The following is a 57,148-nucleotide window of genomic DNA, read 5'->3' on the forward strand; positions in this document are numbered from 1 at the left end:
CTTCTGGATTCGGCCAAGCGGGTCCGGGAGTGCTATCGCGTGCTTGAGAAAGGCGGCCTGAATATTGTCGGTGAGGTTCTGAAGGGGCAGGGAACCTTCTATGAAATGGAACATTACCCCAAGGGTGATGTCTTCGACCGGGACACGCGTAGCCAGTACTACTATCATGCCCACCGAGCTGACAACCCCGAACACGGGCATTTCCACACGTTCCTGAGACTGCCGGACGAAGAGCAGGGCGACGATTGCACCATGCACCTGATTGCCATTTCCATGGATGCCTGGGGCTATCCGATTGGTCTGTTCACCACCAATCGCTGGGTGACCGACGAGAAGTGGCATTCTGCCGACCAGGTCATCCCCCGGCTTGGCGAATTCGAGATAGACCACGCGTCCCCGAGTTGGCCGGTAAATATCTGGATAACCGATTTTGTCCGGCTTTACCGGTTTCATATTTCAGCCTTGCTGGAAGAACGTGATCGGGTCATCCAGTCCGTCGGGCGGCCGCTTGATGAGGTCCTGGAGAACCGGGACTTTGAGGTCCTCAGCAGCTGTGAGGTTGATGTCGAAGGGTGGCAGAAAACTCTGAACCAGGCCTTACGACAACCGCATCGCTGAAATGTCAGTAGCGTACCCCGAAATTCGAAAACTCCCCGTTGGCCCGCTGTTCCTCAATCTCGATATCAGTCACTTTGGCTGCAGGGGGGCCTTCCTGGCACCACTGGTGTAGTTGCCGGAGCTCTTCCGGACTGCCTTCGGCAATCACCTCGACGCGTCCGTCCGGCAGGTTCCTTGCATAGCCGGAGAGTCCCAGCCGATTGGCTTCCTTCTCGGTGGAGGCCCGGTAGTAGACTCCTTGCACCTTGCCCGAGATCAGCATTTTCCAGCGTTTCTTGTCCATAGCGGTCGCGCGACTCCGTTACATGTTAGCCTGAGACCAATCTAACGCCCCGGCCGGAAACGATTCAAGGAAGGGTAAAGCCATGTTCACCAAACATAATACCACCGGATTTTCCGACGCACTGATCTGCGAGGCGGAGGGGCTAGAGAGCCTTCGTTCAGCACTGGTGGAGTCGGGTGTCACGGATGTGCGGATTCCAGAGGTGGTGCGGGTCGATAACAGTGTGCTGGAAATCACCGGCATCGAATCCGAACCCGCCACTGCTGAAACGCTTGCCATGCTGGGAGAGGGGCTGGCGCTGATGCACCGGCTGTCCCAGGATCGCTATGGTTGGGGACGGAACAACTACATCGGACTGTCGCCACAGCCCAATCGTTGGTCGGAGTCCTGGGGTGGGTTTTTCGTCTCTGACCGCCTGGAGTATCAGGTTGGCCGGATCCGGAATCCGGAGATTCGTGGTGAATTCGAGGCGGTCCTCGAGCGCCACGGCGAGGCCCTGGCACAGTGGCTCGATCATACCTGCGAGCATCCGAGTCTTCTGCACGGGGACCTCTGGAGCGGAAATGTTCTGTTTGATCGGATCACCCCGTGGCTCATTGACCCGGCGGTTTATTGCGGCGACCGGGAAGCGGATCTCGCCATGACCGAAATGTTCGCCGGCTTCGGCGAGGCGTTCTACGAGGCCTACGACCGGATGTACGCCCGATCCCCGGATTATCCCCGCAAGCGGGACATCTACAACCTGTACCACTATCTGAACCACTACAACCTGTTTGGCGGCGGTTACCTCGGTGGTTGTCAGCGCGGTTTCGAGACGGTTCGTGCGGTCGGCTCTCAGATGATGCCGTAACTGCGTAACAGGAAGACGCCAGCGGTAACTGTAACGCTGGCCATCAGGGTGGTCAGGGCAATGATATTAGCCGCCAGGCGGTCATTGCCACCGAGCGCCTTGACCATCACGAAGCTGGCGGCGGCGGTCGGGCTGGCGAAGAACAGGAACATCAGTCCCAGTTCCGGCCCCCGGAAACCGGCCAACCAGCCGGCGGTGGTGCACACGGCCGGCAACACGATCATTTTCATGGCGCTGGAGCCGAAGGCGGTCCTGCTGTCGCTGCGAATGGAGCTCAGGGACACGGTGGCGCCGATGCACAATAGCGCCAGTGGAAGGGTCAGGGAGGCAAAATAGTCGGCGCTGGTCATTACCCAGGTTGGCAGCCTGATATTGAGCCAGGCAAAGGGAATGGCCACCAAAACGGCGATGATCAGGGGATTGCGCACGATGTCATGGAGGATCTTGCGCCAGCTGGCGGACTGACCGGGCTGGTAGGCGATCAGCACCACCACCGACAGCGCGTTATAGGAGATGATCACGAGACCGAGCAGGATACCGCCGGCAGATAACCCGAAATCACCATACAGGTTGGCCGCCAGCGCCAGGCCGACAATCCCGCAGTTGCCGCGGAAAGCCCCTTGCACGTACACCCCGCGATCCTCTTTGCGCACCCGCCAGGTCGCCCAGAGCCAGGTCAGCCCGAACCCGCCAAGGGTGGCCAGCAGGTAGAACAGCAGCAGTTCCGGGTTCAGGGCGGTGCTCAGGTCAGCGCGGATGATGCTCAGGAATACCAGAGTTGGCAATGTTGCCTTGAAAACCAGGGCAGAGGCGGTATTGATGAACGGGGCGTCGATCCAGCCGATCCGTCGCAGCCCGAGCCCGATAAAGACCATGGCAAATACCGGCAAGGTGGTTTCCAGTGTCTGGAGAAAGATGTCGATCAGGTTCATCGCGGGGCCATGGGCAAATAGTGCAGGGGGAAATCGTGGCGGCAGTGTATAATTTCCTTGAGGTTTTCCCAAGGAATTCACCAACCAGATGCCCGGACCCAACGGTTTTCAGCGGAGTTCTCTCAGGATCCAGCCCTGCGGCTGCCTGTTGGTATTGAGCAGAACGCTGGACCGTATAGTCCAGTGCAGCGCCAATGCCGAGTATTTCCTGCAGGTTCCGGCCGAAACCCTGCTTGACCAGTCCCCGGAGGGAGTTTTCGGTGCCCGTGTGCTGGCCCGCATTCGCCGCGAACTGGCTGAAGACGATGTGCTCAGCGGGCCGGTTTCCATTCGCAAGGAGAGCAACGGTCGGCAGGTCCGCCTTCAGGTGAATGCCTTTCGTTCCGGGGCCTGGGTGGTCGTCGAAATTGAGCCGCTGACGGGACTGGGAACCAGGCGGATGACCGGAACGGTCAACCGCTGGCTGGGCAAGCTTGCCAACGCCCGTAATCCCGATGATCTGATGAATATCCTGGTGGAAGGCGTTCGCGACCTGGTGCGGTTTGATCGGGTGGTGGTGGCGCATTTCGATGAGCAGGGTCATGGTGTCTTTCTCGCCGAGAGTAAAGGCAAAGGGGTTTCGCCGTTGCGGGGTCAGCGTTTTTCCGCCGCCGCTTATCCTCCGGCGCAACGTTCGAAAATGACCCGGCACCAGGTGCGGAGCATTCCGGACGTCGAGGCCGGCCTGGTACCGGTACTGGTTTCCGGCGGGTTGACCCGAAAACAGTTGGCGGACGTCGATGCCAGCGGGACGGTACTCCGGGCTCCGTCCCGAAGGCAGACCGCGTACCTGAATTATTTCAAGGCCCAGGCGTTGCTTTCCATCGCGATTGTCGGCCCCTCAGGCCTCTGGGGCCTCGTTACCTGTATCTCGCAAAAGCCGGTCCCCCTTGCTCCCACCCTGAGAGATGCAGCGCGAACCCTGGTGCTGATGGCCACACAGCGACTGTTCCTGTTGAAATCCCGAATGGAGGCCCAGTTTCTTCAGCGTGTTCACAAGTCCAGGGACTTTCTGGCATCGGATATAAGGCTTGGGTTGTCACCGGCCAGGATGCTGGAGAAATATGCCCCCGACTGGCTGGCATTGTTCCGTGCCAGTGGCATGGCGTACGCCAACAGCACTGATATTGCCGCGCTCGGGGAGGTTCCGTGTGCTGCTTCGCTGGAACAACTGGTTGCCAGGCTGAACACGGAACAGGGTCGGTCGCCCTGGGTGTCCTCCAAGCTGAGAGAGGAGCCACTGGCCACGGGGCTGGAGCTCGGTGCGGCCTGTGGCCTGCTGGCGGTTCCGCTACCGGGCGAGCGGGTTACGAGCTGGTTCATGATCTTCCGGGGCGAACATGGTCGGGGCGTATATTGGGAGGGCCGTCCGGAGGTGGATATCCTGACCAGTGCCCCTGGTGAGGAAGAAACGTTCCGCAAGGCTTTTGGTTCCTGGCTGGAATCCATGGAAGGCAACAGTGAAGCCTGGAAACGGGTGGAGCGTCTCGCGGCGGTGGACCTGGCAGAGGATATGGCACTGCTGGCATCGATCAGTGAAATTACCCGGCTGAACGAACTGCTCAAGGCCGAGCAGACGGCCCTGGCACAGGCCAACGCGCAACTCAGTCATGCCGCCAGTCATGACTCCCTGACCGGACTCTGGAACCGCTACCGGACCGAATATGAACTGGATCGGGAACTGGCGAAAGCGCGGCGCCATGGATTGCCGTTTTCAGTGTTGCTGCTGGATGTCGATCATTTCAAGAACATCAATGATTCCTGGGGTCACGCGGCCGGTGACGAGGTGCTGCGGGAAGTTGTCCGGAAAGTAACCGTTGTGCTGCGCCAGGAGGATCATCTCGGGCGCTGGGGTGGTGAGGAGTTTGTTATTCTGGCGACAGGTGCCGGGCGCGGCGATGGCGTGGCCTTGGCCGAACGGGTTCGAGAGGCAGTGGCCGAGGTGACAGTGCCCGGAGTGGAAGCCGAAATTACCGCAAGTATCGGTGTAGCCACCTGGCGCCCGGAGGACAAGCGCAAGTCCATTATCCAGCGGGCAGACAGGGCCATGTATGCTGCCAAGAATGATGGTCGGAACCGGGTGGAGACCGACGAGGGTCTGTAACAGACCCTCGTCATTGGTTCGTGTTGTTCGCCGTTGATGTTGAGCGTAACCATGGAGCCCTCTGTCAGTTGGATTAAGGGCTTTCCTTCACTGTAGCTGTGCTCAAGTGAAAGGCAAAAAGCTCAGAATCCCGGGAGAAAGCCGGTTTGTTGGATGACCATATACGCGGCAGTACCGGCAGCAATGGAAAGCAGGGCATTACGCCGCCAGAGATGGATGGCCACCACCAGCAACCCGGGAAGTACTGCGTCCAGGCCCGGTAGTGCGGCGTTCCAGTTAGCGGAACGGGTGAGGAACACCGTCGCCAACAAGGCCATGACCGCTGCCGGAAGGTAGCGCCCGAGGTGTTTGATCAGTGGGTGTTCGGTGTGGCGTTCAAAGAACACGAACGGAATCACCCGGGTTGCAAAGGTGGCAATGGCCGCTACAGCAACGAAGGAAAGCAGGTAGGACATGTCAGCCATGATTTGTGCCCTCGGTTGCGCCGGTGTCTCTCAGGCGGCGGTAGTGCACCAGCAGCACGACAGTCACGACGACAATAGCGCCGATCAGCTGGTGTGACGGGGACAGCAGCAGCATGGCGATACCGGCCGCGGCGGCACCGGTCCAGATCGGGAAGCCGTCTTTCAGGGCCTTGTATTGCTCGATAGTGAGCACGATAAACAGGGCGACCAGGGCGAATTCTATGCCGGTGCTGTCGAAGGCCACGTTGTCGCCCAGCAGGGCGCCGATGGCACAACCGATCACCCAGTAACACTGGTTGAACCCGGTAATGCGGAAATCCAGCTCCTGTTCATGGTGGCGGTCGGGGCTGCGGGGGCGGCTGGTGAGCAGGGAGTAGGTTTCGTCGGTCAGCCCGAAAATCAGGTAGGCCTTGCGCCAGCCCGCACCCCGGAATTGGCCCAGCAGCGACAGTCCGTAGAACAGGTGCCGGGCATTCAGCACGAACATGGCCACAAAGACCTCGACCATGCCTGCGCCGACGGCCAGCAGACTGACCGCCAGAATCTGGCCGGCACCGGCATAGATGAGCACGCCCATCAGCGGCGCTGCCCACCAGGGATAATCCAGCTGGGTGGAGAACAACACGCCGAAGGCCATTCCAAGCGGAATGTAACCGAACAGGATCGGCAGGGTAAGGCGAAAGACAGACTGGTTCATTAGCATCCAAACCGTTGAAAGCGACGCATGATAGTGAATCATGTCAGCATTTTGAAGCTAACCTGTTGTTACAGGGGCTTCTACCCGGAGCGTTTAATCCTTACCATACCCATACTCACAGGAGAGATAATGACCGACGAAGCAGCCCTGCAACCAGAGCCGGACCCGCGCGAGGAAAAATTCGTGGTGGATACGGAGTTACTCAGCGAGGACCAGCTTCAGGGACTGGTTGAGGAGTACTGCACCCGGTACCATGGCCTCAATGACACCGAGAACCCTTTCGCCGAGAGGGAGGGGGTCATGGCAGCCGTCCGGCGGGGCGAGCTGGTGGTCTGGTTCGATCCGGTAGAAAATACTGCCGGACTGGGCGTCCCTGAGTAGGGTAGAATCCCGCTGTATTTCCTGAAGCCGTGTGCGAGGTGGAATCTTGATCAGCGTATTGGTTGTCGACGACCACGAACTGGTGCGTTCCGGAATTACCCGGATGCTGGCGGACAACCCCGACATTGATGTGGTGGGTCAGGCATCGTCCGGAGAAGACGCCATCGAGTTTGTGCGCAAACAACGACCTGACATCGTACTCATGGATATCCGCATGCCGGGTATCGGCGGCCTGGAGGCCACCCGCCGGATTCTCCGTATCGATGATTCCATTCGCGTGATTGTCGTCACCGCCTGTGCGGATGACCCCTATCCGACCCGGGTGATGCAGAGTGGCGCCAGTGCCTATATCACCAAGGGCGCGGACATCCAGGAGATGGTGCGCGCCATCCGTCAGGCCCATTCCGGCCAGCGTTATATCAGCCCTGAAATCGCCCAGAAGATGGCGCTCAAGCAGATCTCCGGTGATAAAGACGAGAATGGCGAGCTTTCGCTGTTCGAGCGGCTGTCCGAGCGGGAAATGCAGATCGCAATGATGGTGGTGGACTGCCAGAAGGTACAGGACATCTCGGACAAACTGTGCCTGAGCCCCAAGACCGTCAACAGCTACCGCTACCGGATATTTGAAAAGCTGGAAATCTCCAGCGACGTGGAACTGGCCCTGATGGCCGTGCGGCTTGGATTGCTGGATGCCGACAAGGTCTGACCCCAAGCCCGAGCAGAGCGGGGAGTTCGACAGTAAAAACTTCCTGAAGCAGTTGACCGAAAGACCCGGCGTCTACCGGATGTATGACGCGGCGGGTGAGGTGCTGTATGTGGGCAAGGCCCGCAACCTGAAAAAGCGGGTCAGCAGTTATTTCCGTAAAACCGGCCTGGCACCGAAGACCGAGGCCCTGGTCGCCAAAATCGAGTCCATCGAGGTCACCATCACCGGCAGCGAGACCGAAGCCCTGCTGCTGGAACAGAACCTGATCAAGTCCCTGCGGCCGCCCTATAACATCCTGCTGCGGGACGACAAGTCCTACCCCTATATCTATCTTTCCTCCCACCAGGACTATCCGTCCCTGACTTTTCGAAGAGGACGGACCAAGAAGGGCGGCGGCACCTGGTTCGGCCCATTCCCGAGCTCCGGAGCAGTTAAGGAAAGTCTTAATATTCTACAGAAGGTTTTCCGCATAAGGTCTTGTAGCGAAAGTTATTTCAGGAATCGAACCAGACCTTGTCTGCAATACCAGATCAATCGCTGCACGGCACCCTGCGTGGGTTACATCAGCCCCGAGGAATACCAGGAAGACATCCGCCATGCCACCATGTTCCTGGAGGGCAAGAACCCGGCCATCATTCACGATCTGATGAATGCCATGGAAACGGCCTCAAAGAATCTCGAGTTTGAGAAGGCAGCTGCTTACCGTGACCAGATAAATCACCTGCGTCACGTCCAGGAGCAGCAATCTGTGGACAGTGCCGGAGGGGATGCGGATGTCATCGCTATTGCCCAGGATGCAGGCATTGTCTGCATTGTGGTGATTATTGTGCGTGGTGGCCGGGTGTTGGGCACCAAGGATTATTTCCCCCGGTACTCAATCGAACAGACCGAAGGTGAATTGCTCAGCGCTTTCCTGGGTCAGTATTATTTCGGGGGCAATACCCGCCGCGAGATTCCCCGGGATATCCTGGTGCCGGTCGAAGTAGAAGGCCAGGAATTGCTGGCTCAGGCCCTCTCCGAGGCGGCTAACCGCGAGACCCGGATCCGTGGTAACGTGCGCGGAGAGCGGCGCCGGTGGCTGGAACTGGCAATGACCAACGCCCGGCAGACCCTGCTGACGCATCTGGCCAGCAAGGAGACCGTTTACCGCCGATTGCTGGCTTTGCGGGACCTGCTGGAGCTACCGGAAACCCCTTCGCGCATGGAATGTTTCGATATCAGCCACAGCCACGGGGAGAACACGGTCGCATCCTGTGTCGTTTTCGACGAGAATGGCCCGCTGAAGAGCGACTATCGCCTGTATAACATTGAAAACGTGAAGGCCGGCGACGACTACGGCGCCATGCGCCAGGTGCTGACTAGACGGTACAAGCGGATGGTCGCCGGTGAGGGCAAGCGCCCCGATCTGGTGTTCATTGATGGCGGCAAGGGCCAGTTGAATGTCGCCCGGGAGGTTTTCGATGAGCTCGGAATCTCGGATATCCCGTTGATCGGTGTCGCCAAGGGCGTTACCCGCCGGGCTGGCATGGAGCAGCTCATTGATGCCATGACCGGCGATGTTTTCCGGGTGCCGGCGGATTCGCCCGCGTTGCACCTGATCCAGCATATCCGTGACGAGTCCCACCGGTTTGCTATTACCGGTCACCGGGCGCGTCGGGACAAGAAGCGTCGGCAGTCCACCCTTGAGGGAATCGAGGGCGTGGGACCGAAACGCCGCCGTGAACTGATCCGCTATTTCGGCGGAATCCAGGAGATCCGCAAGGCCAACGTCGACGAGATGGCGAAGGTTCAGGGTGTCAGTAAGGCCCTGGCGGAAACGATTTACGCAGCATTGCATGACGAATAGGAAGCCCATGAACCTGCCAAACCTGCTCACACTCTCCCGCATCGTGATGATCCCCGTGTTTGTCGTGGTGTTCTACCTGCCCGTGGAGTGGAGCTACATCGTCAGTGCCCTCATATTTGCCCTGGCAGGGGTGACTGACTGGCTGGATGGGTACCTGGCCCGCAAGCTCAACCAGAGCACGCCGTTTGGCGCCTTTCTGGATCCGGTTGCGGACAAGCTCATGGTAGCGGTGGCCCTGGCGGTGCTGATTGAAGAGCACTCCGCCGCGTTGCTGACCATTCCGGCCACGGTCATTATCGGCCGGGAAATCGTGATTTCCGCGCTCCGGGAATGGATGGCGGAAATGGGCAGTCGGGCGAGCGTGGCGGTTTCCTACATCGGGAAGATCAAGACGACCGCCCAGATGGCGGCCATTGTCGGTTTGCTGGCATTTCCCCCGGGCCAGACCCTGGCCTATGTGGCCATCGCCCTCTTATATGTGGCGGCGGTATTGACCTTATGGTCCATGATCCTTTACCTGAAAGCCGCCTGGAAGGATCTGTTTCCCGACAGTAAATAACCGGAGTTCGCGGCTTCCGGAATCAGTTTTCCTCCAGGCATCGGTGTACCCAGAGCAAGGTTTCCTCAGCCAGCTGATGGGCGGTGTTGCCGAAAGCCTCCACTACGTCATTCAGTTCACTGCTCGCAGCGGGCTCCTCCAGCCGGCTGTTTCGCACGCAAAGGCTCTTCCGTGACCGGTTATCCAGCACTTCTGCGTGCAGTTCAATCACAATCTGCGTTTTCCCTTGGATTGTCTCTGCCTGGAAGGCAGACAGCTCGCTGATCAGCGTCAGGTCCGTGCTGGCGGCACTGGTGTCCGTCACAACATTAGCAAAACCCTGGCTCTGACGCAGGGTGTCGATCAGGTGATCGCGAACCAGTACCGGTGCTATGTCGCGCCAGCGGGCGTTGCCATACATCCGGAATTCATGGGGGGTGGGCTTGGCCAGGATACGGGTTCCGTTCACTGGCTCGGACGCCAGGGGCGTGTCCACCCTCAGGGTCCTTGAATGACGGGTTTCCAGGCGTTGGACCGGGTCGACCGAGCCCAGATCCATGACACGGGGCGCCTCAGGGGTAGGAAAGACGGTACAGGCGGTCATGGCAAATGACGCTACCAGCGGGGTGACCGCTCGAAGACAGCTTCTCATTGCTCAACTTCCTTGATGTTGGAACCACCCAGCAGGGTGCCTGCGGGGTTTGCCTCCAGGCGTGTAGCGAACTGGTTCAGGTTGCGCAGGGCACTGCGCAGTTCCCGGATTGCCGGCGTCAACTCACCCAGTCCCTGCAGACCGGCATCCAGCGCACCTTCATTGTTTCGGGTCAGATCATCGAGACGGGCCAAAGCAGGCTGAAGGGTGGACAGCGCCCGGTCCATGGAGTTAAGCACCGGTGCGACCTGTTCCAGCAGGATGGCATTGGCATTGTCGGAAACACTGGAGACCTTGATTGCTGCTTCTTCCGCCCGCACACCGGCGGCATCGAACTGCTTCATCAGTGCCACCAATTCTTTCCGCTGGGCCAATAGGGAATCGGTAGCGGTCCGGGTGTTTTCCAGGATGCTGGTCATGTTTTCCAGGTTTTTCTCGGAGAACAGGTTGTTGGCATTGGTGAGCAGAATCTCGGTTTTTTCGATCAGTGCCTCGCCATTGGTCAGCAGACTGCTGAAGGCCGAAGGATCGGCGGTGATCAGGGGTGGGTTGTTGCGACTCCCCTCAAGCACGGGGCTGTCTTTGGTGCCACCCCGGAATTGCACACTCATACTGCCAGTGATATTGGCGAGGATCAGACCCACGTGGGTATCCTTGCGAATGGGCACTTCCCTGTCGACCCGGACCAGTACACGAACGTGGCTGGGATTGTCCGGGTCCAGCGTCAACTCGAGTACCTCGCCCACCGGGACACCGCTGTAAAGCACCGGATTGCCCTCGGACAGGCCGGAGATCGGGTGGTCGAAGCCGATCTGGTAATAGGCCCATTCCCGATCCGCCGAGGATTTGCTCAGCCAGAGCGCGAACACAAGCGCGGCGCCGACCGCCAGGACAGTGAACAGGCCAATGATCACGTGGTGGGCCCGGGGCTCCATCAGACGTTTTCTCCTTGTTGCCTCGGTGTTCGATTAATCGCGGCGTAGCTCGCGGCCCGGCCTCGCGGGCCATTGAAGTAATCCTGTATCCATTCGTCCGGGTTGGCGGCAACGGTTTCCAGGGTGTCTGCCACCAGTACCCGCTTTTGTGATAACACGGCCACCCGGTCACAGGTAGAGTACAGGGTATCCAGATCATGGGTGACCAGGAATACCGTCAGGCCCAGGGCGTTGCGGAGGGTTACGATCAGCTCATCAAAGGCCGCCGCGCCAATCGGATCCAGACCTGCCGTGGGCTCATCCAGAAACAGGATTTCCGGGTCCAGGGCCAGGGCCCGCGCGAGGCTCGCACGCTTGACCATACCACCGGACAGTTCTGCGGGATACTTCAGGGCGGCATCCGGCGGCAGGCCGGTCAGCGCAAGTTTCATTCGTGCCACCCCCTCGGCATCCGGTCGCTTGAGCCCGGCATGTTCGATCAGCGGAACCGCGATGTTCTCCTGCAGATTCAGCGAGGTAAACAGCGCGCCCCCCTGGAACAGGACACCGAACCGCTGCTCCATTCGGGAGCGGGCCCGTGGAGACAGGGCGTCAAGCGTTTCGCTAAAGACGCGAATGTCACCGGATGTGGGTTTGCGCAGACCGATGATGCTGCGCAACAGCACCGATTTTCCGGTCCCGGAGCCCCCCACCACGCCAAGGATTTCTCCCCGGTACAGATCCAGGTTCAGATCCTCGTGGACAACGTGTTCCCCGAAACGGTTGCAGAGGTTTCTGACCTCGATAACCGGTTCCGCCTCATGCTGTGAGTGTCTGGTGCTTTTTACTGCTGCCATCGGTTACCACCCCATTTCCATAAAGAATAGCGCAGCGATGGCGTCCAGCAGTATTACGATGAAGATGGACTGCACCACACTGGAGGTGGTGTGTTCGCCTACCGATTGGGCGCTGCCGCCCACCTTGAAACCTTCCAGGCAGCCGATGACGGCGATCAGGAAGGCAAAGACAGGCGCCTTGGAAATGCCGACCAGGAAATGGCGCAGAGCGATATCCCGCTCAACAATGGCCAGGAACTGGGTGAGGGTGATATCCAGTGACAGCACGCACACCAGGGCGCCGCCGACCATGCCCGCCATCATGCCGACAAAGGTCAGGATCGGAAGGCTGATCATCATGGCCAGAACCCGGGGCAATACCAGCAGTTCGATGGGACTCAGCCCCAGGGTGCGGATGGCATCCAGCTCCTCGTTGACCTTCATGGCGCCGATATGAGCGGTGAACGAACTGGCGGTCCTGCCTGCCAGCAGGATGGCGGCAAGCAGCACACCGAATTCCCGCAGGAACGAGAAGGCCACCAGGTTGACGGTATAAATCGTGGCGCCGAAATCCTCCAGTACCGTGGCACCGAGAAAGGCGACCACGGCACCGACGAGAAAGGTCAGCAGGGCGACGATGGGAAGGGCGTTTAACCCGGTGTCCTGGATGGCGGCGACGAACGGCGTTACCCGCCAGCGCTTCGGCTGCGGCAGCACCCAGACCATGGCGGCAAGGGTCTGCCCGATGAACCCGAGCAATACCCAGATCAGATGGCCAAGTGCTTCCACCTGCTGGCCGGTATGGCCCAGGAACAGGCGAAGCGGCGAAACCTTTGGCGGTACGGGTTCCTGCCAGTCTTCCAGAGACCGGGCCACAGCCAGCAGCAGGGCCGCCTTTTCCTCCGGCAGGGTCTCTTGCGCGATAACATGTTGCTCCAGGGTTGCCGGTCCGAGAAAGGATGCCAGTACCGAGGCGCCGGCTGTGTCGATGTGCTCCAGGGCCGAAAGGTCCAGTCTCTTGGGAGATTTGGCCCCGGCGGGGAGTGGCGCCAGTTGCTGCAACAGCGAGTGATAACCCGAAAGGGTCCAGTCGCCGGTAATGGTCAGCCCGCCGGACTCGAACCGGGCATTGCCGGGACGTGATCCGATAGGGTCAGATGCCTGGGACTGGGAAGGGCGTGGTTCCATCTTTGGATACGTCCGGGCCTCGGGAAGTTATTGAATATCAAGCTAATGACAGCTTAGAGATTCAACTGCTTATCCGCCAGTATCTTTCGATCTTCCGCATCGTGACTGGCAAGAACCAGAACCTTGCCAGCGGCCTTGTGCCGGAGCAGCAAGGACCGTAACTGGGTGCGTGCCTCCGCATCGAGGCCCGTGAGAGGCTCATCCAGAAGCAGGATGGGCTGGTCCCTTAGTAGCGCCCGCAGCAAGGCTACACGCTGACGTTGCCCGCCGGACAGGTCCCCGGGCATACGACTCTCAAAGCCGGCCATGCCGACACTGGCAAGTCCCCTGGAGATGGCCTGTTTCTGCTCCGTACTCAACTTCAGCCCGGGATGCATACCCAGGCCAATGTTGGTCTGTACGTCCAGGTGTTCGAACAGGTTATGCTCCTGAAACAGGCTGGTTACCGGTCGATCCCAGGGTGGAAGCTCATTCAGTAAACTGCCTTCCCAGCGGATGGTGCCGGATTCGGGGGTCAGGAAACCGGCGACCAGATTCAGGAGGGTGGATTTTCCGGAACCGCTGGGGCCGTTTATGGCAATGCATTGCCCATGGTCGACATGAAAGGTGAATCGCCAGGTGGTTTCCGTGTCCGGGTAACGGAAGGTCAGGTCCTTCACATCAAGCATGGCGGGCCTCCGCAAGGGTCTTTAAGGCATCGTGCGAGTGTCTGCCCTGTTTGCGTCTTCGGTAATCGGGAAGATTGAACGCTGCGAAGGCCAGCAGCAGGAGAACGACCAGCCACAGGGCGGTGCCCGCCGCGAGTTCCATGCGATAACTGCCCAATTGCTGGTAAAGCAGGACCGGTACCGTGGGTTGTCCCGGTGTGCCGAACAGCGCGATCACCCCGAAATCTCCCAGGGATAATCCGGTGCCATAGGCCATGGCGAGAGCAAGCGGACGCTTGAGCCGGGGCCAGTGCAGCCAGCGCCAGCGGTACCAGCCCAATAATCCTAGCTGGTCCGCCTGTTGTGCCGTTGCCTGATCCAGGCCGGTGAGCGGTCCCTTAAGGAGCTGGGTGACAAATGGCAGGGCCATCAGACCATTGATCAGCGCAACCAGCGCCAGCCCCTGCGAGGAGTGTCCCAGGCTCGGCCGGAGAAGCAGAAACAGGCCTGTCCCAAGGACGATCGGCGGGACCATCAGGGGCACCGCGGTTGCCACCGAAGATAACCTGCCCAGATGCGGGCCACCCCGACTGGCGAGGGCCAGCACAAGGAGGGCCGACAGCACCGAAAACGCGCCGGCGGGCAGGGCAATGGCGAAGCTTAGTAGTGTCGCGTTCACCAGATCCGCGAGCGGGTTACCACCGTCAACGGCCACTGTGACAAGCCCCGGCAGGCCCCGGAACAGGATTGCGGCCAGTGGCAGAAGGAGAAAAAGGGTAAAGCACAGTAGCAGCACGATATCCCGGAACCGCGTGATGCCGTGGCTGTCTGGCCTAAGTATGGTTTCTGAAAAACTGCGTTGTGGCGTAAGGTTAGCTGACAAACCTCGACGAACCATCAAGAGCCAGATGGCACCGCAGATTGATAACTGCACAATCGCCAGCAGGGCCGCGCGACCGAAGTCGAATTCAAAGCGCAGAGACTGGTAGATCGCTACTTCAAGGGTAGTGGACGCGGGCCCTCCGCCGAGCGTCATCACGATGGCAAAACTGGTAAAGCAGAGGGTAAATACCAGGGCTGCGATGCCCGGCAACACACGGCGCACAGCCGGCCAGTCAAGGGTGCGCCAGAGCCACCACCCGGTCAGGCCGAGCTGGCTGGCCACCCGCCGCCGGGGCGCGGGAACCGATTCCAGTGCCTGGAGCAGAATCCGGCCGGCCAATGGTGCATTGAAAAACACGTGAGCCAGCACGATGCCGTTAAGCCCGTAGAGATTCCAGCGGACCGTGGTCCAGTGTTCAACCACTGACGTCAGCCAGCCGTGCCGGCCATAAACTCCCACCAGTCCCGAAACCGCCACGATCGTTGGCAGAACCAGGCTCAGCTCCATCATCCGTAACAGCAAGTTTCGACCCGGGAATCGGGGCTGCCTGACCAGGGCAAGTGCAATGAACAGTCCCAGAACCAGGCTGAGCAAAGTGGAAAGGGTGGCCTGCCAGATCGTGAAACGGATGACATTGCTGAGATAGCGGTTTTGCCAGAGCTCGGAGGCTTCCGGCAGGTGGGCCTGCCAGAGCAGCGCGGCTACACCGGCAATGGTCAATGCCAGCAGGCTACCGGCGATGAGCAGGCCCGGGCCGATCTGCCAGCCCGGGTGGCTGAGCGGCGCCTGGGTGGCACCGAACGGGAATTGACGCATTACGGGATCATGGCGTTGAGCCATTCATCCAGCCAGGATTTGCGTTTTTCTGCCACGGTGGCCGGATCGATAAACAGGGTTTTGTCCGGCTGGATCAGGCGATCAAACACCTCCGGTAATTCATCCCCCAGATCAATGGCCGGGTACATCACGTTCTTCAGGGGAATATGGCGCTGGAAATCTGCGGTCAGGATGAACTGCAGGAAGTCCCGGGCCAGTGCTTTCTGTTCCGAGGGCTCAACCAATGCCGCCACTTCCACCTGAAGGTAATGACCCTCCTCGAACTCGGCCGCCTGGTAACGGTCGGTCTTGTCGATGGCCATGTGATAGGCCGGAGACGTGGAGTAGGAGAGGATCATCGGTGCCTCACCGTTCATGAACAGCGAGAAGTAGCCGTCACTCCAGCTCTTGGTAGTTGTCAGAATGTTATCGCTGAGGGCCTGCCACTTTTCGCCGGCCTGGTCGCCGTAGACGGCCTTCATCCAGAGCAACAGGCCAAGGCCCGGTGTGCTGGTCCGGGGATCCTGGATAATGATCTGCAGTTCCTCGGGTGCGTTGACCAGTTCCTCCAGGCTTTTCGGAGGGTTGGGTAACTGTTGGGTGTCATAGACGAAGGCAAAATAGCCCCAGTCGTAGGGCACAAACAGGGAATCCTGCCACTCGACGGGCAGATCAAGAGATTCGAGCGCGATACTGTGCGGAGCAAGCAGGCCGGTCTGCCTGGCGGTTTCCATGGTGCCGGTGTCCAGCCCGAGAACCACATCCGCGTCGGTGGAATTGCCCTCGAGGCGAAGCCGCTGGAGGATGTCACCTCCGCTATCAAGGACCACATATTCGAGGGTGCAGTGACATTGTTGCTCGAACGCTTCCTTCACGCCCGGTCCGGGTCCCCATTCGGCAGCGAATGACGGGTGGGTGTAGACGGTCAGGGCTTCGTTGCCCTGGGCACTGGCCAGAAGCGGCAGCGCGATGCCTGCAAAAAGGGTCAGGGGGCGTCTCAGCATGGTCGTATCCTCGGATTCGATCTGGGGAACCATGCCGCGGTTTCACTGGAACGGTGAATACTCAATCCCTTCGCCGGTACGAACCGGATCAGGTTCCGCGGGTATGGTCTCAGCCCTTCATTTCTTGAGCGAAGGGCACCCCGTTGAGTGGCGCACAGTATAACACGCTAGCCGTTGCCTCCGGCCAGCCATCGAGTTTGCCTATCAGCGTCATTGTGTCGCATATAGCCATGGCGCCTATGCTTAGAACTAAAAGTATGGTGTAGTGTGTGACGTAACGACAGACACTCCCGACGGAGGAATGACTATGCAAATGCCTGCAGTCACACATTTCTTTGATGAACCGACCAATACTTTCAGTTACGTAGTACAGGATCCAGCGAGTAATGCCTGTGCCATCGTGGATTCCGTGCTGGATTTCGATTACGCCGCCGGCCGGACCGACGTCCGTTCCGCTGAAGAGATCATCCGTTTCGTAAAGGATGGCGGCCTGAAGGTCGAGTGGATACTCGAAACTCACGTTCACGCTGACCACCTTTCTGCGGCGCCTTACCTGCAGGAACAGCTCGGTGGCAAGACCGGCATCGGCCAGAAAATCGTTGACGTGCAGGAAATCTTCGGAAAAGTCTTCAACGCCGGTACCGAATTTGCCCGTGATGGCAGCCAGTTTGACCGGCTTTTCGAGGAAGGGGATTCGTTCCAAATCGGCAACCTGGAAGGGTGGGTGCTGCATACCCCCGGCCATACCCCTGCGTGCCTGACGTATGTCATCGGTGACGCAGCTTTCGTTGGCGACACACTGTTTGCACCGGATTCCGGCACCGCCCGCTGTGACTTTCCCGGCGGTGACGCTCACACGCTCTACCGCTCTGTCCAGAAGGTTCTGGCGCTGCCCGATGAGACTCGGATCTTCCTGTGCCACGACTACAAGGCACCGGGCCGGGACGAGTTCCAGCATGAAACCACGGTTGCCGAGCAACGGGCCAACAATATCCACGTTCGCGAAGGCATGACCGAAGACGATTTCGTCAGGCTCCGGACCGAGCGGGACGCCACGCTCAGCATGCCCCGCCTGATCCTGCCTTCGGTACAGGTGAACATGCGGGCAGGTGGGATGCCACTGGCCGAGGATAACGGACAGGTTTACCTGAAAGTACCTGTAAACCGCTTCTGACAGAGGGTACGCCATGAAGATTCATTATCTTGAACCGGAGTTCGCGGTTGCGGATACCGTGGCTATCGGCGATCTCCCTGAAATCCGGGAAAAAGGCTTCCGGACACTGATCTGTAACCGTCGCCCCGGGGAAGAGGGTTACGCCGGTGAGCAGGCCTACGCGGAGGCTGCCGCCAAGGTCGGTCTTGAGTGGGTATGTGTCCCGGTGGCATCCGGCGAGTATTCCGAAGCAGACGTGGAAGCGTTCGGCAAAGCGCTGGAACAAGTACCTTCACCCATCCTCGGGTTCTGTCGGACCGGCCGTCGTGCTGTTCACATGTGGGCCCAGGCCCGCGCTCGGGAACCCCAGTGCAGTATTCCGATGCTGCTCAAGGCGGCCCACGAGGCCGGTCATGATCCTCAGCCCATTCGGGAACTGCTGGAAAAGTAACGTTTGATTATTGAGCTCGACGGACAGGGAGGTCCTTTGATATTGCGGAGTTGAAGACCAGATGAAACCTCACCAAAACGCCGATCGATCCTCCCTGAAATACCATGACGTGGTCATCATCGGGGCCGGAGCAGGCGGAATTGCGACCGCTGCGAGCCTGTTAAAGCGCCAGAAGGACCTGGATATCGCAATCATTGATTCTTGTGAAATTCATTATTACCAGCCGGGCTGGACCATGGTTGGTGGCGGTGTGTTTTCCGCTGAAAGTACACGCCGCAAGACCGAAACCGTCATCCCCACCGGCTGCCACTGGTACCGTGTGGCCGCGGAGAACGTAGATCCTGAGGCCCGGACTGTTACACTGACCGATCACCGGTGTATCAGCTACCAGCGCCTGGTGGTCGCTCCGGGACTGGTTCTGGACTGGGGGGCGGTGGCAGGCCTTGAGGAAACCCTGGGCCAGAACGGCGTTACTTCAAACTATCGCTACGATCTCGCCCCCTACACCTGGTCGCTGGTAGAACGGTTGGAAGCAGGCAAGGCGCTGTTTGTGCAGCCTCCGATGCCGATCAAATGTGCCGGCGCGCCTCAGAAGGCCATGTACCTGTCAGCGGACGAATGGCTTCGCAAAGGCAGGCTGAAGAACATCGATGTTTCTTACCATTCCGCCGGACAAGTGCTTTTCGGCGTTGAGGATTACGTACCCGAGCTACAGAGATATATCGATCGCTACGATATCGAGCTGTGTTTTGAAGAGCGGCTCATTGCGGTCGATGGCAAGGGTAAGACAGCTCATTTTATCAAGCGTACCGGAGATCAGCAGGAAATAGTCGACCGGCCGTTCGACATGCTTCACGTTGTTCCCGCCCAGCGTGCCCCGGAGTTCGTTGGTAAGTCCGGACTGGCAAATCAGGATGGCTGGATCGATCTTGATCCCGAAACCCTGCAGCATGTGCGGTACCCCACTATATTCGGACTGGGGGATGCCAGTGGAACCCCCAATGCCAAGACCATGGCGGCGGTACGAAAGCAGGCCCCGGTGGTGGCGGAAAACCTGCTTGCGTCATTGCTGGATATCGAGCTGCCTGCCGCCTATCTCGGCTATGGCTCCTGTCCGCTGACAGTAGAGCGGGGCAGGATCGTTCTTGCCGAGTTCGGCTATGGCGGCAAGCTCCAACCAAGCTTCCCGAGCTGGATCAATGACGGCACCAAGGCAACCCGAATGGCCTGGTGGCTGAAAGCGAAGCAGCTGCCCTGGCTTTACTGGAACGGGATGCTTAAGGGTCGCGAATGGATGGCGGCACCGGCCGCACGAAAGGTCTGATATCAGGGAGTGAGAAACATGTCGGATCGGTTAACCCGGTTCCTGCCCATTCTGAACTGGCTCAAAGACTACAGGGGCGACACGTTTGTCAGCGACGCGCTGGCAGCTGTGATTGTCACCCTGATGCTGGTGCCCCAGGCGCTGGCCTATGCATTGCTGGCAGGTCTTCCGCCCGAGGTTGGTTTGTATGCCAGTATGATCCCCCTTGTGGCGTATGCACTGTTCGGAACCAGTGCAACGCTTGCAGTCGGGCCTGTGGCCGTTGCCTCCCTGATGACGGCTTCTGCACTCGGTGGCATCGCCGAAGCGGGCACTCCCGAGTACGTCGGCGCCGCGCTGGTGCTGGCCTCCCTCTCTGGCCTGATGCTTTTTGCCATGGGCCTCTTGCGGCTCGGCTTTCTGGCCAATTTTCTCAGTCATCCGGTGATATCCGGGTTTGTGACTGCTTCAGGCATCCTCATCGCCGGCAGTCAACTTGGCCATATCCTGGGTATTCAGGGCGGCGGTCACAACCTGCTGGAAATGGTGCAGGGGCTGTGGCTGCAGCTGGGTGGAGTCAATCCGGTGACCCTGGTGATTGGTGGAGGCGCCCTGGTTTTCCTGTATCTCTGCCGCAAGTTCCTCAAGCGCGGCCTGACCGGCATCGGATTTTCCGAGCGGCTGGCGGACCTGACCACCAAGGCCGCGCCGGTTACTGCGGTCATTGTTACCACGGCGGCTGCCTGGTATTTCGATCTTGGCGCTGCAGGGGTAAACCTGGTGGGCGAAGTGCCCAGTGGCCTTCCGGATATCAGCCTGCCATCCATGGATCCGGATATCTGGGCGACCCTGGTGCCTGCCGCCATCCTGATCAGTCTCGTGGGTTTTGTGGAATCTGTGTCGGTAGCGCAGACCCTCGCGGCCAAGCGGCGCCAGAGAATTGATCCCGATTCAGAGCTGATTGCCCTCGGCCTTGCCAACGTGGCTGCGGGTGTGAGCGGTGGTTCGCCGGTATCCGGCGGCTTCTCAAGATCCGTCGTCAACTTCGAAGCTGGTGCTCAGACGCCGATTGCCGGTGCGCTTACCGCGGTCGGTATCGCCCTGGCGACACTTACCCTGACCGGGCTACTCGCGTTCCTGCCCAAGGCGACCCTGGCGGCGACCATTATCATCGCGGTGAGCACCTTGATTGACCTGCCGGCAATCCGAAGAACCCTGGCTTACTCGAAGGCGGACGGAGCGGCCATGTTGGCCACGATCATCCTGACGCTGGTGCATGGGGTCGAGGCTGGCATTATTGTGGGTGTTGCGCTGTCTATCGGGCTGTACCTGTACCGCACCAGCCGGCCTCACAGCGCCGTGGTGGGCCGGATCCCGGGTACGGAACATTTCCGCAATGTTCAGCGCCATAAGGTGGAAATCGACGACAGTACCGTTGTTCTTCGAGTAGACGAGAGCCTGTATTTCGCCAACGCCCGGTATCTTGAAGAAACGGTCCTGGAGTTGGTTTCCGATAACCCGGAAATGAAAAACCTTGTCCTCGCCTGCCAGGCGGTCAATGAAGTTGATGCCTCTGCCCTTGAAAGTCTGGAAGCGATCAACAGTCGCCTGGTAGATGCGGGTATCCGCCTGCATCTGTCCGAGGTAAAGGGCCCTGTCATGGACCGGCTGAAACGGACACATTTCTGTGAGGAGCTGACAGGGCAGATTTTTCTGAGCACCTATGACGCGTGGAAGGCACTCGTCAAGAATCCAACCATTCTTTTCAAACCCGACTGACAATCTCTGTTGCTGGGTCTGCTGTTCGTGATCCCGATCCTGCTGAACTACACCGGCTGGACCTACAGGGTCTTCCGCGGCAAGGTGCGCGCTGGAGAGGGATACCACTGATAAAAAAGCCGCCTCCCGAACCCGAGGCGGCTTTTTCGAATCTTTTCCTATCGATTCTGCTAATCAGTCGAAATCAGGCAGTTCCGGTTTCACCACCGGCTTGCCAGCTTCCATCCACGCATCAATTCCTCCGGAAATGGACTGCACGTGGATATAGCCCATTTCTTTCATGGCCTTGGCCGAGAGGGCAGAACGGCCGCTGTTCTTACAGTAGATCACCATGTTAAGCCCGCGATCTTCCAGGGCGGGATCATTGGTCAGCTTGAATTCCAGAATGCCGCGGGGAATGTTGACGGCGCCCGGAATATGGCCGGCGTGGAACTCGTCCGCTTCGCGAACATCAATCAACAGGTCCGCTTGTTTGATGGCGTCCTCGGATTTATCCAACGGTACTTCCCGGATTTCGGTCTTCGCAGCCTGGACCATGTCGTGAACAGTTTTCATCATGAAATACCCCGCTAATCTCTCGTAAAAAAACCGCTACCGCAGAACGGTAGCGGCTGTGCTGAATATACAGGAATTGTGGCTCCTGATTCAGTTACACGGACCTGGTGCAGATGTAGAAGTCCTTGCACTCGAAGTCGCCGGATTCGACGCGCTCATTGGCACCTTCGGCGGTCTTGGCCGGCGGAACGATGACCTTGTCACCCTTCTTCCGGCCTTCTTTCTTCATATCATCAAGAAATCCTTTTCAATGAATCCGAATGCATCGCTCTGGCTATTATCGGGGTTCATGGGCCTACACCTTTTCAATCGTTTCCTGACGGCCTTCGTCTGCGAAAAGAACCCGGCGAGAAAGGACTATGTGATAGGTGCCATTTCTGCTTGTGCGGGGCGGGGTTACCCCGAAACTGGCCATGATTCTCGCGCCAAAAGCGTGAATCTGAGGGGATTTAACGCGATTTTCTGGCTGTTTATCTGGCTCACCCGATCTGATGGTCTATCTTTGTAATGGGCCGGTCAGGATTAAACTTTCATTGGTTCCTACATTGGAGGTTATTTCAAAGTATCGCGCCACTCTACTGATTAACAGAAAAGGAATTCGCGACTATGAAAATCAGATCCTTTTTGCTGGCTATGACAGCCGGCTTCATATATGCCTCCGGCGCCCAGGCAGTGGAGTTCTATCCCGGGTATTTCGGTATCTCTGTCGGCCAGGCTGAAGTCGATGATTTTTGTTCGGGCGCCGAAATTTCCTCATGCGATGACAGCTCTGTGACGGGCCGTCTCTATGGCGGAACCGAGTACATTGGATTCGCGAACTTCGAGTTCGGGTATCGTTACATTGATGAGGTGTCCGCCTCGGGGACCGTTGAGGGGCTCGGCTTTGCTTCCGCCGAGGTCGACGGCCACTTTTTCGATGCGACCCTACAGCTGGGAATGCCAAGAACGGGCCGCTTCAAGGTGTTTGCCAAAGCAGGCGCCATGTTCTGGCAGCTGAACTATGAAGCTACGGCGCAGACCAGTGTGGGTAATCTTCGCTTCAGCGATGACGACACCGGCGTATCGCTCAGAACCGGGCTTGGGGCCAGTTTCAATGTTTCCGACAATTTCCGGGTAAGAGCCGACTGGGACTTTCTCATGGATGTTGGTGATGAAGACGAGACTGGTGAATCGGACATCAACGTCTTCAGTATCGGCCCCGAGTTTCTGTTCTGACGTGAAAATGGGGTCAGATGGAAGCTTTCATCTGACCCCGCCTTCTCCGACTTTTCCGCTTTCTTCTAAAGCCCAAAGCTCCCGCCAATCATAGAGTTGTGCATTTTTCTTCAGGTACGGGTAACCTTGATTGCGTGTCGAAAGAGCATGCATTCTGACAGGGGAATATTTGTGCCCAGATTTCTTCATACTGCAGACTGGCAGATGGGTCGGTCGTTCAGTCGTTTTGAAACGGAAGATGGCGCTGCGCTGGTGGAGGCCCGTTACGTGGCCATCGAAAGGCTGGCACAACTGGCGGTCGAGCAGGAATGCGATGCGGTGCTGGTAGCGGGTGATGTGTTCGACGCCCAGGGAGTATCCGACCGGACAATTCGCCGGGTATTCAATGCCACCGGTGCTTTCAAGGGCCCCTGGGTCATGCTCCCCGGCAACCACGATGCAGCCCTCGCCGAGAGCGTCTGGACACGGGCCCGGAGGCTCAAGGCGGTACCCGATAACGTTCACCTTGCCCTTGAACCGGATGTGATCCTGCTGGAGGACCAAGGGATTGCAGTGCTAAGCGCACCGCTGACCCAGCGCCATACCTACAGTGACCTGACCGAAGAGTTCAGCGAGCGTGAGACGCCCGCCGGTCTTCTGCGGGTGGGTCTGGCCCACGGCAGCGTACAGGGTGTTCTGCCTGATGAAGTGGATGCGACCAACCCGATTGCACCGAACCGGGCGGAGCAGGCCAACCTTGATTACCTGGCGTTGGGGGATTGGCACGGCGCCAGGCGGATAAACGAGCGAACATGGTACAGCGGTACGCCGGAGCCGGAGCGTTTCCGGAACAACGAAGCCGGCTATGCTCTGGTTGTTGATATTGCCGCGCCTGGCGCGGTGCCAGACGTCAAGAGCGTTGATACCGCCCGCTACCGCTGGCATCAGTGGCGGGAAACGCTATCTGTGCCCTCGGACCTGGACCGGCTGGTTGAGCGGATGGAGGCGCTTCCGGAAGCGTCGGTCCTGGATATCCGCCTCGATGGTGCGATTACCCTGGAAGGGCTTCAGCGTCTCGATCATGCGCTCTCACTAGCGGAGGCGAGGTTCCGAAGTGTTAGCTGTGACCGTGCCGCCCTCCAGCTCGAGCCCACCGAAGAGGATATCGCGGCGCTTAACGCAGATGGCTATCTGGGGGAAACCATTGAGGAGTTGAGACAGCTCCAGGTTGGAGACAACCCTGAACCGGCAAGGGATGCCCTGGCTATCCTTACGGGCCTGCTGAATAGTAGTAAGCAGGAGGTAAGCCAGTGAGACTCAAAAGACTGAGGATCGAGCAGGTTCGCCAGTTCCGTAATCCGATAACTCTGGAAGGGCTCCAGCCCGGTATCAACCTGATTCACGGCCCGAATGAATCGGGTAAAAGCACCCTGGTACGAGCCATCCGAGCCGCCTTTTTTGAGCGCCACCGCTCCAAATCCGTTGAAGACCTGCGCCCCTGGGGCGATTCTGCAGCCGCACCGTCGATTGAACTGGGGTTCGAGCACGGCGGCCACCAATGGTCACTGACCAAAAGCTTCCTCCAGCGAAAGCGTTGTGATCTTCAGATAGATGGCCAGAGTTTCAGCGGTGAAGAAGCGGAAGAGAAACTCGCCGAATTGCTGGGTTATCAGTTTCCCAAGAAAGGTGCGAGCAAGGAGGAGCACTGGGGGATCCCGGGTTTGCTCTGGGTTGAGCAGGGCACCGGCCAGGATATCGAGAAGGCCGTTGAGCACGCTGGCGATCACCTGAAATCCGCTCTCAACAATCTGGTGGGCGAAGTGGCCAGCACCGGCGGCGATGACGTGATCCAGGCAGTGGAAAAGCAGCGCGCGGAGTTGCTTACCGGAACCGGAAAACCCCGGGGGGAATACCTGCAGCTCGAAAAGGAACGGGCTGAACAGGAAGGGGAGATTGCCGAGTTAAAAGCCCGGATTGAGCAATACCAGGCCCAGGTCGATCGCCTTGGAACACTGACGGCTGAGTTTGAGCGGGCGAGCCGGGACCGACCCTGGGAGGAAGCCCGTCGCAGGATGGAGCAGGCTCAGGAGCAGTTCCGTCAGGTGGAGTCGCTTCAGGGGCAGCAGATTAGAGAACAGGAAACGCTCGATCATGTGCGCCAGAACCTGAATCTGCTCCGCCAGAACCTGGAGCAGGTGCAAAGTCAGGGCAAAAAGTTGGAGCAGCGGGAAACCGATCTGCGTAAGGCTCGGGAGACTCTGGCCGAGGAAGAGGCCCGAACCCCCGCTTTCGACAAGGCTCTTCAGGATGCCCGTGACGCCTATGGTGCGTCGCTTAAAACCGTTGAGCAGGCTCGCCAGCTGGAAACTCTGGCCAGGCTCAAACAGGAAGTCACCGGGCTGGATAACCAGTACAAGACTCTCCGGCAGAGCCTGGACAAGGCCACCGATTTCCAGAAAAAACTGGACGAGGCCAGAAAACAGAAGCAGGAGAACAGGATTGACCCTGATCTGGTGCAACATGCCAGGGTGACCCGGCGCCAGTTTGACGAAGAAGCGATCAGGTCCCAGGCCATCGCCACACGCCTGACCTGGCAGCTGGAGCGGGGACACAGCCTGCATCTCGGTGACGAAAGCATCAACGGGGAGGGTGAACGTCGCCTGCTTGAGGAGACCACATTGGAGATTCCCGGTGTGGGAAGGCTCGGAATTACGCCGGGGGGTGAAGATCTAGCGAGTGTCCGGCGGACCCTGGCGCATCTTGAGCAAACTCTGGGCGAACATCTCCGAACACTCGGTGCCCGTAGCGTTGAGGACGCGGAACAGAAGCTGGCGCGGTATCGGGATGCGGAAAGCAGACTGAAGCACACTGAGGACCTGCTGGTGTCGGTTGCACCACAGGGCCTGGAACGTCTTCAGACCGTAACCCGGGATACTTTTGCGGATCTGGAGGCTCGAAAAGGGGAGCTCGAGGCATTACTGAAGTCTGCGGGGACGCCTGACGCCAACCTCCCGGGCCTCGCCGGGGCCGAAAGGGGCAGAAAAGAGGCGGAGCAGCGACTTTCAGAAGCCGAAGCGGCCCGGAGGAACCACCTGACAGCCATCCTGACCGCCAGACAGAATGTCGAAAACGCCAACCGGGAATGGCAGCAGCTCAGTGATGAGTTGAAAAACTCCCAGAGTCAGCGTCAGCTTCGGGAACTTGCCGACAAGATCTCGGAAGCGGAAAGGCGGGAAGCGACCGTACTGGGCAACCTGGAAGTACTGGATAAAAAGATACGCGAGGCCCGACCGGAGCTGCTTCAACAAGACATCCAGCGCTTCCGGCAGGCCGCGGAAACACAGCAGAAAGCCCAGGAGAACCGGGAGCGGGAACTTCGGGATATCCGGGTCCGGCTGGAAGCCTGGGGGGCAGAAGGCCTTGAGGAACAGCTTAGTGAGAAATCCGGGGAGTTTGAGCATATCAATCGCCGGTATGGCGAACTGCACCGGCGTGCAGAGGCACTTGATCTACTGTTGAATGTGCTCACTCGCAAACGCCAGGCATTGACCCGTCGGCTGCAGGCACCGCTGCAGAAACACCTGGATCACTACCTTTCGGTGCTCTTCCCGGAGGCAACGCTGGAGGTGGATGAACATCTGATGCCGGGCAGATTTACCCGTGGCAACGAGCTGGGACAGATGACGGAACTTAGTTTCGGGGCGCGGGAGCAGATGGGTTTGATCAGCCGGTTGGCGTATGCGGACTTGCTACGGGAAGCGGGGCGGCCAACGCTGATTATTCTGGACGATACTCTGGTGCACTCCGATGCAGAGCGGCTGGATGGAATGAAACGGATTCTGTTCGATGCGGCGCAGCGCCATCAGATTCTGTTGTTCACCTGCCACCCGGAAAACTGGCAGGATCTGGGCGTCGAGCCCAGGGATCTGCAGGCGCTGAAGAGCGAGCCAGCACCCTGAAAACGAAAAAAGGCAGCCGAAGCTGCCTTTTTCGTGTCTTGGCTGTTATTTACAGGCCAATCACGTTTTCCGCCTGAGGACCTTTCTGGCCCTGGGTAACGGTGAACTCGACTTGCTGGCCTTCAGCCAAAGTCTTGAAACCGCCGCCCTGAATAGCGCTGTAGTGAACGAATACGTCCGGGCCGCTTTCGCGAGTGATGAAGCCGAAGCCCTTGGATTCGTTGAAGAACTTGACGGTGCCGGTGGTAGTAGACATAGATAAAAATCCTGAATTCAATATTTTCAAAGTGCCGCCAGGAATCACTGTGATCACTGATCAGCGTTGTGCGGGAAACAAAAAACTGGCGGGATCAAAAACAGGACTTGCTAATGCTTGGCAGTGTCTTATTGATGAAATGCTTTGCTAAATCTTTCCAACGAGAGCCACTGTACTCCTGCCACCCGGAAAAGCCCAGAACTTTCGCATAGGCATTTACACGTGCAAGCGCGGAGAACAAAGTTTGATCAATAAATCCCTATAAAACATAAACTTGAAAAAAAGTATTGACGCCGGAACCGTAATCCGTAGAATACGCAGCCGTTGACGAGGCAATGCCTCTTGACGGAGAGCGGGAATAGCTCAGTTGGTAGAGCACAACCTTGCCAAGGTTGGGGTCGCGAGTTCGAATCTCGTTTCCCGCTCCAATTTCTCTCCGGTACGCCGGTTGGAAATCACAATTCAAGTCTCTCAATGCCTCCTGAGAGCAAAAAGCCAGTATCACAGGCTTTCCCCGGCGCGGTGGCAGAGTGGTTATGCAGCGGACTGCAACTCCGTGTACGCCGGTTCGATTCCGACCCGCGCCTCCATTTTTTCCCTGAAAATAAAGGTCTTACCTCCCTGAATTGTCTTGATAGACACGATCTCGGGTTTCGAACTGGTATGGCCGACTGTTTCCTGTGTTTTGTCGGTACTATTTAGGGAAGGACCTGTTGACGGAACACAAGCAGGGATAGGGTGGGTTGGTCAGAAGTTGCTCAGAAATTTCTCAAATTCATCTGCCGGCATGGGCTTGGCGTAGAGGAAACCCTGGGCGATATCGCAACCCAGGCTTGTCACCAGGTTTGCTTGTTCATCTGTTTCAACGCCCTCGACCAAAACACTTAAGCCCAAGCTATGGCCGACCGTAATCATAGCCTGCATGATTGCCATGTCCGCATTATTCTTCATGGCGTGTTGAAGAAAACTGCGGTCGATTTTTATTCCGCAAACCGGCAGTCTTCGCAGATAGACGAGTGATGAATATCCGGTGCCGAAGTCGTCGATCGAGATATGAACTCCAGCCTGCTTAAGCTTTTCCAGCTGTCTCATTTGGCTTTCATCGGTGCCGAAAACCTCATTCTCAGTCAATTCCACCCCAAGCTGTTCGGGCCTGAGGCTGTAGCGTTGAAGGGTTTCAAGAATATGGTTGGCCAGATGCGGGTTAGTCAGTTGACGTCCTGACAGGTTAATGTCGACCCGCAGGTTTTTAAAAGGGGTTTTTTGCCAGACGCTTAGTTGTTTACATGCGGCTTCGATCACCCATTCGCCAATCCGATTGATGAGGCCGGACTTTTCCGCCACTGGAATGAACGTGGCCGGGGAGACTGCTTTGGATTGCCCGTTAAAACAGCGCAGAAGGGCCTCGCAGGAGTCGCTCCTTTTTTCTTGCAAATTGACCTGCGGTTGGAAATACAACTCGAAACCATCGTTGCTGAGGGCGTCCCGAAGAAGGCTGGTAATTTCCTGGTAGCGGACCAGCCTGTCGTTCATGTCCGGGGTGTAGAAGCAAACGCCATTTTTACCGGCGTCTTTTGCTTCGTACATAGCCGCGTCTGCATTGCCCATAAGCTCGGCGACAGTGGTGCCGTTATGTGGAAACAGGCTTACACCGAAACTGGCAGTAACCTGATAGCAATCATCATTGAGATGAACCTCATTTTCCAGGGCGTTGAGCAACCTGAGAACAAGTTCGTGTATTCCTTCGGGGCCCTCGAAGTCGAATAGCAGCAGGACAAATTCGTCTCCGCCAAATCGACTCAGCATGTCTCCACCACGAAGTTCCCCTTTAAGAGTCTTGGCGACGGCTTTCAGCAGGTTGTCGCCGTGATGATGACTAAGGGTGTCGTTTATAACCTTGAAATTGTCCAGATCGATAAAAACGACTGCCACCTCCTGCTGCAAACGGTTGGCTTCGTCCAATCTGCTCGACAATTCTGCTTCCATCAAATGCCGGTTCGGTAAGCCGGTCAGATCATCGAAGCTGGCTCGCTGGTACAGTTCATCCCTTGCACGTTTTTGTTCCTCCAGGCTGATGTCGATGCAGAACATCTCACAGTCGCCGGTTTCCTGTTTGATCATCACATGGCTTGAGTAAACAGGAACCAAATGCCCGTGTTTGTGCTTGAGTTCAAGTTCCTCGGCGGGGATGCCAATATCGTTTTCGAGCCAGTTGCGATGCGCGTTGATCACGTCGTCGCGCATGTGTTCGGGAATGATCAGGTCTTCCAATAACTCCCCGTGGGCTTCTTCCCGGGAATAGCCGTAAATACGCGTGCTTGCTTCATTCCAGTATATTACCCGTCGCTGTCGGTCATAGCCCTGGACAGCCACCATCGGGAGACTCTCTATCAACTCGTAAAACTTCTCCTCACTTTCTTGTGAGACTGATCGAGCTCCATTTCTATCTTGCATTTTGAATGAAAATCCTCCTGATTGGCGCTAAATGCAGCGACAGATGACGCCTCATATAGGTTGAGAGTAGCTCGGCACTCCTAGGTTATCTAACTGCATCCATATATCGGAAGGGCGACAAACGGCCGACACCCTCATCAAGCGTGGGTTCGATGTCGGATACCTTGAAGATTTGAGGCCAGGGCCGACTACCTATCCGGATTTACGATCCTCTGGTGGCACCACAGCCTGATATGCTTCAATGACGGGTAACTAGTCAGGCCAGCCGACATGGCTGTCTTTCATACTTCGGGGCCTGGTCAAAAACAATGAGAACAGACGAAAAGAAGGTCAAACCCCGGCGCGCTTCTCCTCGTGGCCGCCAACTGGAACCCTCGGCATTGTCGGAGCTGCGGGACCTGATTGGTGACGAACGTGTCGATTCGTCATTGCGCCACCGCGATCGCCTTATCGAGCACCTGCATGTAATGCAGGACGCAGACGGTTACCTCCCCATGCCCCGACTCCGGGCCCTTGCGACTTTCATGAACCTGCCCATGGCCGCCATTTATGAAACGGCCACGTTCTACGCCCATTTCGACGTCATTCACGATGAACAAACCCCACCGCCGGATATAACTCTGAGGGTGTGTGATTCGCTTTCCTGCCAACTGGCGGGCGCAGGGGCACTGCACGAGGCACTGGCTGATGGGACTGACCCGAGCCAGGTGCGTGTGGTCCATGCGCCCTGCATGGGGCGCTGCGATACAGCACCCGTGGTGGCCGTGGGACAACATCACGTATGCAACGCCACTGCCCAGACGGTTGGCGCGGCAGTTGAACAAAAGCAGGTTCAACCCGACGAAATCCATTGGCAGAAGCTGGCGGATTACCGCTCGGTAGGTGGCTATCAATTACTCGCCGATTGCCACGAAGGCCGGGTGAGCATCGAATCGCTGATGCAGGAACTGGAACATGCAAGTCTGCGCGGCCTCGGCGGTGCCGGGTTCCCCACGTTCCGTAAATGGCAGGCCGTGCGGGCCGAACCCGGGCCCCGTTACGCGGTGATCAATGCCGACGAGGGTGAACCGGGCACCTTCAAAGATCGTTATTACCTGGAACGAGAACCCCACGTCTTCCTGGAAGGTGCACTGGTTAGCGCCTGGGCGGTTGAGACGAAGGCTCTCTACATCTACCTGCGGGATGAATATCCCGGCCTCCTCGGTGTGCTGAAAGACGCCGTTGCCGAGCTGGAAGCTGCCGGCATCGTAGAACCCGGTTTCGTGATCCTGCGGCGGGGCGCAGGCGCGTACATCTGCGGCGAGGAGTCCGCCCTGATCGAGTCCCTCGAAGGCAAACCCGGCAAGCCACGCCATCGCCCGCCGTTCGTTGCCCAGAACGGACTGTTTAACCAGCCCACCCTGGTTAACAACGTCGAGACGGTTTACTGGATTCCGCGCATCCACGCCCAGGGCGCCGACTGGTTCGCCAGCCAGGGGCGGCATGGTCGTCGTGGCCTTCGGAGTTTTTCGGTCTCCGGGCGGGTCGCGCGGCCCGGGGTTCACCTCGCTCCCGCGGGCATCACCCTCAATGAGTTGGTCGAGGAATACTGCGGCGGCATGGCCGACGGGCATCGACTCCTGGCCTATCTACCCGGCGGCGCGTCCGGCGGCATACTGCCGGCCAGCAAGGCAGACATTCCCCTGGACTTCGACACCCTGCAGGAGCATGGCTGTTTCATAGGCTCTGCCGCGGTCATCGTTCTGTCTGATCAGGACGATTTGGCCGCGGCAGCCTCCAACCTTTTGGGCTTCTTCGCGGATGAGTCCTGCGGCCAGTGCACGCCCTGCCGTGTGGGCACCGAGAAAATGCTCACGTTATTGGAGCGCGATACCTGGGATGAGCAGACGCTCCAGCAGCTGGCCAGAGTAATGGCGGATGCTTCCATCTGCGGACTGGGCCAGGCCGCGCCCAATCCGGTACTCAGTCTGCTGCGAGACTTCCGCAGCGAACTCGCCAGCAGCAACCTGATCGCGAAAGGTTAGGGGAGGCAGCCATGAGCCATTCCAGCACAAGCTTTACCCTGACACTGGACAACGTTGAAGTGCAGGCCTACCCCGGCGAAACCCTGTGGCAGGTGGCCAAGCGCGCCGGCGAGACCATCCCGCACCTGTGCTTCAAAGACGCCCCGGGTTACCGCGCGGATGGCAATTGCCGCGCCTGCATGGTGGAAGTGGAGGGTGAGCGGGTGCTCGCCGCAAGCTGTATCCGCGAGGCCACGCCCGGCATGGTGGTACGAAGTGCGGGTTCCACGAGAGCCCAGGAAGCCAGGAAGGGCGTGCTGGAATTGCTGCTGGCCGATCAACCTCCGCGAGATAGCAGCCCCGATCGTTCAAGCCATCTGTGGGAAACCGCGGATCAACTGGCGATTGATGCCGCTGCGGTGCGCCAACGCCTCCCGGCCCATTCAGAGCGAGAAGAACCAACGGTTCACCATGTTTCGCCGCGGTCGGATTCGCTGGCCCACGCCCGGGGCCATGACGCCACTCACTCTGCCATGAACGTGAATCTGGATGCCTGCATCACCTGCGGCTTGTGCGAGCGCGCTTGCCGCGAGGTGCAGGGCAACGATGTCATCGGCCTGGCACACCGTGGCGCCGCCTCCAAGGTAGTGTTTGATTTCGATGATCCCATGGGAGACAGCACCTGCGTTGCCTGTGGCGAGTGCGTGCAGGCCTGCCCGACCGGCGCGCTCATGCCCGCCACCCTGATCGATGCCCAGGGCCGCGGAGACTCGGCCACGGCCGACCGCACTGTGGACTCCGTTTGCCCCTATTGTGGGGTGGGCTGCCAACTGACCTATCACGTGAAAGATGAGCCTGCCAATGCCGAGGGAAGAGCAGGCGAGCCGCGAGGGCGTATTCTCTTTGTGCAAGGCAAAGACGGGCCCTCAAACCAGGGCCGGCTCTGTGTGAAAGGCCGTTTCGGCTTCGATTACCCCTCACACCCGGCGCGGCTCACCCGGCCTTTGATTCGTCGGGAGGGGGTGGCCAAGTGGCTCGACCCTGACTTTGATCCGGCCAATCCGTTAACGCACTTTCGAGAGGCAAGCTGGGAAGAGGCGCTGGATCTTGCGGCAGGCGGGTTAACCCAATTAAAAGCGCAACATGGCCCCGATGCACTCGCTGGCTTCGGCAGTGCCAAGTGCTCCAATGAAGAAGCCTGGCTGTTCCAGAAACTGGTGCGCACCGGTTTCGGCTCCAACCACGTCGACCACTGCACGCGGCTTTGCCACGCCAGCTCCGTGGCCGCATTGATGGAGTGCCTGGGCTCGGGTGCAGTAACCGCTTCCTTCATGCAGGCCCTGGAGGCGGACGTGGTCATCCTCACTGGCTGCAACCCGGCGGTAAACCACCCTGTGGCCGCCACCTACTTCAAGCAGGCGGCACGCAACGGTACCAAACTGATCATCATCGATCCGCGGGGTCAGGCGCTGGATGCCTATGCCTGGCGCAGCCTGCGATTCTCGCCGGGTGGCGACGTGTCACTGTTTAACGCCATGCTCAATGTGATTATCAGCGAAGGACTCTTTGACCAGGCCTACATTGACGCCCATACCGAAGGCTTCGAGGCTCTGGCAGCGAGCGTTGAAGGTATGACCCCGGAAGTGATGAGCCCGGTCTGCGGCGTGGCACCTGAGGTCATTCGTGAAGTGGCCCGAACCTACGCGGGTGCCGAGCGCGCGATGATCTTCTGGGGCATGGGCATCTCCCAACACGTGCACGGCACCGACAACGCGCGATGCCTGATTTCCCTGGCGCTCGCATGCGGCCATACTGGCCGGCCCGGCACTGGCCTGCACCCATTGCGGGGGCAGAACAATGTGCAGGGTGCCTCCGATGCCGGGTTGATCCCCATGGTACTACCGGATTACCAACCGGTCGGGGATGCCCAGTTGCGCGCCGCCTTCGAAGAGCTCTGGAATACTGAACTGGACCCGGAGCCGGGGCTCACCGTGGTGGAGATTATGGACGCCATCAAAGCGGGCACCATCAAGGGCATGTACATCCTCGGCGAAAACCCCGCCATGTCCGACCCGGACCTGACCCACGCCCGGGCCGCGCTCGCTGCCCTTGAGCATCTGGTGGTGCAGGACCTGTTCGTTACAGAGACCGCCCAGTTTGCCGACGTTATCCTGCCTGCCGCCGCCTGGTCGGAGAAATCAGGCACCGTCACCAACACCAACCGGCAGGTACAAATGGGCCGTGCCGCAATGTCGCCGCCAGGGGAGGCAAAGCCCGACTGGTGGGTTATCCAGGAAATTGCCCGGCGTTTCGGGCTGGGTTGGATCTATGCAGGCCCCGAGCAGGTGTTTGCCGAGATGAAGCAGGGCATGCATTCACTCGATGGTATCTCCTGGTCCCGACTGGAGCGCGAAGGATCGGTGACCTATCCATGTCCGGCCGAAGACGCGCCGGGGCAGGACGTTGTCTTCTCTGATGCCTTTCCCAGAGCCGGAGGCCTGGCCAGGTTCTCACCAACCCGGCCGCTGCCGCCGGACGAGCCGGTGGATGAAGCCTATCCCATCGTGCTAACAACCGGACGACTGCTTGAGCATTGGCACACCGGCGCCATGACCCGTCGCAGCCGGGTATTGGACGAGCGTGAGCCTGAGGCTGCCGCTTTTCTGGCACCCGCGGATTTGGCTCGCCTGGGCATAGCCTCGGGCGATGCCATCCAAATTGCCACGCGGCGTGGCAGCATCACCCTGACGGCGCGGGCCGATCAGACCATGCCCGAGGGCATGGTGTTCGTCCCCTTCGCATTTGTGGAGGCGGCAGCTAACGTGCTCACCAACCCGGCGCTGGATCCGGACGGGAAGATTCCGGAGTTCAAGTACGCAGCGTGCCGATTGAGCCCTGCGTAGCTCATCCCCGTCTGTACACCCCCGTTTTCAGCTACACTTATTACTCTGAATGTTTGTTCGGTTTTCCGGTCGCCGGATCGCGTCCGCCGTTAGGTATCGGGGAATGCTGGCCGGCCGGAAATGCCAGTTCGGAGGGACAGGATGCAGCTATCTCCGGAAACCCGGCTTAAGGCCATACTGGATGGCACCGGTGCAGGTACCTGGGAATGGAATCTGGACACCAACGATGTCATTTTTAACGAACGTTGGGCTGCCATGTTGGGCTATACCCTGGAAGAACTGGCACCGGTTACCTTTGCCACATGGGAACGCCTTTGCCATCCGGCAGACCTGGCCATAGCCTGGAAAGCCTTGCAGGACTATCTGGATGGCAAGGGGCCTCAGTTTGAGTGTGTCATCCGGATGCGGCACAAGGATGGTGAGTGGCGTTACATCCATACTCGTGGAATGCTGCTCGACGGCACAGATGGTTTCCACCCACGGTGGCTCATGGGAACCCATCTTGATGTGACTGAAGAGAAGATCACCGAGCACCGGCTTTCGCATCTGGCAGAATCCCTCCCTGGTATCATCTACACCTTCGTCATGGAGCCGGACGGCCGCTACTACTTCACGTACATGAGTAGAAAGGTTGAGGATTTCTTTGGACTTACCCCGGAGGAAGCCTGTTCTGACGCCGGATTGCTTTTCCAGCATATTCACCCTGATGATCTCCAGGCAGTTCACGATTCCATCGCCGAGTCGTTCAAAAGTCTCGAGCAATGGGCATGCGATTACCGGGTGATTAACAGCGGATTGACGGGCTGGCTTCGGGGGGTGGCGAAGCCGGAGCGGGAGCCGGATGGCAAAGTGGTCTGGCAGGGCATGGTGATCGACATTGACGATGAAAAGCGTCTGGAGCTGGAACTCGAAAGACTGTCTGTTACCGATGAGCTTACCGGGCTTTTCAATCGCCGCTACTTCATACGCAAACTGGAAGAGACGGCTACACAGCAGGATCGCTATGGCGGTGAGTTTTCCCTGATTGCAGTGGATCTCGACCACTTCAAGGCAATCAATGACGCCTACGGCCATCCAGTCGGGGATGCGGTCCTGAAGCGGTTCGGTGACCTGATTCAGCGCCGGGTGCGAAAATCCGACGTGGTAGCGCGGACCGGTGGGGAGGAATTTCTCATACTGATGCCACAAACGTCCCTGGAGAACGCGGCTCAGGTGGCGGAAGACCTTCGGCGTGCCATTGAAAACGAGAGCTTTGTCAGTGACGAGAGCCACGATTTCCGGGTCACCCTGAGTGCGGGGGTGGTCAGTTGCAGGGATGAGGTCATAACGGTTCGTGAATTGCTGTCAGTCTGTGACCGGTCCCTTTATCGGGCAAAGCGACAGGGACGTAACGGGATCATGGTGCAGTACCCGCTATCCGGGAAGCAGGCGTGACCTGGACCGGATAACACGAAGAACCCCGCCGAAGCGGGGTTTGAAGTCAAGTTTATGTCAGATGGCTTCCGGCAATGGATCCTGAATCACTGTGTGGATGAACTGGATGACGTTGCGGGTATCCTCTGCCTGCTTGACGAAGGCGTCTATGTTGCTGCCAGTGTAGTCGTCGCTGCCCAGCACTCGGACCCAAACGTCTTCCGTGCGGTCGCCGTAGGCGCAGCTTAGATCATCCGGTTGACGTTCCACGAAATTCACCATGGCACCGGAGTAGATGGTTTCGGTGGTGTGGTTGAAGGCGCTGTAGTCCACGTAACCGCTGGTCAGGCGTTTTGCTCCGCAATCGGCGGCATTGCCCTGGCAGGCGGCAGTGCCTTTCATCAGGAACAACAGTCCTTCATCAGTCAGCTGTTGCTCAAGCTCCGGCTTGATGGCCAGGTCTACAGAGGTCCACGTGCCGTCCTGCATGATTTCAACGCTGCCCTCCAGCTTGCCCCAGCGCATGAGCGCCCAGTACAGCGACAGGCCTGCCAGAGGGGAATCGACAGTTTGATAGGTCACGTTACCGGTGCCATCGTCAATGCCATAGGCGAGACGTCCGGAGAGGTCGAGTTTGAGGCCGACGGAGGCATTGATGGAGTTCATGACATCGTACAGGGCCCGGTCGAGCACGCGTGGGTTGGTGAGCGCCACCCGTACCACGTTCAGGCGGCCAAGCTCCAGTTCAATCACATCATCTTCGTATCCCTCAACGATCACGCACTCGCCGGAATCCACATCGAATTCCATTGGCACGGTACCACCATTCACCGAGACCGGCTGCGGACAATCATTACCGTCCAGAACCGGAACCCCATTCTCGTCGCGTACCAATTCCCAGAGATCACCGAATACTTCACCTTTATTGGTGAACTCGACGCCTTCGTTCAGGCCCAGGACGGTATTGATGAACACCAGGCCGTCAATGGTCAGGGGCACGCTCTTATTGGAGGCACCACCCAGGAAGGCAGCGGCTGCATGCATCAAGTCAACCCTTCCGTCTGCTGTGGGGAGGGTTTGCAGTGGTGCTTCCGGCATATCCTGGATAACATCGTGCATGAACACGATGGTGCGCCGTGCGTCGTCTGCATGTGTCATGAAACCGCTGATGTTCGCTCCGCTGTATCCCTCGAGGCCGAAGACCTGTTCCCATGCATATCCTGTCTCATCACGGTAATGGCAGGCGCTGCCGTCGTCATAATACTGGATGTAGCTCAAAGACTGGGTTGCATAGTCAAGTTGCCGGTCATGAACCGCTTGTGACAGATCGGCATAGCCATCATGCAGATCAACACCATGGTCCCGTCCCGGCGTGCCGTCCCGCAGATAGGCGAGGTCACCGAGTTCAAGGTCTTCCCGGATCTCGAGCCATTGCGGTGCGATGGTCTGGCCGCCCTCGTGTTTCTCCGGACCGAAACCAGCAATACGGCCCTCTTTGAGAAGTGCATTGTAGAGAGCGAGGTTCTCACGCGGAGAGTCGATGGTGTTTTCAATGGGTGCACCGGTGACCGGATCACTGGAAACCAGGATCAGCCGCCCGGCAGGGTCAAGTTTGATCGATTCGGAGGCATTGATGTTCTTGATGGCCTCTTCCAGAGCCCGCGCAAACACGGTGGGATTCTGGGTCATGGTACGAACCATGTTCAGCCGGCCGATCTCCAGCTCGATGGTGTACTGCTCGTAGCCCTCGGCGACCGCGCACACAGGTACCTCTTCCAGAGTGTCAATCACCATTGGCACGGTGTCGGTCGTGGTGCCGTCGGGAAGCGTGATTGTTTCCGAGGCGATGGGTTGTACGCAGCCCTGGGTGTCCAGTACCGGAACGCCATAGGCATCGCGTACGATCATCCACAGGTCACCAAAAAGGTTCTGCGGATCATCGGGGACATCGTTCAGTCCCAGTGCCGAATTGATAAAAATGACCGAATCCACCGAAAGCGGTATCTCTTTGCCGGTGGCGGCGCCAAGGAAAGACGCGGCACTATCGAGTACAGCCGGGGATATATCGGTCTGGGGGATAGTCCCCCCGTTATCAATCACATCCGGAAAGCTGCCAAAGTTGGACGAACTGCCGTCGCAGCCAGCGAGAAAGGCAGAGGTCAGGAGGGTTCCAAAAAAAGCTTTTCTATAGTTGCGAAAATACATCATGGCCACATCCGTTGACGGTGTTACGCCGGATCACCGTAACTGATACAAATCCGGACAGAAGCCGTTGATTGGCAACTACCTGGCAGGGCTTTGGCGGCCTTGCCTACCATTCTATTCTTCCGTGTAGGATAACTATAGAACCAGATGAGCTTAGCGCGTTAGATCTGGATCAAGAAAAGCCGTAACGGAAGGTGTGGGTTGTACGTAGGTTTGCCCGTACAGAAATTTTCCGATGGGCTGGCTTGACGCTACTATTGTCGGAAGGAAGCTGAATTGGGATCGTGGAGGCAAGGATGGCCGAATTACGTTTCAAAGACAGAAAAGACGCAGGCGCACGATTGGCAGAAGTGTTGGCTACCATGCAGATCGAGCCCACTGCCGTTGTCCTCGGTTTGCCTCGAGGAGGCATCCCTGTCGGCTACGAGGTTGCCCGGGGGCTGCACCTGCAGCTGGACTTCCTGAACATCCGCAAGCTCGGAGTGCCCTGGCAACCGGAAGTGGCCATGGGTGCCGTGGGAGAGGATGGTATACCGCACCTCAATTCTGAGCTGGTGCGTTCGCTGGCGATCACCTCGGATCAGATAAAACGGGTAAGGGATCTGGAACTCAGCGTTATCCGCGAACGCAAAAAGGCCTATCGGGGCTATGCTCCGACAGCGGATCTTCAGGGTCGGCAGGTGATCCTGGTTGACGATGGTATTGCAACTGGCGCCACCATGGACCTGGCGATTGAAATGGTCAGGAGCGCCGGAGCCAGATCACTGATCGTTGCCATTCCGGCCGGGCCGGAAGGCACGGCCGAAAAATACGAGGATATGGTGGATCACTGCATCTGCCTGCAGGAGCCGGCAGACTTCAATTATGTGGGGCAGTTCTACCGGAATTTTGATCCGGTGACCGACGAGGAAGTGTGCGAGCTGTTGCGGGCAAGCTTTGAGGCTCTCAATCGGGGAGGGTCATGACCCCGTTGTTGAGCAGGCGCTGAAACGAGGTGGCAGGCATTGGCTTGCCGAGGTGATAACCCTGGACTTCGTCACAGGCCAGTCGGTCGAGCTGCTCCAGCTGGGCTCCATTCTCTACGCCTTCGGCAATCACTTTCAGGCCCAGGCTGTGGGCCATGCGGATAATCGCAAGCACGACTGAAGAGTTATTGGGATCGTCACCCATGTCGTGGATGAAGGAGCGGTCGATCTTGAGCTTATCCACCGCGAAGCGGTTCAGGTAGGCGAGATTGGAATACCCGGTACCAAAGTCGTCGATGGCAAGGTGAATGCCGCGTTGTTTCAGTCCCTGAATGGTGTTGACGACCCGCTTGTGGTCGCCGATCAGGACGGATTCCGTCAGTTCCAGTTCGAGGTAACGGCCCTCGAAGCCAGTCTCGTCCAGTATCCCGCCGACCTTGTCACACAGGTCACCCCGCTGGAACTGGATTGCAGACAGGTTGACTGCCAGGGTAATCGGCGGCATACCGCTATCCAGCCAGGCCTTGCCTTGCCGGCAGGCTTCCCGCAGTACCCATTCGCCAATCTCCACGATCAGGCCGCTTTCTTCGGCAATCGGGATAAAGCGTGACGGGGATACCCATTGGAGCTCGGGGTTGTTCCAGCGCAGAATCGCCTCTGCGCCGATGATCTTACGAGTGGCGAGGTCCATCTGGGCCTGGTAATAGACTTCCATTTCCTTTCTTTCCAGCGCTCCGCGCAGCTTGGCCAGCAGATTCTGCCGCTCGAATGCCTTCTCCTGCATGGTGGTATCGAAACGTTGGTAGGTGTTTCTTCCCTCCATTTTGGCAGCGTACATGGCGGTGTCCGCATTACGGGAGAGCGTGGTGAAGTCATCGCTGTCATCGGGGAACAGTGCCACGCCCATGGAAACGGACGTCGCCAGATGGTGCCCATCTATTTTGAAACTGTTTCCGAATAACTGATGAAGCCTTTCCATCTCATGCACACAGGCTTTCTCTTCGGGCCCGAGCTTGGCCAACACCATGAATTCATCCCCGGACGCACGAGCGATAACATGGGTTTCCGGGGGGAGGGTGCCCAGACGCCGGGCCACTTCCTTCAGCAGGTTATCGCCGATGGTATGGCCTAGCGAATCATTGATGTCCTTGAAGTTGTCCAGATCCAGGTAAACCAGGGCGTAGCGACTGCCCCCGGATCCTGCTTGTGCGAGGCGATCATTGACCAATTCCTCGAATCGGGCCCGGTTCGGCAGCCTGGTCAGGGGATCGTAGTGGGCGAGGAACTCGATTCGGGCCAGGTTGGACTTACGTTTGGTGATGTCCCGCACGAAGGAGAAAAAGCCCGAACTAAATGTGCCGTCAAAGACGTGGGCACTGATTTCCACATCCCGGACACTGCCATCTTTCCGGCGCCAGCGGCTTTCCAGGCGCCCGGAGCCCTCAACCATGACCTGGTCCAGTGAGCGCTCGATGGCTGCGGCATCCAGATCGACTTCCAGATCACGGATATTCATTCCCAGCAGCTCGGTCTGGCTGTATCCCGTGATTTCCTCCGTTGCACGGTTGACCTGGATGAAGTTTGCTTCGTAGTCCATTACCAGCAAACCATCCATGGCGGCCTGAACCATAAGCTCGTAGTTGGCCTGGGTCCTGCGATGGTCGGTCACGTCAGTGGCGATGGCGCCGCTCCCGGACAGCTGGCCGTTTTCATCGAGGATCGGGAAGTGCACGGCCTCGAACATCCTCGGCTCGTTCTCGAATTCCACGATATCGGTCACGGTGATTGGCTTGCCCAGGTCCCGTGCTCGTTGATCCTGGCGATTGATCGACTTGGCTGCAGCGGGCGGAAAGACGTCAAAAACGCTCTTGCCGGAGACCTCTTGCCCCTCAATTCCGAGCAGCTTCCGGAATGCAGGGTTGGTCAGCGTCACGCGGCCCTCGGCATCCATCAAATAGATGAGTGCCGGCGAATGTTCAATGAAGGTTTTGGTCAGGGATTCGCTGCGGGCAAGCTGCGCGGTGCGTTCGGCAACCAGTTCCGAGAGGTGCTCTTCGTGGCGTTTCAGGTCCCGGAAAAGAAACTGGTAGGGCCTGATCAGGCCGGTCACCAGTACGCCCCGGTAAATCAGGTAGGCAGACACCAGCAGGAGATAATGGCCCAGTTCATTGGCAAAGCCATAAACACTGACATATCGGGTGAGTGTCAGTGTCGCCAGGATGTTGAATACCAGAGAGGTCTGGATCAGGTAGAAGACCGGTGTGGCGAATCGCCGTCTCTGGCGGTAGAGCCATGCCATGGTGATCGCGAAGATCCCGGCAATGATGTACTCGGAGGTGATCTTGAAGGGCGTCAGGCCGGTGCCTTCCAGGTAGCTGTCCGGAAATATTCCGGAGAATACGGCAAGCCCCAGAATCACGGCGGCTGCGCCAAACACCGCGAATGGTAGTTTCAGGCTGATATGCCACCTCACGGCCATCACCCCGATCAGGAAAGCAACAGCTTCGAGATAGCGGAAAGCAATCCATAACTGGGTCGGCAGATTGCCGTCATGCTCGGGGAAAATGCCGATGCCCTTGTAGCTGATGGTATGAAGCAGCTCAAGGGATGCGATGAAGATTGCGGCGGTTCCGATGACCCCGAGAAAGCTGTTGGTGGCCCAGTGCCGGGTGTGCCAGGCGAGAGCGAACAGCCCCGCCAGTACGATAATACGGAGCATCTCCACGAGGGTATGGAAGAGCAGGAAATCGTTGCGGGCAATAAGGTGCAGGGAAGCCAGGACAACAACAAGCCCGACGATTTGCGGCAGGGCAATCGGCAGGTCGGTTCGTTGGGCTTGGCTCTGGTACCGTGGCATGGGCCTTCTGCAATCAGACTTTCAAGGGTTCAAGTCTATACCACTGTGAAATTTTCGGCTCGGTTCTGATGGAAATTCCTGCCCCCCCTTAGACAATCATCGGCCAAGTCAAGTATCAGCGGGGATAGCCCGTTATGTCACGGATTTTCCGGTAGATGGGCTGCAAACGCGGGTACATGTCAAGGTACACCTCGGTATACAGCCGGTTATAGAGCGAATGGGTTTCAGGATCGGGCTGAAAGCACTCGCCAACACGGGTCATGGCAGAGACGGCGTTTTCAAAGTCCGGGTGCAGACCCAGCCCAACGGCCGCGTCGATGGCGGCGCCCAGGCCGGAAGTCTCATAGGTGTGGGGTCGCTCCGTGGGCAGTCCGAAAATATCCGCGGTCAGTTGCATGGCGGCATCGCTCTGGGAACCGCCACCGGCAACGCGGAGTTTGCGGATGGGGACACCGCTGCGTTTCTCAATCCGTTCTTTGCCTTCGCGCAGGGCGTAGGCGAGGCCTTCCAGGATCGCCCGGTAGATGTGAGCCCGGGTGTGGACGTCACCGAAACCGATAATGGCCCCCTTGGCTTCCGGGCCCGGTTGGCGCACACCCGGTGACCAGTAGGGTTGCAGCATGAGCCCCATGGAGCCGGGTGGCACGTCCCGGACCAGTTCATCGAAGAGGACCTCCGCTTCAATGCCTTGCTGCTCGGCAATTTTCCGCTCCCTCAAGCCGAACTCCCGCTTGAACCAGCTGACCATCCAGAACCCACGGTAAATCATGACCTCGGTGGAATAACGTCCGGGCAGGGCGGCCGGATAGGGGGGCATCAGCCGTACAGGCTCCACGTATCGCGGGCTGGTGGTGTTGATCGTTGCCGTAGTGCCGTAACTCATACAACCAACATCCGGAGTCAGGCCGCCGGATCCCAACACCTCACAGGCCTTGTCCGAGGCTGCTGCAATGACGGGAAGCCCCTCGGGTAAACCCAGGTGCCGGGCGGCGTCCGGCAGCAACCCGCCGATGGTGTCACCGGGAGCCACGAGTTCCGGTAGCTGGTCGGGGCTGACAGGCATGGTTTGCCACTTGAAATCATGCTTACCCGCCCAGCGGTGTTTCTTGTAGTCAAACGGCAAATAACCCACCTGGCTCCCGGTCGAATCCCGGTATCGTCCAGTCAACCTGAAATTGAGATAGCCGGAAAGAAGGAGAAACTTGTGGGTTTTCGTCCAGATCTCCGGCTGGTTCTGGGCAATCCAGTTGGCCTGGGTTTTCTCGCGAAACCGCGTAATGGTGTCTTCCAGACGGGCAAGCTTGAACAGCCAGCCCCAGGGGCCTTTGACCGGCGCATCAACCCGGGCGTGGCGCTGGTCCAGCCAGATGATGGCCGGGCGTAAAGCATGGCCGTCCCGGTCCACGTTGATGACAGTGCCTCGTTGGGTTGTGACGGTAACGCCGGCCACTTGTTCCGGGCTGGCATCGGTGCTTTGCCAGAGCTTGTCGCAGGCTAACCCGAGGCTCTCCCAGAAATAATCGGGATGCTGCTCGGCCCAGCCGGGCTGTTCCGAGAAATAGGGCTCGATCTCCACCTTGCCCTTGCCAATCAGATTGCCGCGGGTGTCGAACAGCAAGGCCCGAACGCTTTGGGTGCCGTTGTCGATGGCCAGGATCAGAGGTGTTTCACTCATGTCAGGCGTCACCCTCCGGCACACTGTAGGCTTGCTTATACAGCTTCAGGTAGCGTTTTTCTTCCTGCTGCCATTGTTGATCGGACCAGCCGAGCAGCGGCTGACAATAGCGTCTTATCGCCGGCAGAATTTCCGCCGCGCCGCCAGGCAACACCAGCCCAAGTCGGGACCGGCGCAGCAACAGGTCATCCAGGTGAACAACCTGCTCACGCTGGCAGGCCCAGGCGAGCTCCGCCCACAGCACTTCGGTATGGGCGACAGAGGCCAGATTGTCTGCTTCAACAAGGGTCTCGACGTTTGCGCCATACCAACCCCGCAGGCGCTGCCACGTCAGAAAGGAAATCCTGGCCGGCCGGTTTGTTGGTGAAGGCCGGGTGAACACCGGGCTCGCATCAGGGCGCAGCAGGTGCCTTCGATGTTCGCCCAGACCCATTTCAAGTGCTTCCCGCGCAACGCGGCGGAAAGTCGTGAGCTTGCCGCCGGCAATGCTGACCAGTCCATTATCCTCGAGCAGCACATGCTCCCGGCTCTCTTTTGACGCGGCCTTGCCGGACCCATCGGTTACCACGGGGCGCACTCCGGCCCAGGTGGACACAATATCGTTCCGGTCCAGGCCGGACGAAGGGAAAAGCCGCCCGGCAATCGCCATCAGGTAGTTCACTTCGTCCGGGGAAATGCCAGGCTCGATGTTCATATCTCCCTGGTGATCAAGATCGGTGGTGCCAAGTACCGTCATTCCGGCCCAGGGAAACGCAAACACCGGCCTCCGGTCGTCCGGATGCAGTAGGGAGACAGCACAGGACACCGGCAACCGCCGCCAGGGCACCACCAGGTGGCTCCCCCTTAGTGGTCGTATGTGAAGAGGTTCCGAGGTGCTCGCCTGTTGTTGAAGCGTCGAGGCCCAGGCGCCCGTGGCGTTGATGACCAGCGGTGTTCTGACCGTCAATGTATGACCGTCCTCGGTGTCCACCAGTTCAATACCACTGATCCGGCCTGCGTTCCGGCGCAGTGTTCTGGCCTCCGTGTAGTTCAGGCAGATTGCGCCGTCCCGCCGGGCCTCGTCCAGGACGCGAAGGACCAGTCGGGAATCATCGGTCACGCCATCCATGAACAGGCTGGCGCCGTTCAGGTCCTCGGGGTCAAGTCCGGGAACCCACTGCAGGGCTTCCTGATGATTCAGGTAGCGGCGGGTTCTGACGCCGGCAATGCGATCGTAGATACCTAGCAACAGCTGAAACAGCTTCGGGCCGGGAAAGGTTTTACGGAAATGGGGCATAACAAAGGGGAGTGGATCCACCAGCCCCGGCGCCTCTTGCATCAGGCGCTGTCGCTCGGCTAGCGATTCCCGGGCTAATCGCAGGTGACCGCTACCAAGGTAGCGGAGGCCACCGTGAACCATCTTGGAAGAACGGCTGGAGGTGCCCCAGGCGAAGTCTTTCTGTTCCACCAGCAAGGTCCGGAGGCCGCTTCCCGCGGCTTCCCGGGCAACCCCGGCGCCGGTGATTCCGCCACCGACCACCACCACATCGAATTCCGGATTGGCCGTGGCCAGGTCTGCAAGGCTTTCCTTTCTGGCCATGGCTTACTCCACCAGTGTCTTGGGGTTGAGCAGGGTCTCGGGGTCAAACTGGTGGCACAGGGTCCGGATGGCCTCCATGCCCAGCTCGCCCTTTTCGACCGGAAGGTAGGGCGCGTGATCCTTGCCCACGCCGTGTTGGTGGCTGATCGTGCCGCCGTTCTTGACGATCAGCGCGGAGGTCGAGTGCTTCAGTTTCTGCCACCGCTGCTGGGTCTGTTCATAGTTGTCACCGACGCGAAACACGTATGTGGTGTAAATACTGCAGCCCTGGCCGTAGAAATGGGAGAGGTGCGTGAACACGTGGGTCCGTTCCTGCTCGCCAGTAAGTCCTTCGCGAAGATTGGACTCGATCAGAGTCATCAGGTTGTCCACGTTTGACCAGTCGGTGGCGGTCTCCAGGGTGTCCACCGCATAGCCTATTTGCCAGAGGGCTTCGCGCAGGTAGGGCATGGTAAACCGTTTTTCTGCCCACTTTTCGCCCATGCGGGTGCCGGTATAGACACCGGAATACGCCTTGCAGATGGCCCTGACCTGGGTCAGCGCTGCCTTGCATTGACGTTGAGTGCCGGTAACACCGAACGTCATCATGCATTTGCCCTGGCCGGCTCCCCGGAAGGCCAGGAAACGCTCGAGAAGACCGATCAGGGTCGGGTGCCCGGCCAACGCCAGCTGGGTTTCCGTTTCCACCGGGTTGCTCAGACGCAGCATGGAGAGCTGCGTTCGTTGCTGGACCAGTTTCCGGCAGGCGGTGCGGGCACTGTCCCAGTCAGGGAAGAAGGCCACATGGAAGCTTTCATGCTCCGCCAGTTCACTGACCCGGACTTTCACCTCGGTAATGATGCCCATGCGGCCTTCCGAGCCGAGGATCATCTCCCGGATGTCCGGGCCGGCGCTGGAGGCAGGGATGGTGGGTATTTCCAGGGTGCCCTTGAGCGTCTCGATCCGGCCACCGGCAAACATCTGTTCAATCCGGCCGTAGCGCAGGGATTGCTGGCCGCTGGAGCGGGAAGCCACCCAGCCGCCGATGGTAGAGAGTTCAAAGGATTGCGGAAAGTGGCCGAGGGTGTAGCCGCGGGCACGAAGCTGGGATTCCACCAGGGGGCCGGGAGTACCTGCACCAAACGTCGCGATCTGGCTTTCCCGGTCCAGATCGGTCAGCTGATTCATGCTGGCGAGGCTCACAGTCAGCACCGGTTTGTCGGTGTCGGCCGGATTGATGTGGCCGGCGACGCTGGTTCCACCGCCATAGGGGATCAGCTGAACACCGTGCTGTCTGGCATAGCCGAGTAGTGCCTGGACATCATCGTTGGTGCGGGGCAAGGCAACGCCGTCCGGGAATCGACCAATGTCGCCGCTACGCATGGCTAACCAGTCGGGCAGGCTTTGGCCCCGGGCATGGCGGACGCGGGTTTCCGGCGTGAGGTCGACCAGATGCTGGATATCCGGCCCGGGCGAAAGCCGCGATTCGGGCACGCCATTACAAACCGCCGCCAAGGTTGCGTCACTGAGAGGCTGTCCCTGCCCGATACGTTGACCGAGAAAGGCCTGACCTTCTCTGGGCAGTTCGAGTGAAAACTGGTCATCGCCCCAGCCGTTCCAGCGTTTCATGGCAGTACTCCGTCTGAATCCTTGGTTGGCTTGGCATTCTAGCGCCTCAGGCCTGCCCGTCATTGTCGGGTGACGACATTCGGGGTGTCATTTGCCGCCATTCCATTGTCGGGTCTGTCAGGGCCGTAGGGATTGGTCCAGACGCTTGTTGAGTTCCTTCCAGCGAGAGAGTTTTTCAGATTCCCCCGCCCGCGTCTGCCTGCCGCCGGATTTGTTGAGCCACAGCCCTTCGCCGTTGAAGCTGTAAACCGGTTCCAGATCAGTGCGTTCTGATGCAGGCTTAATGTCGTTTATAAGGTTGTCGAGAATCAGCGGATCGGCATCCGGCTCGGGGTACCAGGCCAGAACCATGTGGGCCTGATTCAGTTCGAGTGCTTTTACATAAACGATGCGAAGCTGGCTGTCGGGTACGCCCATGGACTTGAGGGTGAGGTATTTCGCAATGGAAAAATCCTCGCAATCACCAGCGTTGGTAGTCAGCAGTTCAATCGGGGTCGCCCAGTAATCCTCTTCGCCCCAGTGCCGAATATCGCTGACAAAATTGACCCGGTTGAAGAACGAATTGACCAACCGGAGCTGACGGTCGGTTGGTGCATTGGTGGCCAGGTCATGCAAACGCTGCCAGTCCGCGAGGCGTTGGTGGGCCTCCTGGCCAAACTCCTGAAGCACGTAATTCATCAGGCGATTGCCCAGCTCCAGGGCGCTGACCAACGAGACAGCAAGCAGCAGGGGGACCCAACCGGTGCGGCGGCACAGTGCTGGCGCTGCCGTGGTCATGGCTGGACCTAGTTGTTGTTCCGGAGGCGTTCCCGGAGCTGTTCGAGACGCCGTCGGATTTCCTCACGCCGTTGCTGGTCGGCGCTCGGGGTGGTGGGCGAGGTGGTGGTTCCCGTGGAACCGGAGGCGGCGGTATCGGCTTGCTGGGCCTGGTCGTCAGTAGTGAACGACATGCCGGAGCGATCGGCCTCTTCAGGGAAGTACAGATTCTCAAGCTTGCCTGAGCGTTCGATAATTACCCGATTAGGAAAAACCGACCGCAATGTGGCGTTCCCCGGCAGCTCGTCCCCCACCAGGTAGACCTCGGTCTTGCTCTTGTCATCCTCGATCAGGGCACTGCCGGGAAACTCGCCACTGGCCGCAAGTACACCACGCAGGAAAAGCCTGAGATTGGTCTCGGGCAGGTTTTCGGTATCCAGTTCGGCGGGCGCACTATCGGCGTTCGGGGAACCAAACAGGGTGACGTTTGCCAAATCCACTGCGGGAACATCCCGGGTGCTCGGCAGGGATTGTTGAGCGGCCTGGCCGGCAGCAGAGAGGGTTGGCTGGCTTTCTGTCTGCCAGAACCGGTAACCCTGCCAGGAGGTTACGGCCAGCATGGCTGCTCCGGCAATCATCGCGAGAACCATTGGGAGCCGTGGGTGAATTGACAGCATCGATCATCCTGAGTGCTTGGTGGGCCATTAAAAGGGCCACAGGTTATCAGACTGCAACGTTTTAGTGGCAGTATAGTGTATAGAGTTATTCAGCGGGTCCATATCCTGTGGTAGCCTTTCTGAATTAGTTGAATCAAAAAGGGTTTCCGGGCCGGTATGGCCTCGGTTGCCGACAAGAAAATTGCCTGACGAAAACGAGGACGACCTTGACCACCGAGACCGAAGTTCAGCCGCAGGATGCTCCGCTGGGACGTCTTCCGTTTACCTTCGCCAAGCGTAACGGGGTGATCCTGACGCGTTCCGAAGACGGTGAGCCGATCATCCTGGTACGTCCTGGTGCGTCCCACTCGGCGGTTGCGGAGGCCAATCGTCTCAGTGGTGGCCGGGCCAGGTTCTCCGCCATCGACCCCGGCCGCTTCGACCAGGCACTGAACGCCGCCTACCAGAGTGATTCCGCCGAGGCCATGCAGATGGTCGAGGGCATCGGTGACGATATGGACCTGGCGTCCCTGGCAGATTCGGTGCCGGAGACCGAAGACCTGCTGGAGCAGGAAGACGATGCGCCGATTATCCGCCTGATCAATGCCATCCTCACCGAGGCGGTCAAGACCAACGCCTCGGACGTCCATATCGAGACTTACGAGAAGCAATTGGTAGTGCGCTTCCGAATCGATGGGGTATTGAGGGAAGTGGTGCAGCCCAAGCGGGCGCTGGCGCCGTTGCTGGTATCCCGGATCAAGGTCATGGCCAAGCTCGACATCGCCGAGAAGCGAATTCCCCAGGATGGCCGGATTGCCCTTCGGGTAGCCGGTCGCGAAGTGGATATCCGCGTCTCCACGATGCCGTCCTCCAGTGGCGAGCGGGTGGTACTGCGCTTGCTGGACAAACAGGCCGGCTCCATCCGTCTGGAATCGCTCGGTATGGCCGGGCAGGACCTCAAGGTTCTCCGCAAACTGATCTATCGTCCCTACGGCATCCTGCTGGTGACCGGCCCCACGGGTTCCGGTAAATCCACCACGCTGTATGCTTCGCTGCAGGAGATCAACGACCGCAGCCGTAACATTCTTACCGTCGAGGATCCCATTGAGTACAACCTGCCGGGTATCGGCCAGACCCAGGTCAACACCAAGGTGGACATGACGTTCGCCCGCGGGTTGAGGGCGATCCTGCGCCAGGACCCGGATGTGGTCATGATCGGTGAGATCCGGGACCTGGAAACTGCCGAGATCGCGGTGCAGGCCAGTCTGACCGGTCACCTGGTGCTTTCGACCCTGCACACCAACACCGCAGTCGGTGCGATTACCCGTCTGATGGACATGGGAATCGAACCCTTCCTGATCTCGTCGAGCCTGGTGGGTATTGTCGCCCAGCGCCTGGTCCGGGTGCTTTGCCGCGAATGCCGGGAGCCCTACACTCCGAGCGAGGAACATTGCGAGTTCCTGCAGCAGGACCCGGCCAGTCCGCCGACGATTTATCGCGCCAAAGGCTGCGAACACTGCAACCAGCTGGGCTACCGGGGACGTATCGGTATCTATGAGGTGGTGGAGATCAACGAGGAAATCAGCTCGCTCATCCACAAGCGCGCCGGTGAGCTTGAGCTGGAAAAGGAAGCACGCAAGGGCGGTCCAAGCATTCATGCCGATGGGGTTCAGAAAATTCTGGATGGTGTCACCACGGTGGAAGAGGTTCTCCGTGTAACCCACCGGAGCCAGTAACCCATGCCAGCATACGAATACAAGGCACTGGACGCCCGAGGCAAACAGAAACACGGTGTGCTCGAGGCCGATGCGCCGAGGGCTGTGCGCCAGCAACTCCGTGAAAAGGGCTTGACGCCGCTGGCGGTTGAGCCGGCGGTGGAAAAACAGCGCCGCGCCAGTCCGCTCAGTGGCAGGGGTTCACTGACCGCCTCCGATCTCGCGCTGGTGACCCGTCAGCTGGCCACGCTGATCCAGTCCGGTATACCGGTGGAGCAGGCCCTGAGTGCAGCCGCACAGCAATCGGCCAGGCCGAGGATCCGCAGCATGCTCATCGCCATCCGGGCCAAGGTCATGGAGGGCTACAGCCTCGCAGACAGCCTGGGCGAATTCCCGAAGGCGTTTCCCCGCCTGTACCGCTCAACCGTTGCCGCGGGCGAGCATGCGGGGCACCTGGATCTGGTGCTGAACCGCCTGGCCGATTACACGGAGAACCGACAGGAAGCCCGTCAGAAGATCCAGCTGGCGGCTATCTACCCGATCATTCTCAGCTTCGTGGCCATTGCCATCGTGGTCTTCCTGCTGACCTACGTGGTTCCGGACATCATCGAGGTGTTTCTGAAACAGGGGCAGGAGCTGCCCGCACTGACCATGGCCATGCTGGCCATGTCGGAATTTCTTGGCACTTATGGTGTCTACCTTTTGATCATCCTGATAGTGGCACTGATCGGCTTTCGAGTTGCCTTGCGCAAACCCGGTTTCCGGAAGCGGTTCCACAAGCGTTTACTCCATTTGCCGCTGGTTTCCGGCATGGTGCGGGGGGTGAATACTGCCCGCTACGCCAGTACCCTGAGTATCCTGACCACCAGTGGTGTGCCGCTGGTGGAGGCCATGCGAATCGCCGGTGAAGTGTTATCCAACGATTACCTTCGGGAACGGCTACGGGATGCCGCCCGCAAGGTGAGCGAAGGCGGGGCGTTGCACCGGTCACTTGAGCAGACCGGCTACTTCCCGCCGATGATGCTGCACATGATTGCCAGCGGCGAAGCCAGCGGTGAGCTTGATAGCATGCTGGAACGAACGGCCCGGATGCAGGAAAACACCCTGCAGTCCAAGATTGCAGCCATTGTTGGTTTGTTTGAGCCGATGATGCTGCTGGTCATGGGCGTGGTGGTACTGATCATCGTGCTGGCGATCATGCTGCCGATCCTGAATATGAGCAACCTGGTTGGCTGACACCCGGGCCAGTGGTCCGGCAGTTCTTTTCCGGGAAGGGAATCCACAGCAACGACGAGTGAGAAAATGACGAGCAAGACTATGCACAAACGTTTCACACAGCGCGGTTTCACCCTGATTGAAATCATGGTGGTCATGGTGATCCTGGGCCTGCTGGTGGCAATCGTGGCCCCCAACATCATGGGCCGGAGCGACCAGGCCAAAGTCACCATCGCCGAGACCCAGCTCAAGAACATTCAGAGCGCCCTGGATCTGTACCGCCTGGACAACAGCCATTACCCGTCCACACAGCAGGGGCTGGAAGCGCTGGTTTCAAAGCCCAGCGGCAGCCCGGAACCCGGGAACTGGAATCCGGACGGCTATCTTAAAAGTGTTCCGGAAGACCCCTGGGGCAACCAGTTCCAGTACGTGAGCCCCGGTACTGAAGGCCCCTACGATCTGTATTCCTATGGTGCTGACGGTCAGGAAGGCGGTGATGGTGACGCCGCAGATATCAGTGTCTGGAAGACCAAAGGCTGATCGGCTGTGCAGCACAGGACAACGCAAAGCGGCTTTACGCTGATAGAGATCCTCGTTGTCCTGATCGTGGTGGGTCTGCTTGCCTCCCTCGCGGTGTTCACCATTGGAGGCGGTTCCCAGCAGAGGGAGCTCGAGAATGAAGTCAGGGAGCTTTATCTCCTGATGCAGACCGCCTCGGAGCAGGCTGTGCTCAACAACCTCGAAATGGGGGTCAGGCTGGAGGAGGACGGTTACCAGTTCGTGGCTTTTCAGGACCGGAATGCCGAATGGAAAGGTTCCGGAGAACGGATCTTTCAGGCCCGGGCGTTCCCGGATTGGCTGGTTGCCACCGAGTACATTGAAAACGATGCCCCCAGACTTGCCTCGGAAGAGGACCGGAAACTGCCCGACATCGTGTTCTTTTCCAGTGGTGAAACCACCCCCTTCCAGATCGAGTTTACTGTGGGTTCGGACACCGACTACATGCATGTACTGGAGTCTGACGGCGTTACCGGAATCCATTGGCGCAAACCCGGGTCAGAGGGTGATGCATGATGTACCGGTCTCGAGGCTTTACCCTGATTGAGGTCCTGGTCGCACTGCTGGTGTTCGGACTGATTGCAACCGCGGCAGCGGAAGTGGGCAGCCAGTATATTTCCAGTTTCGAGCGGATCAGGGACAAGACCCTGGCCGGTTGGATCGCCGATAACCGCATCAACACCATCCGCCTCGAGGAAGAGCTCCCCGGTATCTCCGAGAACTCCACCGATACTGACTATGGTCCTTTCCGGTGGCGGGTAACGACTGCTGTGAAGGCAACGGCTGAACCCAGCATGCGCCGGATAGAGGTCTCCGTGGCCAAATACACGGATGAACGAAGCGATCCGGTGCCGCTTCATACCCTCTCTGCGTTCGTGGGGGAGAAGTGATGCGCCAGTCCGGTTTCACCCTCATGGAAGTGCTGATTGCCGTTACCATCACCGCGGTGATCGGCCTCGGTGTCTGGCAGGTTATCAACGGTGTGGTCAATTCCAGGGACCGGGTCAATGAGCTGGCCGGGGAGTTCGACCGCATCCAGCGTGCCATGCTACTCCTGGAGCGGGATATCACCCAGGTGGTGAATCGCTCCGCCCGGGACGTCTACGGTGACTTCCAGCCGGCGCTGACCAGTCGCGAGGATGGGTATGCTTTGTTGCTGACCCGCCAGGGCTGGCGTAACCCTCTGGGGTTGAGGCGCAGCGGTCTGCAGCGGGCGGGCTGGGAATACACAGGAACCGAGCTCTTTCGCCGATACTGGCCTACGGTAGACCAGGGCCAGGAAGACAACAGCGAGAATGTTCTGCTTCTTGAGGACATTACAGCCTTTGAGGTGCGTTTCATGAACAGCGAGCGCACCTGGCAGGAAGACTGGCCGTCGGATGGTGACCTAGCTGGCCTGACTCCGGGAGAACGCCCGGAATTTCCATTTCCATTGGGTATTGAAGTCACCATAGAGCACGAGCGGTTTGGTGAGCTGGTCCGGACTTTTGCCCTGCCGGACTTTGATCCGGCCGCAGCCCAGGGCCTGGTCAACCAGGCTAACGAGGCGGCAACCCAGACAGACGAAGAAGAAGAGGGCCAGCAACAACCCGAACAGCCAGGCCAGCAGCCCGGTCAGGAAACCACTACCCAGCAGGGTGGGGTTGCGGGATGATGTTGTTTCGGGATCGTCCAGTCAGAAACCGGCAGCGCGGTGTCGCCCTGGTGATGGTTCTGCTGGCAATGGCCCTGGTGGTGATGCTTGCATCAGGCATGACCCAGCAACTTAACATCCGGGTTTTCCAGGCCGGGCATTACCTGGCCCAGCAGCAGGGGCAGAGTATCGCCCTGGGTGCCGAGGCTTTCGCCAGAAGAATTCTGGTCCGGGATTTCGAGGAGGACAAGGAGGACGGTTCGATGGTCGACAGCCTCGATGAATTCTGGGCGATGAACGCGGCCATCCTTCCACTCGATGACGGTAACAGTGTGGTTGAAGTGCAGATTGATGATCTCGGTGGCCGTTTCAACCTGAACGATCTGGTAACGCCGGCAGGGCAGGTGGACACGCTGGCGAAGGATCGGTTCACCCGACTGCTCATGGTTCTGGGCGTCACCAGTATTACCGCCGATGCTCTGATCGACTGGATCGACAGTAACGACCAGACTATCAGCGCCTATGGTGCCGAAGATGGCCAGTACCTGATGGCCGATCCCGGTTATCGGGCCGGTAACCAGCCGTTTGTTGATGTCACGGAATTGCGGCTGATCGAGGGCATGACCGAGGAAATCTACCAGGCGTTGCGGCCACATGTTGCCGCTCTGCCGGTCAGTGGCGCGGGGATCAACGTTAACACTGCGACCGGTCCTGTGCTGCAATCCCTCCATGAGGAGTTGTCCGAAGCAGCGATCGCCTCCGTGCTGGAAAAACGGGAAGAGGAATCCTTCAGTAATCTTCAGGATTTCCTCGCCTTGCCGGAATTTGCCGGCCTGGGGCTCAAGACCACAGGGCTGACCCTGCAAACCCGTTTTTTTGAAGTTGTTTCACGGATTACCTACGATAATCGTGTCGTAAACATGGTCAGCACCGTTTTCCGTAACGGGGAAGGTGAGGTCCGGACGGTTCACAGGGATACCGGACAGAAAAACCGAATTACCAAAGAGCCTTTTACCATTTCAGAAGGATAGCCATGTCTTATCGCCTTTTTGTCCGGCCGCTCCCGCCGTTTGCGGATGTCGATGAGAATCCGGATGCCCAGCTGTTCAACTGGGTACTACAGGATGCCACCGGCGATGCCCAGGCCAGGGGTACCGGGGATAATCGCGACACCATTGAGCAGACCCTTGCCCAGAATGCCCTGGAAAACGTGTTGCTGGTGGGCCTGATACCCGGCGAGGACGCACTTTTCTGCATTGCCGATATTCCGGCCAAGCAGAGCCGGTTCATTCTTCAGGCTTTGCCCTATGCGGTGGAGGAGCAGATCGCTCAGGACATCGACTCTGTTCACCTGGCCCTGGGCAAGCATTCCGATGAGGGCTACCGGGTCGCTGCCATCGATCGGGAACGCATGGGCAACTGGATCACCCTGTTCTCCGGCTGGGAGAATGCCCGTCTTGATGCCATCTATCCGGATGCATCACTTTTACCATCCACTGACGGTGGTTGGAGCATCTGCCTGGATGGCGAGGTGGCCATGCTGATCAGCGATCGTGGCGAATGGTTGAGCATGCAGGCTGCCAATCTTGGCATGTTCGCCCATACTCTGGCCGTACCCCCGACCGAGGAGGTGATGGCAGAGGTGCCGGTTACCGTGTATGGCACACCCGACGAGCTGGAATATCACCAGTCAGTGATTGCGGACCTGAAGGCACCGGGCAGGCTAAAGGTCCGGCAGGAAGAGCTCGATCTGATGCCACTGGAACTCCTGGCCCACGCCCATCACCAGCACCGCTGCCAACCCATCAATCTCTGTCAGGGCGCCTTTTCGGTCAAGGCCGGAAAGGAGAGTCCCTTCAAACCCTGGAAACCGCTGATTGCCGTGGCTTCAATCTGGTTTGTCATTCAGGTGGCGCTTGAGATCGGAGTGGGCTTTTATTACCAGGGACAGGCGAAGGAACTTGAAGCCCAGGCCATGGCAATTTATCGCGATGCATTTCCGGATGACCGCCGCACCCATGCTGGAAATGTCCGTCGGGTTCTTGAAGGCCAGTTACGGGTTGCCGGTTCCAGGGGCCCTGAACTCGATTTCATCGCGTTGATGAAATACACCGGCCAGCAATATTCCCAGTTACCATCCTCCGGGTCGGTGACCTTCAACTCGGTCAATTACAGTAAGGACCGGGGCGAACTGGTGGTGGATATCCGTGCCGACAGTTACGATCGCCTGAGCGCCCTTCGCAACGGCCTGTCAGGGCAGGGGCTCGAAGCCCAGATTGGTTCGGTTGTCAATGAATCCGGCGGCGCCCGTGGCCGGTTGACGGTATCGGGAGGGTAACGGAATGTTGGAACGTTTGAAGGAACAGCCCGCCGTCGGCAAGCTTATTGCGCAATACGATCAGTTGCCCAGACGCGATCAGCAGGCATTAAGTGTGCTGGCAATCGCCATACTGCTGGGTATTCTCTATTTTGCCGTTTGGCAGCCGGTTGCTGGATTCCATGACCGGGCGGTCAGCGCCCGCGATAACGCGGCGGAATTGCTGAGCTGGATGCAGGCGAACGAACCGGTGATCCAGGGGTTGGCGGGGACTTCGTCGTCTACCTCATCGACAGCGGTAGACAAGCCCGCTGATGGTCGGGCGCTGATGGCCCTGGTGACGAGCTCCGCGCGTGAGGCGGGGCTGGCATTGCAACGTTTCGAACCCAGTGGTGACGATGCAATCCGTGTCTGGATGGACGGCGTACCCTACGCCGATGTCGCATCCTGGCTTGAAAGGCTCAATACAGAACATGGTGTGGTCATCGACCAGGCTGCCATGGACCGGGGCAACGACCCGGGTAAGGTTTCAGTTCGTTTGACACTGACCATCTGAGAAAGGGGAAGGCGATGACTGACGGCAAAGACAACAATAACAATCCTGAGCCGGTAATTGTGCGTCTGGACGATACCGCCCGGAACGAAGCACAATCCATTCTTTACCATGCTTATCGGAATGAGCCGACGTTCCAGTATCTGTTTGATCACCGGCGCCCGGGCTATGATCAGCGTGTCCGCGCCACCGTACGGGAATTGATAGACCTGTACTTTGAGTATAATCAGGACGCTATCGGTGTAATGGTGGATAATACGCTGGTGGCGGTGGCATTCGTGGGCGAGCCCGAATTACGGATGAACCTGGCGGAACAGTTCAGCTGGCGCATTCGCATGGTGTTGACCACCGGTTTTGCGTCTACCCGTCGCTACCTCGATTATCACGAGAAAATACGAAACATGCTCCCCCAACCCCAGGCGCACCAGCTGCCGTTGATGGGGGTGGATCCGAAATACCAGAACCGTGGTTATGGCCGGCTGCTGCTGAAGACGGTTGAACGGCTTTGTAGCGAAAATCCACGGGGCAGCGGCCTGGTGCTGGATACCGGCAATAGCCGCTATCTGCCGTTCTACGAATCCGAAGGGTTCAGCAGCCTGGGCAAGATCCGTCTGGGTGATTACGAGGACCACGTGCTGTTCCGGGAACTGAAACCGGAGGGCAAAGCTGCCGCCTCTGGACCCGATTGAAGTCATTTTCATCGACAGGAGAAACTGTGTCTGACAGTCTGGATTATGATCTGATCGTTATTGGCGCCGGTTCCGGCGGTGTCCGTCTGGCCCGGATGTCCGCCCAGCGAGGCGCACGGGTAGCTGTAGTGGAATCCCGTTATCTCGGTGGAACCTGTGTAAACGTCGGCTGTGTCCCGAAAAAACTGTTCGTCTACGGGGCACACGTTCACGATGAGCTGGAAGATGCAGCAGGTTATGGCTGGAACGTTCCCCTGGGCGATGTCAGTTTCGACTGGTCCACGCTTGTGGCCAACAAGAATGCCGAAATCGAACGACTCAACGGCATCTACGGGCGCCTTCTCGA

Annotated in this window: 51 protein-coding genes, 2 tRNA genes, 1 pseudogene and 1 riboswitch (2 of these 55 only partly in view); of the genes and pseudogenes, 32 read left to right on the forward strand and 22 right to left on the reverse strand. The window is 58.7% G+C overall.

Annotation, left to right across the window (positions count from 1 at the left end; all coding sequences use genetic code 11):
* Positions 1-618, forward strand: partial view of a DUF6969 family protein gene (locus ACQUTG_RS06640; protein ID WP_428918655.1) — the 3' portion only. 51 nt of this gene lie to the left of the window's left edge; only the last 618 of its 669 coding nucleotides appear in the window; its start codon lies off the left edge, out of view; it ends in the stop codon at positions 616-618.
* A 4-nt stretch (positions 619-622) separates the two neighbouring features.
* Here ACQUTG_RS06640 and ACQUTG_RS06645 read toward each other — a convergent pair whose 3' ends face one another.
* Entirely contained in the window at positions 623-901 is a 279-nt protein-coding gene (locus tag ACQUTG_RS06645) for an acylphosphatase (protein ID WP_428918656.1), read from the reverse strand.
* 82 nt (positions 902-983) lie between these two features.
* Between ACQUTG_RS06645 and ACQUTG_RS06650 the strand changes: the two genes are divergently transcribed.
* Complete coding sequence (locus tag ACQUTG_RS06650) at positions 984-1,751, forward strand: fructosamine kinase family protein (RefSeq protein ID WP_428918657.1); 768 nt, start codon at positions 984-986, stop codon at positions 1,749-1,751.
* On the opposite strand, the gene ACQUTG_RS06655 is transcribed toward ACQUTG_RS06650, so the two are convergent.
* Positions 1,736-2,683, reverse strand: a complete 948-nt coding sequence (locus tag ACQUTG_RS06655; protein WP_428918658.1) for an AEC family transporter — start codon at positions 2,681-2,683, stop codon at positions 1,736-1,738. The two genes, ACQUTG_RS06650 and ACQUTG_RS06655, sit on opposite strands and share 16 nt — an antisense overlap.
* A gap of 88 nt (positions 2,684-2,771) precedes the next feature.
* Between ACQUTG_RS06655 and ACQUTG_RS06660 the strand changes: the two genes are divergently transcribed.
* Entirely contained in the window at positions 2,772-4,826 is a 2,055-nt protein-coding gene (locus ACQUTG_RS06660; protein ID WP_428918659.1) for a diguanylate cyclase, read from the forward strand.
* A 122-nt stretch (positions 4,827-4,948) separates the two neighbouring features.
* Here the strand turns inward: ACQUTG_RS06660 and ACQUTG_RS06665 are convergent, their stop codons facing one another.
* Together ACQUTG_RS06665 and ACQUTG_RS06670 are read right to left on the reverse strand one after the other, a co-directional pair.
* Complete coding sequence (locus ACQUTG_RS06665; protein ID WP_428918660.1) at positions 4,949-5,290, reverse strand: branched-chain amino acid transporter permease; 342 nt, start codon at positions 5,288-5,290, stop codon at positions 4,949-4,951.
* Positions 5,283-5,987 (reverse strand): AzlC family ABC transporter permease, encoded by a 705-nt coding sequence (locus tag ACQUTG_RS06670; protein ID WP_428918661.1) that lies wholly within the window; start codon positions 5,985-5,987, stop codon positions 5,283-5,285. Before ACQUTG_RS06670 ends, ACQUTG_RS06665 begins: the two co-directional genes overlap by 8 nt.
* 129 nt (positions 5,988-6,116) lie before the next feature.
* On the opposite strand from ACQUTG_RS06670, the gene ACQUTG_RS06675 reads away from it, so the two are divergent.
* The 4 genes from ACQUTG_RS06675 to pgsA are packed head-to-tail and all read left to right on the forward strand — an operon-like array spanning position 6,117 to position 9,479.
* Positions 6,117-6,368 (forward strand): hypothetical protein, encoded by a 252-nt coding sequence (locus ACQUTG_RS06675; protein WP_428918662.1) that lies wholly within the window; start codon positions 6,117-6,119, stop codon positions 6,366-6,368.
* Positions 6,369-6,414: 46 nt separating this feature from the next.
* Positions 6,415-7,074, forward strand: a complete 660-nt coding sequence (gene uvrY / locus ACQUTG_RS06680; RefSeq protein ID WP_410327354.1) for a UvrY/SirA/GacA family response regulator transcription factor — start codon at positions 6,415-6,417, stop codon at positions 7,072-7,074.
* Positions 7,058-8,920 (forward strand): excinuclease ABC subunit UvrC, encoded by a 1,863-nt coding sequence (uvrC, locus tag ACQUTG_RS06685; RefSeq protein ID WP_428918663.1) that lies wholly within the window; start codon positions 7,058-7,060, stop codon positions 8,918-8,920. The genes uvrY and uvrC overlap by 17 nt, the downstream gene beginning before the upstream one ends.
* A gap of 7 nt (positions 8,921-8,927) precedes the next feature.
* Positions 8,928-9,479, forward strand: a complete 552-nt coding sequence (pgsA, locus tag ACQUTG_RS06690) for a CDP-diacylglycerol--glycerol-3-phosphate 3-phosphatidyltransferase (protein ID WP_428918664.1) — start codon at positions 8,928-8,930, stop codon at positions 9,477-9,479.
* A gap of 22 nt (positions 9,480-9,501) precedes the next feature.
* Here the strand turns inward: pgsA and ACQUTG_RS06695 are convergent, their stop codons facing one another.
* From ACQUTG_RS06695 to thiB, 7 genes are read right to left on the reverse strand one after another with little or no spacing between them, the layout of a single operon-like run.
* Entirely contained in the window at positions 9,502-10,110 is a 609-nt protein-coding gene (locus ACQUTG_RS06695) for an ABC-type transport auxiliary lipoprotein family protein (RefSeq protein WP_428918665.1), read from the reverse strand.
* Positions 10,107-11,045 (reverse strand): MlaD family protein, encoded by a 939-nt coding sequence (locus ACQUTG_RS06700; protein ID WP_428918666.1) that lies wholly within the window; start codon positions 11,043-11,045, stop codon positions 10,107-10,109. Before ACQUTG_RS06700 ends, ACQUTG_RS06695 begins: the two co-directional genes overlap by 4 nt.
* The gene (locus ACQUTG_RS06705) at positions 11,045-11,881 is read right to left on the reverse strand and encodes an ABC transporter ATP-binding protein (RefSeq protein ID WP_428918667.1); all 837 of its coding nucleotides are present in this window, start codon (positions 11,879-11,881) and stop codon (positions 11,045-11,047) included. The genes ACQUTG_RS06700 and ACQUTG_RS06705 overlap by 1 nt, the downstream gene beginning before the upstream one ends.
* A 3-nt stretch (positions 11,882-11,884) precedes the next feature.
* Entirely contained in the window at positions 11,885-13,048 is a 1,164-nt protein-coding gene (locus ACQUTG_RS06710) for an MlaE family lipid ABC transporter permease subunit (protein ID WP_428918668.1), read from the reverse strand.
* A 53-nt stretch (positions 13,049-13,101) separates the two neighbouring features.
* Positions 13,102-13,716: an ATP-binding cassette domain-containing protein gene (locus ACQUTG_RS06715; RefSeq protein ID WP_428918669.1), complete on the reverse strand. Its 615-nt coding sequence runs from the start codon at positions 13,714-13,716 to the stop codon at positions 13,102-13,104.
* Entirely contained in the window at positions 13,709-15,394 is a 1,686-nt protein-coding gene (thiP, locus tag ACQUTG_RS06720; RefSeq protein WP_428918670.1) for a thiamine/thiamine pyrophosphate ABC transporter permease, read from the reverse strand. Before thiP ends, ACQUTG_RS06715 begins: the two co-directional genes overlap by 8 nt.
* Positions 15,394-16,398 carry a thiamine ABC transporter substrate binding subunit gene (gene thiB, locus ACQUTG_RS06725; RefSeq protein WP_428918671.1) on the reverse strand — a complete coding sequence of 335 codons (1,005 nt, stop codon included), beginning with the start codon at positions 16,396-16,398 and terminating at the stop codon, positions 15,394-15,396. Before thiB ends, thiP begins: the two co-directional genes overlap by 1 nt.
* 48 nt (positions 16,399-16,446) lie before the next feature.
* A riboswitch (TPP riboswitch) is annotated at positions 16,447-16,551 on the reverse strand.
* A gap of 154 nt (positions 16,552-16,705) precedes the next feature.
* Between thiB and ACQUTG_RS06730 the strand changes: the two genes are divergently transcribed.
* The 5 genes and pseudogenes from ACQUTG_RS06730 to ACQUTG_RS06750 all read left to right on the forward strand — a co-directional run.
* On the forward strand, positions 16,706-17,572 hold the full coding sequence (locus tag ACQUTG_RS06730; protein WP_428918672.1) for an MBL fold metallo-hydrolase: 867 nt from the start codon (positions 16,706-16,708) through the stop codon (positions 17,570-17,572).
* 13 nt (positions 17,573-17,585) lie between these two features.
* On the forward strand, positions 17,586-18,002 hold the full coding sequence (locus ACQUTG_RS06735) for a TIGR01244 family sulfur transferase (protein WP_428918673.1): 417 nt from the start codon (positions 17,586-17,588) through the stop codon (positions 18,000-18,002).
* A gap of 61 nt (positions 18,003-18,063) precedes the next feature.
* Positions 18,064-19,326 carry an NAD(P)/FAD-dependent oxidoreductase gene (locus tag ACQUTG_RS06740; RefSeq protein WP_428918674.1) on the forward strand — a complete coding sequence of 421 codons (1,263 nt, stop codon included), beginning with the start codon at positions 18,064-18,066 and terminating at the stop codon, positions 19,324-19,326.
* A gap of 18 nt (positions 19,327-19,344) precedes the next feature.
* Positions 19,345-21,084 carry a SulP family inorganic anion transporter gene (locus ACQUTG_RS06745; protein WP_428918675.1) on the forward strand — a complete coding sequence of 580 codons (1,740 nt, stop codon included), beginning with the start codon at positions 19,345-19,347 and terminating at the stop codon, positions 21,082-21,084.
* A 6-nt stretch (positions 21,085-21,090) separates the two neighbouring features.
* Positions 21,091-21,195, forward strand: a pseudogene (locus ACQUTG_RS06750) (ubiquinol oxidase subunit II); the annotation flags it as partial.
* Positions 21,196-21,258: 63 nt separating this feature from the next.
* Here the strand turns inward: ACQUTG_RS06750 and ACQUTG_RS06755 are convergent.
* Positions 21,259-21,639, reverse strand: a complete 381-nt coding sequence (locus ACQUTG_RS06755; protein ID WP_428919249.1) for a rhodanese-like domain-containing protein — start codon at positions 21,637-21,639, stop codon at positions 21,259-21,261.
* Between the two features lie 94 nt (positions 21,640-21,733).
* Entirely contained in the window at positions 21,734-21,868 is a 135-nt protein-coding gene (locus ACQUTG_RS06760; RefSeq protein WP_428918676.1) for a hypothetical protein, read from the reverse strand.
* A gap of 377 nt (positions 21,869-22,245) precedes the next feature.
* Here ACQUTG_RS06760 and ACQUTG_RS06765 point away from each other — a divergent pair, with 377 nt between their 5' ends.
* The 3 genes from ACQUTG_RS06765 (at position 22,246) to ACQUTG_RS06775 (ending at position 26,792) form a co-directional block, all read left to right on the forward strand.
* Complete coding sequence (locus ACQUTG_RS06765; RefSeq protein WP_428918677.1) at positions 22,246-22,854, forward strand: outer membrane beta-barrel protein; 609 nt, start codon at positions 22,246-22,248, stop codon at positions 22,852-22,854.
* A gap of 171 nt (positions 22,855-23,025) precedes the next feature.
* Positions 23,026-24,147, forward strand: coding sequence for a metallophosphoesterase family protein (locus ACQUTG_RS06770; protein ID WP_428918678.1), 1,122 nt, complete (start codon positions 23,026-23,028; stop codon positions 24,145-24,147).
* Positions 24,144-26,792 (forward strand): AAA family ATPase, encoded by a 2,649-nt coding sequence (locus tag ACQUTG_RS06775; RefSeq protein WP_428918679.1) that lies wholly within the window; start codon positions 24,144-24,146, stop codon positions 26,790-26,792. Before ACQUTG_RS06770 ends, ACQUTG_RS06775 begins: the two co-directional genes overlap by 4 nt.
* A 49-nt stretch (positions 26,793-26,841) precedes the next feature.
* On the opposite strand, the gene ACQUTG_RS06780 is transcribed toward ACQUTG_RS06775, so the two are convergent.
* The gene (locus ACQUTG_RS06780) at positions 26,842-27,048 is read right to left on the reverse strand and encodes a cold-shock protein (protein ID WP_372985571.1); all 207 of its coding nucleotides are present in this window, start codon (positions 27,046-27,048) and stop codon (positions 26,842-26,844) included.
* A gap of 352 nt (positions 27,049-27,400) precedes the next feature.
* Here ACQUTG_RS06780 and ACQUTG_RS06785 point away from each other — a divergent pair.
* Positions 27,401-27,476: transfer RNA gene (locus tag ACQUTG_RS06785), tRNA-Gly, on the forward strand.
* 88 nt (positions 27,477-27,564) lie between these two features.
* Positions 27,565-27,638, forward strand: a tRNA-Cys gene (locus tag ACQUTG_RS06790).
* Between the two features lie 157 nt (positions 27,639-27,795).
* On the opposite strand, the gene ACQUTG_RS06795 is transcribed toward ACQUTG_RS06790, so the two are convergent.
* Positions 27,796-29,502: a putative bifunctional diguanylate cyclase/phosphodiesterase gene (locus ACQUTG_RS06795; RefSeq protein WP_428918680.1), complete on the reverse strand. Its 1,707-nt coding sequence runs from the start codon at positions 29,500-29,502 to the stop codon at positions 27,796-27,798.
* Between the two features lie 308 nt (positions 29,503-29,810).
* On the opposite strand from ACQUTG_RS06795, the gene ACQUTG_RS06800 reads away from it, so the two are divergent.
* The 3 genes from ACQUTG_RS06800 (at position 29,811) to ACQUTG_RS06810 (ending at position 35,842) form a co-directional block, all read left to right on the forward strand.
* Positions 29,811-31,526: an NADH-ubiquinone oxidoreductase-F iron-sulfur binding region domain-containing protein gene (locus tag ACQUTG_RS06800; protein WP_428918681.1), complete on the forward strand. Its 1,716-nt coding sequence runs from the start codon at positions 29,811-29,813 to the stop codon at positions 31,524-31,526.
* 11 nt (positions 31,527-31,537) lie between these two features.
* Complete coding sequence (gene fdhF / locus ACQUTG_RS06805) at positions 31,538-34,408, forward strand: formate dehydrogenase subunit alpha (RefSeq protein WP_428918682.1); 2,871 nt, start codon at positions 31,538-31,540, stop codon at positions 34,406-34,408.
* 141 nt (positions 34,409-34,549) lie between these two features.
* A complete protein-coding gene (locus ACQUTG_RS06810) occupies positions 34,550-35,842 on the forward strand; it encodes a sensor domain-containing diguanylate cyclase (protein ID WP_428918683.1) in 1,293 nt (430 codons plus the stop codon).
* A gap of 57 nt (positions 35,843-35,899) precedes the next feature.
* Here the strand turns inward: ACQUTG_RS06810 and ACQUTG_RS06815 are convergent, their stop codons facing one another.
* Positions 35,900-38,029: a hypothetical protein gene (locus tag ACQUTG_RS06815; protein WP_428918684.1), complete on the reverse strand. Its 2,130-nt coding sequence runs from the start codon at positions 38,027-38,029 to the stop codon at positions 35,900-35,902.
* Positions 38,030-38,322: 293 nt separating this feature from the next.
* Here ACQUTG_RS06815 and ACQUTG_RS06820 point away from each other — a divergent pair, with 293 nt between their 5' ends.
* Positions 38,323-38,991: a phosphoribosyltransferase gene (locus ACQUTG_RS06820; protein ID WP_428918685.1), complete on the forward strand. Its 669-nt coding sequence runs from the start codon at positions 38,323-38,325 to the stop codon at positions 38,989-38,991.
* Here the strand turns inward: ACQUTG_RS06820 and ACQUTG_RS06825 are convergent.
* The 6 genes from ACQUTG_RS06825 to ACQUTG_RS06850 all read right to left on the reverse strand — a co-directional run bounded on the left by ACQUTG_RS06825 (position 38,972) and on the right by ACQUTG_RS06850 (position 48,143).
* A complete protein-coding gene (locus ACQUTG_RS06825; RefSeq protein WP_428918686.1) occupies positions 38,972-41,848 on the reverse strand; it encodes an EAL domain-containing protein in 2,877 nt (958 codons plus the stop codon). The genes ACQUTG_RS06820 and ACQUTG_RS06825 overlap by 20 nt on opposite strands.
* A 115-nt stretch (positions 41,849-41,963) precedes the next feature.
* On the reverse strand, positions 41,964-43,523 hold the full coding sequence (locus tag ACQUTG_RS06830) for an FGGY-family carbohydrate kinase (protein WP_428918687.1): 1,560 nt from the start codon (positions 43,521-43,523) through the stop codon (positions 41,964-41,966).
* Between the two features lies 1 nt (position 43,524).
* Entirely contained in the window at positions 43,525-45,102 is a 1,578-nt protein-coding gene (locus ACQUTG_RS06835; RefSeq protein WP_428918688.1) for a glycerol-3-phosphate dehydrogenase/oxidase, read from the reverse strand.
* 3 nt (positions 45,103-45,105) lie between these two features.
* On the reverse strand, positions 45,106-46,710 hold the full coding sequence (locus ACQUTG_RS06840; protein ID WP_428918689.1) for an FAD-binding oxidoreductase: 1,605 nt from the start codon (positions 46,708-46,710) through the stop codon (positions 45,106-45,108).
* Positions 46,711-46,827: 117 nt separating this feature from the next.
* Positions 46,828-47,487: a transglutaminase-like cysteine peptidase gene (locus ACQUTG_RS06845; protein ID WP_428918690.1), complete on the reverse strand. Its 660-nt coding sequence runs from the start codon at positions 47,485-47,487 to the stop codon at positions 46,828-46,830.
* An 8-nt stretch (positions 47,488-47,495) separates the two neighbouring features.
* Positions 47,496-48,143, reverse strand: coding sequence for a type II secretion system protein N (locus ACQUTG_RS06850; RefSeq protein ID WP_428918691.1), 648 nt, complete (start codon positions 48,141-48,143; stop codon positions 47,496-47,498).
* A gap of 206 nt (positions 48,144-48,349) precedes the next feature.
* Between ACQUTG_RS06850 and gspE the strand changes: the two genes are divergently transcribed.
* From gspE to gorA, 11 genes are all read left to right on the forward strand, one after another.
* Complete coding sequence (gene gspE / locus ACQUTG_RS06855) at positions 48,350-49,858, forward strand: type II secretion system ATPase GspE (protein ID WP_428918692.1); 1,509 nt, start codon at positions 48,350-48,352, stop codon at positions 49,856-49,858.
* A 3-nt stretch (positions 49,859-49,861) separates the two neighbouring features.
* Complete coding sequence (gspF, locus tag ACQUTG_RS06860; protein WP_343809487.1) at positions 49,862-51,073, forward strand: type II secretion system inner membrane protein GspF; 1,212 nt, start codon at positions 49,862-49,864, stop codon at positions 51,071-51,073.
* Positions 51,074-51,139: 66 nt separating this feature from the next.
* Complete coding sequence (gene gspG, locus ACQUTG_RS06865) at positions 51,140-51,592, forward strand: type II secretion system major pseudopilin GspG (protein WP_428918693.1); 453 nt, start codon at positions 51,140-51,142, stop codon at positions 51,590-51,592.
* Positions 51,593-51,598: 6 nt separating this feature from the next.
* Positions 51,599-52,126 carry a type II secretion system minor pseudopilin GspH gene (gene gspH, locus ACQUTG_RS06870; RefSeq protein ID WP_428918694.1) on the forward strand — a complete coding sequence of 176 codons (528 nt, stop codon included), beginning with the start codon at positions 51,599-51,601 and terminating at the stop codon, positions 52,124-52,126.
* A complete protein-coding gene (gspI, locus tag ACQUTG_RS06875; RefSeq protein ID WP_428919250.1) occupies positions 52,126-52,500 on the forward strand; it encodes a type II secretion system minor pseudopilin GspI in 375 nt (124 codons plus the stop codon). Before gspH ends, gspI begins: the two co-directional genes overlap by 1 nt.
* Complete coding sequence (gene gspJ, locus ACQUTG_RS06880) at positions 52,500-53,264, forward strand: type II secretion system minor pseudopilin GspJ (protein ID WP_428918695.1); 765 nt, start codon at positions 52,500-52,502, stop codon at positions 53,262-53,264. The genes gspI and gspJ overlap by 1 nt, the downstream gene beginning before the upstream one ends.
* On the forward strand, positions 53,261-54,274 hold the full coding sequence (gspK, locus tag ACQUTG_RS06885; RefSeq protein ID WP_428918696.1) for a type II secretion system minor pseudopilin GspK: 1,014 nt from the start codon (positions 53,261-53,263) through the stop codon (positions 54,272-54,274). The genes gspJ and gspK overlap by 4 nt, the downstream gene beginning before the upstream one ends.
* A 2-nt stretch (positions 54,275-54,276) precedes the next feature.
* A complete protein-coding gene (gspL, locus tag ACQUTG_RS06890) occupies positions 54,277-55,581 on the forward strand; it encodes a type II secretion system protein GspL (RefSeq protein WP_428918697.1) in 1,305 nt (434 codons plus the stop codon).
* A 4-nt stretch (positions 55,582-55,585) separates the two neighbouring features.
* Positions 55,586-56,116, forward strand: coding sequence for a type II secretion system protein GspM (gene gspM / locus ACQUTG_RS06895; protein WP_428918698.1), 531 nt, complete (start codon positions 55,586-55,588; stop codon positions 56,114-56,116).
* A gap of 14 nt (positions 56,117-56,130) precedes the next feature.
* The gene (locus tag ACQUTG_RS06900) at positions 56,131-56,802 is read left to right on the forward strand and encodes a GNAT family N-acetyltransferase (protein WP_428918699.1); all 672 of its coding nucleotides are present in this window, start codon (positions 56,131-56,133) and stop codon (positions 56,800-56,802) included.
* A 26-nt stretch (positions 56,803-56,828) separates the two neighbouring features.
* On the forward strand, positions 56,829-57,148 hold the 5' end (the start) of the coding sequence (gene gorA, locus ACQUTG_RS06905; RefSeq protein WP_428918700.1) for a glutathione-disulfide reductase. It continues 1,042 nt past the right edge of the window; only the first 320 of its 1,362 coding nucleotides appear in the window; its start codon is at positions 56,829-56,831; its stop codon lies off the right edge, out of view.

The sequence above is a fragment of the Marinobacter sp. DUT-1 genome (assembly GCF_050379415.1).
Lineage (GTDB): Bacteria > Pseudomonadota > Gammaproteobacteria > Pseudomonadales > Oleiphilaceae > Marinobacter.

Bases quoted from the DNA above. Each gene is read 5' to 3' on its own strand.
- ACQUTG_RS06645 (WP_428918656.1), bottom strand. From the start codon at position 901: ATGGACAAGAAACGCTGGAAAATGCTGATCTCGGGCAAGGTGCAAGGA.
- ACQUTG_RS06650 (WP_428918657.1), top strand. From the start codon at position 984: ATGTTCACCAAACATAATACCACCGGATTTTCCGACGCACTGATCTGC.
- ACQUTG_RS06655 (WP_428918658.1), bottom strand. From the start codon at position 2,683: ATGAACCTGATCGACATCTTTCTCCAGACACTGGAAACCACCTTGCCG.
- ACQUTG_RS06660 (WP_428918659.1), top strand. From the start codon at position 2,772: ATGCCCGGACCCAACGGTTTTCAGCGGAGTTCTCTCAGGATCCAGCCC.
- ACQUTG_RS06665 (WP_428918660.1), bottom strand. From the start codon at position 5,290: ATGGCTGACATGTCCTACCTGCTTTCCTTCGTTGCTGTAGCGGCCATT.
- ACQUTG_RS06670 (WP_428918661.1), bottom strand. From the start codon at position 5,987: ATGAACCAGTCTGTCTTTCGCCTTACCCTGCCGATCCTGTTCGGTTAC.
- ACQUTG_RS06675 (WP_428918662.1), top strand. From the start codon at position 6,117: ATGACCGACGAAGCAGCCCTGCAACCAGAGCCGGACCCGCGCGAGGAA.
- uvrC (WP_428918663.1), top strand. From the start codon at position 7,058: ATGCCGACAAGGTCTGACCCCAAGCCCGAGCAGAGCGGGGAGTTCGAC.
- pgsA (WP_428918664.1), top strand. From the start codon at position 8,928: ATGAACCTGCCAAACCTGCTCACACTCTCCCGCATCGTGATGATCCCC.
- ACQUTG_RS06695 (WP_428918665.1), bottom strand. From the start codon at position 10,110: ATGAGAAGCTGTCTTCGAGCGGTCACCCCGCTGGTAGCGTCATTTGCC.
- ACQUTG_RS06700 (WP_428918666.1), bottom strand. From the start codon at position 11,045: ATGGAGCCCCGGGCCCACCACGTGATCATTGGCCTGTTCACTGTCCTG.
- ACQUTG_RS06705 (WP_428918667.1), bottom strand. From the start codon at position 11,881: ATGGCAGCAGTAAAAAGCACCAGACACTCACAGCATGAGGCGGAACCG.
- ACQUTG_RS06710 (WP_428918668.1), bottom strand. From the start codon at position 13,048: ATGGAACCACGCCCTTCCCAGTCCCAGGCATCTGACCCTATCGGATCA.
- ACQUTG_RS06715 (WP_428918669.1), bottom strand. From the start codon at position 13,716: ATGCTTGATGTGAAGGACCTGACCTTCCGTTACCCGGACACGGAAACC.
- thiP (WP_428918670.1), bottom strand. From the start codon at position 15,394: ATGCGTCAATTCCCGTTCGGTGCCACCCAGGCGCCGCTCAGCCACCCG.
- thiB (WP_428918671.1), bottom strand. From the start codon at position 16,398: ATGCTGAGACGCCCCCTGACCCTTTTTGCAGGCATCGCGCTGCCGCTT.
- ACQUTG_RS06730 (WP_428918672.1), top strand. From the start codon at position 16,706: ATGCAAATGCCTGCAGTCACACATTTCTTTGATGAACCGACCAATACT.
- ACQUTG_RS06735 (WP_428918673.1), top strand. From the start codon at position 17,586: ATGAAGATTCATTATCTTGAACCGGAGTTCGCGGTTGCGGATACCGTG.
- ACQUTG_RS06740 (WP_428918674.1), top strand. From the start codon at position 18,064: ATGAAACCTCACCAAAACGCCGATCGATCCTCCCTGAAATACCATGAC.
- ACQUTG_RS06745 (WP_428918675.1), top strand. From the start codon at position 19,345: ATGTCGGATCGGTTAACCCGGTTCCTGCCCATTCTGAACTGGCTCAAA.
- ACQUTG_RS06755 (WP_428919249.1), bottom strand. From the start codon at position 21,639: ATGAAAACTGTTCACGACATGGTCCAGGCTGCGAAGACCGAAATCCGG.
- ACQUTG_RS06760 (WP_428918676.1), bottom strand. From the start codon at position 21,868: ATGAAGAAAGAAGGCCGGAAGAAGGGTGACAAGGTCATCGTTCCGCCG.
- ACQUTG_RS06765 (WP_428918677.1), top strand. From the start codon at position 22,246: ATGAAAATCAGATCCTTTTTGCTGGCTATGACAGCCGGCTTCATATAT.
- ACQUTG_RS06780 (WP_372985571.1), bottom strand. From the start codon at position 27,048: ATGTCTACTACCACCGGCACCGTCAAGTTCTTCAACGAATCCAAGGGC.
- ACQUTG_RS06795 (WP_428918680.1), bottom strand. From the start codon at position 29,502: ATGCAAGATAGAAATGGAGCTCGATCAGTCTCACAAGAAAGTGAGGAG.
- ACQUTG_RS06800 (WP_428918681.1), top strand. From the start codon at position 29,811: ATGAGAACAGACGAAAAGAAGGTCAAACCCCGGCGCGCTTCTCCTCGT.
- fdhF (WP_428918682.1), top strand. From the start codon at position 31,538: ATGAGCCATTCCAGCACAAGCTTTACCCTGACACTGGACAACGTTGAA.
- ACQUTG_RS06810 (WP_428918683.1), top strand. From the start codon at position 34,550: ATGCAGCTATCTCCGGAAACCCGGCTTAAGGCCATACTGGATGGCACC.
- ACQUTG_RS06815 (WP_428918684.1), bottom strand. From the start codon at position 38,029: ATGATGTATTTTCGCAACTATAGAAAAGCTTTTTTTGGAACCCTCCTG.
- ACQUTG_RS06820 (WP_428918685.1), top strand. From the start codon at position 38,323: ATGGCCGAATTACGTTTCAAAGACAGAAAAGACGCAGGCGCACGATTG.
- ACQUTG_RS06825 (WP_428918686.1), bottom strand. From the start codon at position 41,848: ATGCCACGGTACCAGAGCCAAGCCCAACGAACCGACCTGCCGATTGCC.
- ACQUTG_RS06830 (WP_428918687.1), bottom strand. From the start codon at position 43,523: ATGAGTGAAACACCTCTGATCCTGGCCATCGACAACGGCACCCAAAGC.
- ACQUTG_RS06835 (WP_428918688.1), bottom strand. From the start codon at position 45,102: ATGGCCAGAAAGGAAAGCCTTGCAGACCTGGCCACGGCCAATCCGGAA.
- ACQUTG_RS06840 (WP_428918689.1), bottom strand. From the start codon at position 46,710: ATGAAACGCTGGAACGGCTGGGGCGATGACCAGTTTTCACTCGAACTG.
- ACQUTG_RS06845 (WP_428918690.1), bottom strand. From the start codon at position 47,487: ATGACCACGGCAGCGCCAGCACTGTGCCGCCGCACCGGTTGGGTCCCC.
- ACQUTG_RS06850 (WP_428918691.1), bottom strand. From the start codon at position 48,143: ATGCTGTCAATTCACCCACGGCTCCCAATGGTTCTCGCGATGATTGCC.
- gspF (WP_343809487.1), top strand. From the start codon at position 49,862: ATGCCAGCATACGAATACAAGGCACTGGACGCCCGAGGCAAACAGAAA.
- gspG (WP_428918693.1), top strand. From the start codon at position 51,140: ATGACGAGCAAGACTATGCACAAACGTTTCACACAGCGCGGTTTCACC.
- gspI (WP_428919250.1), top strand. From the start codon at position 52,126: ATGTACCGGTCTCGAGGCTTTACCCTGATTGAGGTCCTGGTCGCACTG.
- gspJ (WP_428918695.1), top strand. From the start codon at position 52,500: ATGCGCCAGTCCGGTTTCACCCTCATGGAAGTGCTGATTGCCGTTACC.
- gspK (WP_428918696.1), top strand. From the start codon at position 53,261: ATGATGTTGTTTCGGGATCGTCCAGTCAGAAACCGGCAGCGCGGTGTC.
- gspL (WP_428918697.1), top strand. From the start codon at position 54,277: ATGTCTTATCGCCTTTTTGTCCGGCCGCTCCCGCCGTTTGCGGATGTC.
- gspM (WP_428918698.1), top strand. From the start codon at position 55,586: ATGTTGGAACGTTTGAAGGAACAGCCCGCCGTCGGCAAGCTTATTGCG.
- ACQUTG_RS06900 (WP_428918699.1), top strand. From the start codon at position 56,131: ATGACTGACGGCAAAGACAACAATAACAATCCTGAGCCGGTAATTGTG.